This window comes from Phocicoccus schoeneichii (assembly GCF_014635565.1).
Taxonomy (GTDB): Bacteria; Bacillota; Bacilli; order Staphylococcales; family Salinicoccaceae; genus Phocicoccus; species Phocicoccus schoeneichii.
This window is the reverse complement of the sequence record NZ_BMDB01000001.1, coordinates 345,258-402,928: the sequence shown is the minus strand read 5'-3', so window position 1 is coordinate 402,928 and position 57,671 is coordinate 345,258. Positions and strand designations below refer to the sequence as shown.

The window sequence follows — 57,671 nt, the reverse complement described above, 5'->3', positions numbered from 1 at the left end:
AGACATCATGTTAACAAGACTCGATCTTAAAGATGTATATGTATCCGGTGGATCAGCATGTAACGCGGGCACTGTTCAACCGTCACACATGATTACAGAAATGTATGATGAAAAACGTGCAAACCAATCAATTAGAGTGAGCTTAAACTATATGACTACTGAAGATGAAATTAAAGGTGCAGCACAAGTATTCAGCGAAATATTTGAAAGTTTAAAATAAAGGATGAAAAATATGATAGATAACAGTAAGACGACTGTAGTTGTTGGTATGAGTGGAGGTGTAGACTCAAGCGTAACAGCTAAAGTTTTAAAAGACGAAGGGTACAACGTCATCGGTATTTTTATGAAAAACTGGGATGACACAGATGAGTTTGGTGTATGTACAGCAACTGAAGACTATGAAGACGTAAGGAAAGTTGCAGAACAAATTGGTATTCCATACTACGCTGTAAACTTTGAAAAAGAATATTATGACCGTGTGTTTAGATATTTCTTAGATGAATACAACAGAGGTCGTACACCGAACCCAGACGTGATGTGTAACAAAGAAATCAAGTTCAACGCATTTTTAGATTATGCGATGAAACTTGGTGCAGATTATGTAGCAACAGGACACTATGCTCGTGTCACACATGACGGTGAAGTACAAATGTTACGTGGAGTCGACAATAATAAAGACCAAACATACTTCTTAAATCAGTTAACTAAAGAACAGTTAGAAAAAACGTTATTCCCACTTGGACACTTAGAGAAGAGTGAAGTGAGAGAGCTCGCACATAAATATGATTTAGCTACAAAAGATAAAAAAGACTCAACAGGCATTTGTTTCATAGGGGAAAGAGATTTTAAAGAATTCTTATCAAACTATCTTCCAGCAAACCCTGGTAAAATGATTGAGTTTGAAACTGGTGAAGAAAAAGGTACACATGACGGTCTGATGTATTACACGATTGGACAACGCCAAGGGTTAGGTATCGGTGGATCAGGAGGTCCGTATTTTGTTGCGGGTAAAAACTTAGAAACGAATGAACTTTACGTTGTTTCTGGTTATGATAACGAATATCTGTATTCAACAAGTCTCATCGCTACAGAAGTGAATTTCATAAATGATGTACCAGATGAATTTACAGCAACTGCTAAATTTAGATATCGCCAAAAAGATACGAAAGTATCCGTTAAAAAAATTGGTGAAGATGCAATTGAAGTGACTTTCCTAGAACCAACACGTGCGATCACTCCAGGACAAGCAGTCGTATTATACGATGGAGACCGTGTGATTGGTGGAGCAACAATCGACGAAGTATTTAAAGAAGGTAAGAAATTGGAGTATCTCGCATGAGTTTAAATTACGAACACTTAATTGAATCTGGTGACTATGAAGCGGCTTTAAAAGAGATTTTTGAACAAATTGAGATCGAAAAAGACAATGAAGTCCACTATATTAATGGTGGACTTGTTTTATATAAACTAGAAAAACTAGATGAAGCAGTTGCGTTTTTAGAACGTGCGATTGAAGTTGCAGAAGACAGTACACTCGCGATTTATTCATTGGGTAATATCTATTATGAAGAAGGTAAATATAAAGATGCGAGGACTCTGTTTTTATCTATTTATGATAAAATGGCTGAAGACAACGATTTAAATTACATGATTGCGTTGTGTCATGTGAATTTAAACGAAGCACGAATGTCTATTCCGTTTTTTGAATCGGCAATCAAAGACAATGATGACACAGAAATTCTATTTCAATACGGCGTATTGCTGTGTCAGCTCGGACTTTTAGAACAAGGGGAAACACTATTAAATAGAATTGTGTCCCTAGAAGATCATGCGGATGCTGAGTATAACCTTGGACTCGTGAAATTGACGAAAGATAGTGACTTACTGCGAGCTAAAACGCATTTTGAACGTGCAATCATGATGCAAAATGATCACATACTCGCACATCACGCATTAAAAGAAGTCAATAAACAATTAGAAAACTAAGTGAGGAGAATAAATATGGCACAGATGACACTAGATGATGAACCATTTGTTGTTGGTGAAATTGATCGTGTAATTTTTCATAACAAAGACAATCACTTCTATGTGTGTGTCTTATTTATTCATGAAACAAATACGGAATTAAAAGATGAAACGATTGTGACAGGTAATTTCTATGACATCCATGAAGGTGAAACGTATCGTTTTTCTGGACGCGTAACAGAACATCAAAGATATGGTAAACAATTCCAAGCACGTGAATTTAAAAAAGATATTCCACGTTCTGAAGATGGACTCGTGGAATATTTATCTGGAGAAAAATTTGTTGGGGTTGGTCCAAAAACAGCTGAAGCAGTAGTCAATGCTTTAGGCATCAACGCGTTAAAAAAGATTGCAGAAGATTATACGGTCCTTCATGAAGTACCGGGCATTTCTGATTCTAGAAAACGTATGATTTATAGAACGATTAAGGAAAACTACGCCACTGAAGAAGCAGATCTAATCATGATTGAGTTAGGGATTGAACCCGTAAAGCGTGCAAAGATTTTTGATACATATCAAAGTGAGACGTTAAATGTGCTCACCAACACACCATACAAGCTTGTCGAGGATATCTTTGGTATTGGCTTCAAAAAGGCAGATTTGATCGCACAAAAAGCGGGCATTCAAAAGAATTCAAACGAGAGACTTTCAGCGGGTATTCACTATAGTTTAGAGCGTGCCTTAAATGAAGAAGGGCATACATATATAACGCTTGATAATTTAATCACGAATACTCTAACGCTTTTAAATGATGAGACGACTTACTTTGACTCGGAATCAGTGACGGAACAAGTCGATCTTTTAGCGACAGATAATAAACTCATCGTTCAAGATGATCGAGTCACAGATAAACTTTTCTATTACAGTGAGAGAAACTCAGCGAATAAACTATATGAACTGTCTCAAGTCGACATGGCAAAAACAAGCAAAAAAGAAATTGAGCGCATGATTGGACGTGTGGAAAAAGAGTTAGATATCACATATAACGAAGATCAGAAGATTGCAATTATCAATGCTATCGTTTCTCCACTTTCGATTATCACAGGTGGACCTGGTACAGGTAAAACAACGATTGTTAAAGGCATTATAGAAACGTTAAGAAAAATAAATGATATCAAACCATTTGTTGATTATGATGAGTCAGATGGACTGTATCCGATTCAACTTGCAGCACCTACAGGACGTGCAGCGAAACGCATGAAAGAGACGACAGGAATTGATGCATCTACGATTCATAGACTTATCGGTTGGGGTCGTGAAACTGAAGACACCGAAATCATTGATAACATTATCGATACAGAGTTTATTATCGTTGATGAGATGTCGATGGTGGACACTTGGCTCTTTTATCAATTTATTAAAAATGTCATGCCAGAAACACAAGTTGTTTTTGTAGGGGATGATGCACAGCTTCCATCCGTTGGACCAGGTACTGTATTTAAAGACTTGATTGAATCAGGGGTTATTCCAGTAACAAAACTAAAGACAATTTATAGACAAGCTGAAGGGTCTTCAATAGTGAAGCTCGCTTATGAAATCAATAACGGGCAACATGTAAATATTAAAGAACGCCATGACGACCGGTCGTTTATCGAAGCGCGTACGGACCAAATCGCAGATGTCGTCGATATCATCGTAAAAAAAGCTGTAGAACGTGGCTTCGATATGAGAGACGTTCAAGTATTAGCACCAATCTATCGTGGTCCTGCAGGTATCAACACATTAAATCAGGTGCTCCAAAAGGTCTTGAATCCAAGAACTGAAGACAAGAGTGAAATTGAGATTGGTGACAAGATTTTTAGAGAGAATGATAAGGTCATCCAACTCATCAACAGACGTGAAGACAATGTGTTCAACGGGGACGCTGGAGTTATTCATTCAATCGTAGACCAGCATGATGGTGGTAAGGAAAGCGTCACAGTCGATTTCGATGGCAATTTAATTACGTATGAACGTAAAGACTTATCAGAACTTGCTCATGCGTATTGTACGAGTATCCATAAGGCACAGGGTAGTGAATACCCAATCGTGATTATGCCAATCGTGTCTAGTTATTACCATATGCTCCAGAAGAATATAATCTATACAGGTGTAACAAGAGCAAAAGAAAGTTTGATTATATGTGGAGATGCGAATTCATTTTTAAATGGTATTAAGCGTGAAGGCATCAAGAGAAACACTATGCTACAAACTTATCTTCAAGATATATTTAACATGTTCGAAGCAGTTGAAACGACAAATCAAGAAGAAACTCGAGTAGAAGAGCTTGAAGAACCAAAGTCATTCATTTTGACAGAGGAAATTGTCAAAGCGAAAAAAATCGATCCGATGATTAACATGAAAGGTGTCACACCCTTTGATTTTAATTGACGATTGTCAGAAATTCTCATATAATTTAACTATTATAAAAAACACGAACAAATACTGAGTGAATCGTTTGGTCAAATAGAGATGTTGTGGTTGGTGAAAACAACACAAGAACGGTTTACGTGCTATATTTGTATGAAAAATAAATACAGCTAAAGTGATGATTTAATCATAATTTGGGTGGTACCGCGGATAGAATTCGTCCCTATTTAGGGAGAATTCTATTTTTTTATCTTAAAAATGGAGGAATTATAATGAAACAATTAACTACTAACGAATTACGTCGTCTGTTTTTACAGTTTTTCGAATCTAAAAATCACGATATTGAACCGAGTGCATCACTCATTCCAGTGAACGATGATTCATTACTATGGATCAACTCTGGTGTTGCGACATTAAAAAAATATTTTGATGGAACTGAAATTCCAAAGAATCCAAGAATTGTAAACTCACAAAAATCAATTCGTACGAATGATATCGAAAACGTTGGGTTTACAGCACGCCACCATACATTTTTTGAAATGTTAGGTAACTTCTCAATTGGTAATTATTTTAAAAAAGAAGCAATTCTATACGCTTGGGAGTTCTTAACTAGTGAAGAGTGGTTGAATTTTGACGAAGAGAAACTCTTTGTGACGATTCACCCTGAAGATGAGGAGTCATTCAAAATTTGGAATGAAGAAATTGGATTACATCCATCTAAAATCACTAGAATTGAAGGAAATTTCTGGGATATCGGTGAAGGTCCTTGTGGTCCAAACTCTGAGATTTTCTATGATCGTGGCGAATCTTATGATTTCGGTGAAGAGAGAAATGAGATGTATCCAGGTGGAGAAAACGAACGCTATCTTGAAATTTGGAACTTAGTATTCTCTGAGTTCAACCATAATAGTGATCACACATATACACCACTACCAAACAAAAACATTGATACTGGCATGGGGCTAGAGCGTCTTGCGAGTGTTATTCAAGATGTGCCAACGAACTTTGATACAGATGTGTTTATCCCTATCATTAATAAAACTGAAGAGTTAAGTGGCAGAAAATATGGTGAAAATGACATTGATGACGTTGCATTTAAAGTAATTAGTGACCATATTAGAACAGTTGCATTTGCGATTGGTGACGGAGCATTACCGTCAAACGAGGGCCGTGGGTATGTATTACGCCGCCTGATTCGTCGTGCGACACGCTTCGGTAAAGAACTCGGTATCAATAAAGCATTCCTTTCTGAAATCGTTCCTGTAGTTAAAGAAGTAATGAACGACTACTATCCAGAGATTCAAGCTTCAGAAGATTTCATTAAACAAGTGATTCATCAAGAGGAAGAGCGTTTCTTAACGACACTTGATGAAGGAATTAAGATTTATGAAGAGATGAGAGACAACGTAAAAGGCACAACAAAAACGCTAAGTGGAGAAGATGCGTTCAAACTGTACGATACGTTCGGTTTCCCAATTGAAATGACTGTAGAGTACGCAGCTGTTGACGGAATCACTGTAGATATCGACGGATTTAACGCTGAAATGGAAAAACAAAGAGAGCGTGCACGTTCATCTAGAAAAGATAATAACTCAATGAACGTTCAATCTGAAACATATACAAACATTAAAGATGAGAGTATATTTACTGGATATGAATCCGTCCAAAGTGAAGGAAAGCTTCTTTATATCATTAAGGATGATCAGTTAGTTGATACGTATGACGGAAACGAACCTGTTGAAGTTATTTTTGATCGTACACCATTCTATGCAATTTCTGGTGGACAAGTTGCAGATAAAGGGATTATAGAAAACGATCATGCTTTAATGGAAGTAGTAGCTGTTACTAAAGCACCTAACGGACAAAATATCCATACAGTGATTCTAAAAGAAGGTTCAATCAACGTTCATGACAACTATAGTCTAAAAGTAGATAAAGAGACGCGTAACTTTATCATCAAAAACCACACAGCGACACATTTACTTCACCAAGCACTTAAAGACGTAATTGGTACACATGCGAACCAAGCAGGTTCTTTAGTTGAAAAAGAAAGATTACGTTTCGACTTCACACATATTGAAGGCGTTAAAAAAGAAGAACTTAAAGAGATTGAAAGAATCGTTAACGAAAAGATTTACGAAAGCTTAAATGTAGATATCAGTGAAATGTCGATTGATGACGCGAAGAAAAAAGGCGCAATGGCTTTATTCGGAGAAAAATATGGTGAGACGGTTCGTGTTGTTGATATCGACGGATACTCAATCGAACTTTGTGGTGGTATCCATGTAGTTAACACGGGTCAAATTGGTACATTTAAAATTCTTTCAGAGTCAGGAATTGGTGCGGGTATAAGAAGAATTGAAGCTGTAACAAGCAAATACGCAGTAGAGCTCTTACAAAGAGAAGAACAAACGATTGAACGTATTGCAGAATCGCTAAAAGTTAAAAAGCAAAATGTTGAATCAAAAATTGCTGAACTTGAAGAGAGTGAAAAAGCATTACAAAAAGAACTGAAAGAGCTAAAAGCATCATTACAAAAAGATGCGTTAAGTGATTTAAGTCAAAATACGGTACAAATTGGTGACTACACGGTTATTAAAACAGAAATAACTGCAGGAAGTGTACCTGAACTTAGAGATACAATGGATATGATTAAATCAAGTCATCAAGAAGCAATTATTGCTCTTGCTACAGTTATTGATGACAAAGTGTCACTCATTGTCTCAGTACCAAAATCATTAACGAAAGAGATTAAAGCAGGCGATATCATGAAAGGTATGGCTGAGCGTGTTGATGGTAAAGGTGGCGGTCGTCCAGATCAAGCTCAAGGTGGCGGAACGAACGTAGACAATATTAACGATGCATTACAATTTGTTGACGAGTATATTAAAAATTTTGTATAAGCAATGATCTTTGGTATAATATTTATACAATTATGTAGTCAGGAGTGTTTTACATGGACGAATTCGATAAAACAATGAAGTTTAGTGTTGAGGATACTCACAATATGAACATAAAGAACGTACTAACAAATGTGTATAAAACACTTGAAGAGAGAGGCTACAACCCAGTAAACCAAATCGTTGGTTACTTACAGAGTGGAGATCCAGCATTCATTCCGAGACACAATGATGCTAGAAACCAAATCCGTCATATTGAACGCGATGAAATTATGGAAGTACTTGTGAAATACTATCTTGAGAGAGAAATTGATGGATAGAACACTTGGACTTGATTTAGGTACAAAAACGATTGGTGTTGCCGTGAGTGACCTCTTAGGTTGGACCGCTCAAGGAATTACAACATTAAAAATTGATACTTTAAATGATGACTATGGAATCGCTCAGATAGAAGCACTTATAAAAGAGTATCAGGTAAAGACCATTGTAGTAGGATTACCTAAAAATATGAATAATACCATAGGAGAGAGTGGAGAACGTACGCTCCACTTCTCTAAATTGCTTGAAAATAATTTTAGTGATGTTAAAATTGTGTTGTGGGACGAACGTCTCAGTACTGTTGCTGCAGAGCGTGCATTACTTGAAGCGGATGTTTCCAGAAAAAAAAGAAGCAAGGTCATTGATAAGATGGCAGCAGTATTTATACTTCAAGGCTACCTAGATAGCCATTAAGGAGATAGACATATGTCTGAAGAATTAAATTTAAACAATGAAGAAGAACTTCTAACTCTATACGATGAAGAAGGTAACGAAGTACTTTACAGAAAATTACTTGAATTTGAACATCCTGGTTTCAGCAAACACTATGTGATCTTAGCTGAAGAAGGAAACTTCAACGACGAAGACGACGAAACTGAAATCGAACTTATTCCAATGATTTTAGAGCCAGATGAAGATGGTGAAACAGGTCGTTTCTTACCAGTTGAAACAGACGAAGAGTGGGACATGATTGAAGAAATCGTAAACACAAACTTTGATGATGTAGAATAATTAAATAATTAATTTCGGTGCTTCCAGTGTGTTTAAATATTGGAAGCACTTTTTAAGATTAGAAATGGAGGATTTATGAGTAGAAATGATGATGTAAGATTCTCAAAAAATGTTTCTTCATATCTGTCACTTTTTATAGTGTCTATTCTCGCAATAGTTCTAATCGTTTTAGCAGTTTCTGGGTTTATCTATGTTAAATCAGGTTCTAAACCACTAGATCCAGAATCACAAGAAATCAAACAAATTGAAATTCCTGCGGGTGCAAGTTCAAGTGATATTAGTGAAACGCTTGAAGAGAATGGAATTATTAAAAATAGTTTTCTATTTCAAATGTATTTAAGGCTCAATAGTATTTCTAACTATCAAGCTGGACAATATAACCTATCACCTTCAATGGATTTTGAGACAATTTCTAAAACGTTAGAAACAGGTATCATCTATGAAGAAGTACTTTATAAGTTAACAATTCCAGAAGGATATACAATTGATGAGATTGGTGACACAATCGAAAATACACTTCCTGTTAAGAAGGATGTGTTTATCAATAAGATTCAAGATGAAGATTATATCAAACAGCTGATTGAAGATTATCCAGATATGTTAACAAATGAAATTTTAGAAAAAGATATTAAGTATGCACTGGAAGGTTACTTATTCCCAGCAACGTATGATATTACTGAAGAAGAGCCAAATATGGACAAGTTGATTAGACAGATGTTAGACGCAACGAAGAATAACTCATTCAGTCTATATAAATCTGTTGATGAATACAACATCAATATAGAAGGAAACAACGAAACGTTAACATTCCATCAATTCTTAACATTAGCATCACTTGTTGAAGAGGAAGCAACTTCACTCGCTGACCGTGCTAAAATCACAAGTGTATTCTTAAATAGACTCGCTTTAAATCCTTCAATGCCATTACAGACGGACCCTACAGTTCTATACGCACAAGGTAAGCATAAAGATGTGGTGCTTTATGAAGATTTAGAAGTAGACGATCCGTTTAACACATATAAGCATAAAGGATTAACACCTGGACCAATCGCAGGACCAGGAACAGACTCGATTCAAAGCATTTTAAACCCGTCTAACACAAACTACTATTACTTCTTGGCAGATAAAGATGGGGTGAACCATTTCTCTGAAACTTTAGATGAACATAATGAAAAGAGAGAGAAATACATTAATAATGCAGAGTAAAAATACGCATCTTTTGATGCGTGTTTTTTTAATGGAACTATGGGTAATAATCTAAAAGAAAACAGTTTCATTTTTATGCTGTATGTGGTATAGTACAAATTAATGATTATACAACTGACACGAGAAGTGTCGGTTGTATATTTTTTGTGGTGATGTAATGAATGAAAATCAGTATATAGAAAAGCTGAATATTAGAGACGAAATTTTCCCTGAACTCTATCAATATGCAAAAGAAAATAGAGTGCCTATTATTGATAGTGATGCACTAAACATCGTTAAAAATTTCATCAAGCTAAAGTCTGTAAAGTCGATTTTAGAAGTTGGAACGGCGATTGGTTATAGTGGCTTGCACATGTTGTCGGTCAGTGACGACATTCAACTAACAACAATTGAACTAAATGAAGCAAGCTATAAAATTGCAAATGAAAATTTTAATACCTATAAAGTGCAAGATCGAGTGACTCATATTCACGGAGATGCGAAAGAAGTAAGTGTCAATGGTAAATTTGATATGATCTTCATTGATGCATCTAAAGGCAATAATTTATTATTTTTAGAGAAATATAAACCACTATTAAATCCAGGTGGATTTATAATTGTGGATAATATTTTACTTAGAGGACTCATCGTTCAAGAAACGATTGATAATAAAAACAAAAGAAAACTGAAAGAAAAAGTAGACCGTTTTAATCATTATGTAAAAGAAAATTTCGACCACACTATGTATTTCAACGTTGGAGACGGACTACTAGTAATTACGGTTTAATTTAAAGGAGAAATTATAATGGAACAAAATGTAGGTTTAAATAAAGAATACCCAATGACACAAGAAGGTTTTGAGAAATTAGAGCAAGATCTCGAGCATCTTAAAACGGTAAAACGCCCGGAAGTAGTTGAAAAAATTAAAGTCGCGCGTAGCTTTGGTGACTTATCTGAGAACTCAGAGTATGATGCAGCGAAAGATGAACAAGGATTTGTAGAACAAGAAATCTCTAAAATTGAAGAGATGATTCGTTACGCTAAAATCATTGAAGATTCAAAAGATAACACGACTGTACAAATTGGTAAAACAGTTACTTTCGTAGAGCTACCAAAAGGTGACGAAGAAGTTTACAAAATCGTAGGTTCAGCAGAAGCAGATCCATTCGAAGGTAAAATTTCTAACGAATCACCAATTGCTCAAGCATTAATTGGTGCTAAGATTAAAGATGAAGTAAACGTACCACTACCAAACGGTAACGAAATGAAAGTGAAAATTACTAAAATTGACTAATCAAACTATAGGTATTATTGGTGCAATGCAACCAGAAATCGATATACTAAAAAAAGATATGTCGATAAAAGACACTACGAAGATTGCTGGGATTGAATATTATTCTGGTGAACTATATGGTAAAAATGTTGTTCTTGTAGAGAGTGGAATTGGTAAAGTAAACGCTTCTATCGTTACAACTTTACTTATTCAACAGTTTAATGCGACACTCGTTATCAACACTGGTGTAGCTGGTTCTTTATCTAATAAACTCGATATCACTGATATCGTAGTTGGTAATAGCATGGTCCATCATGATGTTGATGCAACGAATTTTGGTTATGACTATGGTCAAGTTCCTGGAATGCCTCTTCATTATGAAGCTGACAAAAATGCTGTATCTTTAGCAGTCAAAGCACTTGAAGAATATGGCGACGTGAACTTCCATAAAGGCTTAATTGTTAGTGGGGATAGCTTCATTGATGATGATAAACGTAAATCGTTTATTTTAAGTGAATTTAGTGATGCACTTGCGGTTGACATGGAGTCTGCTCCGATTGCGCAAGTGTGTCACCGTTTAGAAGTCCCATGTTTAATCATGAGATCTATGAGTGACAAAGCAGATAATAGTGCTGATATGAATTATGAAGAGTTTCTTTTAAAAGCTTGTATTCACTCATCTAACACGGTAAAATTAGTATTAAGGAAACTGTGATAACGGAGGGGTACAATGCTATTCTTAATGATTCTTGCAGTGGTTATTACAACAATCATTGGCTTTTTCGTATACAAGGATACTGAAGCGGAAAAATTAGAGATTGAAGAGTAATTTAATGGCGCCTATATATTAGGCGCTTTTTTGTATTAAATTTAAAACGAGGATACTAGTATGAAAAAATTAATTGAAAAGTACTTTTTACCAAGTGAATATGTAAATCGTTTTTCAGACATCACAGTAGAGATGTTAAAAAATAAAAACAAGAAAGCAGTCATGATTGATCTTGATAACACGATGGTTGCTTTCGATGACCCAAATGCAAACGATGAAGTGCTTGATTGGATTAAAAATTTAGAAGAAAATGGAATTGAAGTTCTAATTTTATCTAACGGAAATCGTAATCGCGTGGAAAAATTTGCAGTACCACATGATTTAAAGTTTATTCATAGTGCTAGAAAACCACTTATGAAGAACTTCCATTTAGGACTACGTATGTTGAATGTGACGAAAAAAGAAGTTGTTATGGTTGGAGATCAACTCATGACAGACGTATTAGGTGCGAACAGAGTACGCGTGGACTCTATACTTGTATTGCCTATTAAAGACAAAGATGGATACGCAACGTTCTTAAACAGACGCATGGAACGTATTGTAATGAAATGGATGGACAATAAAGATCTCATTAACTGGAGGGGAAATAGTGACAATGTATAAATGTATTGGTTGTGGCGCAACGCTTCAATCAGAAGACAAAACAGCGCCAGGGTTTGTACCAGCAAGCAGACTGACAGAAGAAGATGTAATTTGTCAAAGATGTTTCAGACTTAAAAATTATAATGAAACACCAGATGTCATGATGGAATCAGGAGAATTCATGGCAATGTTGAACTCAATTTATGAGAAAGAGGGTATTGTACTTAAAATCATAGATGTATTTGACTTTAAAGGCAGCTTAATACCATCATTCAACAGAATTGTAGGAAATAAGAGAGTAATTGCGGTTATTAACAAGATTGATTTGCTTCCGAAATCTACAAACATGAACCGTGTGATTTCTAGAGCGAAGAAGATGCTTGCCGATGAAGGCATTACAGCAAATGAAACGATTGCGATTTCAGCAATTAAGGGACACAATCTTGATCAATTACTTAATCTTGTTAGTAAGGAAGCAAAAGGACAAGACATCTATATTGTAGGTACGACGAACGTGGGTAAATCAACGTTAATCAATAAACTGATCGAAGATAGTACTGGAGAGAAAGATGTAATTACGACATCAAATATTCCAGGAACGACTTTAGGGTTAATTGATATACCTATTTCTGAAACACAAAGCTTTATTGATACACCAGGGGTTGTCGTCGATTCACAGATTGCGCACTTTATCTCACCTAAAGATTTAAAAGTGATCATGCCGAAAAAAGAAATTAAGCCGAAGACTTTTCAGCTGAATGAAGGTCAAACACTCTTTATTTCTGCACTTGCACGTGTTGATTTTGTTAAAGGTGAAAGAAGCAGCTTCACAGTCTATGCATCAGATAAAATTAAAATTCATAGAACAAAAACTGAAACTGCGACAGACTTTTATGGTAAACATTACAACACACTGCTCGCGCCGCCAGAAATCGAACATCCGGTATTAATTCTTGATGCTGAAACAGTATCATTTAGAACGACTGAGCGAAGTGATGTGTTAATTAGCGGCTTAACGTTTGTATCCGTCGATGAAGACGTTCAGATAGATGTAACAGTTCCTAAAGGAGTAGAAGTTTCACTGCGTCCGTCTGTATTTAAAGGAGTGTAATTATGAATTTTGCAGTAATTGGACATCCCATTGCACATTCATTTTCACCATTTTTACATCAGGTGAATTTTAAAGAAAATAATGATGATCACAGGTATACTTCTATTGACGTTAATCCAGATGATATAAAATATATTAGAGGCATTACTAAAATGCATGAGCTTTCTGGTTTTAATGTCACAGTGCCACATAAAGAAACAATCATGCCATATTTAGATGAAATCGATGAAAGTGCATTTACTATTGGAGCAGTAAATACTGTTAAAATTGTGGATGGAAAGTATATAGGGTATAACACTGACGTATCAGGGTATAGACAATCATACATTGATGCATTTTCAGATGATTTTAAGAGAGTACTTATATTAGGCGCAGGTGGTGCCTCTAAGGCTGTGTTAAATGCACATCTTTCACTTGGCCATGACGTGACAATTGTTGCGAGACGTAAAACAAGTTTTAATGATTTTAAAGACAAAAATTTTAAAACACATCTGCTAGGTGAAGCTTATGACAAGCCATTTGACGTCATTGTAAATGCGACTCCACTCGGATTACAAAAAGAAGATGCATTTAATGCATTCAATTTGGAACAAGTAGTTCATGATGATACGATTGGTATGGATTTGATTTATAATCCTGAAATTACTCCGTTCATGACACATTTTAATATATATAAAAATGGTCTGGATATGCTGATCGGTCAAGCGATGGATGCATATGAAATATGGACAGATAAAAAAGGAAACAGAGAAGCAGTTAAAACTGCTTTCATAGAAAGGGAAAATTTATGACATTAACAGGAAAACAACGCAGATATTTAAGAAGTCTCGCGCATAACTTAAAACCAGTATTTCAAATTGGTAAAGAGGGCGTGAATGATAATCTTATCGCTCAAATTAATGACTATTTAGAAATTCACGAACTTTTAAAGGTGTCGATTTTACAAAATAGTTCAGAAGATAAAAATGAAGCGGCTGAGAAGTTAGCTGAAGGTACAAATTCACACGTTGCACAAGTGATTGGTAAGACGATTGTTTTATATCGTGAATCTAAAGAAAACAAGGAAATCAAGTTACCATAATGAAAATTGGAATCTTCGGTGGAACTTTTAATCCGATCCATCTTGGTCACACAAATGCTATTGGCGAGGCAAAAAAACATTTTTGTCTGGATAAAGTAATTATAATCCCAGCAGCACAGTCACCACTTAAAACTGACAAACCAATGAAAGACTCAGACAGAGTTGAAATGATTAAACGTGCAACGAAGTATTTAGATTTTGTTGATATTGATCGACTTGAATTAGATAGAAGTGGTGTCAGCTTTACTTATGATACTATTGTTGAACTGAAAAATAAGTATCCTGATGATGAATTATTTTTTATCATGGGTGAAGATCAGTATGACTCATTTGATAGATGGTACAGATATGATGATTTATTAGACCTTATAACGTTTATTGTACTTAGAAGGAATGGAAGTACGAAACAAATAGAAGCACCATTTATTGCTAAAAACACGAGTATCTTTGAAGTAAGTTCAAGTGAGATTAGAAAAAGAATAAATCAAAACGAGCAATATTCACATTTAATAAACGACCACGTATACGCATATATTAAGGAGCATAATCTTTATGAAGAAAAGTGAAGCAATCAGTCTAGCAAAAGAGAAACTTCCTGACCGTAGATACCAGCACTCATGTAGAGTTGCAGATACTGCAGTTCAGATGGCAGAGATATTTGGGGCAAACGAGAAGAAATGTTTTTTGGCTGGAATGCTTCATGATTATGCTAAGTATGATGACTTAAAAGATATGCATAAGATTGTTAAGAAGTATCATATGGATCCTGAATATCTTCAGTACAAATCTGAAATTTTACATGGACCAATTGCAGCACATATTATGAAGACAGAATATGGTGTGACTGATGCAGATGTTTTATATGCCATGGAAAACCATACGTCAGGTAGAAGTAATATGACATTAGTTGAAAAGATTGTCTATGTTGCGGATTATATCGAACCTAAAAGAGAAATACCTGGGGTAAAAGGCATTAGAAAAGTAGTCTTTAGTGATAAGAATTTAGACAAGGCTGTTTTCTTAATCACGAAGGCAAACTTATTACACTTAATTTCAAAAGATCGTATGATTTTTAGTCGTACAATTGAATGTTATAACTACTACAATAGAGTAAAGGAATGATATCTTGGATTCAAAATTAGTTTTAGATAAATTAAAAAATGCTGTTGATGACAAACGTGCTTACGATATCCGTGTATTTGATGTGCAAGAGACAAGCTCAGTAAGTGATTACGTCATCATCTGTCACGGTACCTCAGACAGACAAGTTAAAGCAATTGCTGATGAAGTACAAGAAGTCGCAGAGGAACTAGAAATTGATACTCACATCGAAGGCTATAGAGAAGGCAAGTGGGTTTTAATCGACGTAGATGACGTGATTGTACACGTATTTATGAAGACAGAACGGGAATACTACAACCTAGAACGTCTCTTCTATGATGGAGAAGCCATTGAAGTCTAAATACGAGAAGTTTAGCCATGTATACAAGGTCATGAACTATGATTTCCCGTATAATCTATGGTTTGATATTGTCAGTCCATATAACAAAGAAACGTCTGTATTAGATATTGGCTGTGGTACTGGAGCGCTGCTCAATATGTTAAAAGCAAGTAGAGGAGTTGGTATCGATAACTCTGAAACGATGATTGAAATAGCTAAAGAAACTGCACCAAGCCGTGAGTTTCATGTCGCTGATATGAAAGACTTTGACCTCGAAGAAACATTTGATTTAATTACTGCAACAGCCGACGTATTGAACTATGTTTCTGATATCGAAGAGCTAAAGTCAGTTCTATTTAGCGTTAAGAAACACATGAATAAACACAGTGTGTTTATCTTTGATATGCATAGTGAGTTTAAGATCTTGAATGAATTCGACGGTGAAATCTACATGGATGAGACATCAGATATCACCTATATTTGGGAAGTGTCGAACGGTGAAGAAGCACTTTCGGTTATTCATGACATTACTTACTTTATAAAAGATCAAGACAATAAATATGATAAGTATAAAGAGACGCACTATCAGCAAGGATTCACTCATGATGAAACAATTGAGCTACTAGATAATCTAGGCTTTGAAATAATCTCGAGTTTTAGTGATTTTGATGCTGAAAATGAGATTTTAGAGATGTGTGAAAGAAACTTTTTCATAATAAAATTAAAATAAAAAAGATAATTCAGTAAAAACACCTATATGTATATAAGAGATACTTTTACGGAGGTGTAAACGATTACTGAATTATTTTTTAAATACAAAGAATGGCTTGGGGTTATAGTAGTTTTTGTTGCTCTCGGTACATCGTTATTCTTGTTCTTTAAGGATGACAGTCATCCAATTGAGGTGTTAGAACAAACTGATATAGAGAGTATCAGTGCAGCTGAACCAGAAAAAGAGCCACCACCAGAACCACTTGCCACTGTATTTGTAGAAATTAAAGGTGCAGTCTATAATCCAGGCGTTTACGAACTTCCAAAAGACGGTCGTGTGAAAAACGTGATTGAGCTTGCGAGAACGACGAGTGATGCAGACTTAACACTCATTAACCAAGCAGAGAAGCTAAAAGATGAAATGGTGATCTATGTTCCCGTTAAGGGTGAAACGATACCTGTAGCAGTGTCTTCAAGTGCTACGGATACACCTGATGAATCATTAGTTAACATCAATACGGCAAATGAAGCGGAACTCATGACTTTAAATGGTATTGGTGAGAAAAAAGCACAGACGATACTTACATATAGAGAAGAAAATGGACTATTTATGAAAGTGGAAGATTTGCTTAACATCCCTGGAATCGGCGAGAAGACTTTAGAAAATTTAAAACCTTATATAACAGTAGGAGATTAAATGATGAAGAGAATTAATTGGAACGAATACTTTATGGCGCAAGCGATGCTTTTATCATTAAGATCAACATGTTCAAGACTGTCAGTAGGTGCAACACTTGTTAAGGACAATCGTGTTATTGCGAGTGGGTATAACGGTGCAGTATCAGGAGAGCACCACTGTACAGATCATGGATGCTATATGGAAGATGGCCACTGTATACGTACGATTCACGCGGAAGTGAATGCGTTGCTACAATGTTCTAAAAACGGTGTATCAACAGAAGGTGCAAGTGTATATGTCACACACTTCCCATGCATTAACTGTACAAAAGCGCTATTACAAGCAGGTATTACAAATATCTATTACAGAGAAGACTATAGAAATCATCCATATGCGATTGAACTAATCGAAAAGACAGGTGCAACTGCTACTAAAGTAGATTTAGATGTAGATCGCTTAAAAGCATACTTAGACGAGTCAACGCTATGATTTTCTTTAACAGCGCTATGATTATTGTAATTAGCTGTTTAATCGTGAGTAACCCAATACTTGGGTTATTTTTTTTGTCTGTTTTTATCTTTATGCTGAATAGAAGAGGGTTTTCTAAGAAAGAGATTATTATTTACACGTTAGGACTCATCATCTTTGGGACAATATATTACAACTATGATTTTAAGAGTGTAGATTCAAAAATAGATAATTTTAAGGTGGTGGACTATGAATATTACGAAGACAGCGTTGGATATAAAATAGAGTCTAATAATAAAAGTTTTATTCTTTATGTAGAAGAAGGCAACAGAATACCGCTAGGAAGCTTCTGTAAAACAGTCATGCCAATAGATACAGTGACACCTGAAGTAGAGCGTAACTTCATAAAAAGAAACGACATCATGACGCAACTTACAAAGAATATAAGTGGAAAAGTCTACCTTGATAATCTCTCTCTTGTTAATTGTTTCAAAGAAAAGCACACAATAAGTACGAAAATAAATGAAATCAGATATCAGTACATAGAGAGAGTTAAAGCTAGTTCAGAGCATTCATATATTGGTGACATGCTCATGCTTTCAATTGGAAATAAAATGTATCTCACGAATGAATTCTTTCAAGGATTACAGAAACTTGGTATATACCACCTATATGTAATATCTGGAACACATGTCGCTTATCTGTCAGTGGTTATATTTGTGATACTAAAGCGTTTTAGAATACCAATAGAAATTATTAAAGTATTCACAATCATTGTTCTAATTCTATTCTTATTTATTAACGTCTTTAGCCCTAGTGTCTTCAGAGCGGTACTCATGGCAATACTCCTAATCATATCCTCATTCTTCAAAAAGAAACCATATGTTGCAGTAATCTCAATTTCTGCATTAGTACAACTTATATTAAATCCATTTATGATTTATAACGCAGGATTTATACTCTCATATCTCACAACATTTACAATTTTACTAAGTAGAAAAAGCTTCGCAAATATGCATACAATTCTACAACTCTTTTTTATAACACTTATAGCTGAGTTCTCAACGACACTTGTGATACTGTTATTCTTCAACGAACTCTCACTCAGTGGATTACTCATGAATCTCATATTCGATCCAATATTTACGATTGTAATCTTCCCAGCAACGTTGATATTCAATATCGCACTATTCACGTACTTTCCAGAGATTCTTGACTCTCTTTTAAACATAATCTTTTCTTACAACCATAAGCTTATACTTTATCTCAGCACAGTGATTGAACATAGAGTAATAATAAAAAATATAAATGCGTATCTTTCAAGTTTAGTAATTATGCTGACTTTTCTTATTGTGCAAACTACTGCTAAGAGAAACTACAGACTGTTACTGATTCATATATCTTTATTACTCACAATCATTTTTACATTTGCCAATTACAATAAAAACGATTTTAGAGTAACGATGATAGATGTTGGTCAAGGAGACTCTTTCTTAATTCAAGATTTAAAAAAGGATGTCACAATACTTATTGATACAGGCGGACGTCACTATAGAGAAACACCGAGAATCAGGCTATCAGATAAGACAGTTCTGCCTTACTTAAAAGAACAAGGGATTCGTAAGATTGACTTACTCGTACTGTCACATTTTGATAATGACCATATCGGAGAGTACAGTCACATTTACGAAAAAGTAAATGTAGAAAGGATCATGATCAATACTAATGATGAAAAACTAGAATCATTTTTAGAGTCATATACAGGAGAACCTTCAAAACTAATCGGCAGTAACTATCTATCAAACTTCAATCTAGGTAACATCAATATAAGAAATCTCACTGTAAAAGAACAAAACACAAAAGAATCCAATGCAAACTCAATTATTTTAGAGTTAACCCTTAATGATTACTCATTTCTATTCTTAGGAGATGCGCGTACTGAAGAAGAAAATAAAATTATAGAAAAACTCAGCAATATTGACGTAATAAAAATAGGACATCATGGCTCTGATACGAGTACAAGTGAAGAGTTAGCAGAACTTCCATTCAAATATGCATTAATTAGTGCAGGATTAAACAACAGGTATAAACATCCACATATTGAAGTAATAGAACGTCTAACCGCGAATGATAAAATAATATTAAATACAGCAAATGACGGAATGATTGAGATGGAGATAAAGAAGAATAGAATGTGTATAAAGTCAAAGCTATCAAAACAGAAGAATCATTGTGTAAACAAGACATAAAAAAACAAGCTACTATGTATGTAGCTTGTATTATCCAGCAACGATTCCAAATACTTGTGCAATTATATAAATTACAGTAAGTGATGCAAACCCAACTACGAATGCAAGACCTGAATCGATTACGTCGTTGTTTTTAGATTGTACATTTTTCTCAAACTTGTTCATGACATAACCCCCTTAATCGTTATCTCTAGTATAATGTAGTATGAGAAAAAAATCTATACTATAATAAGATAAGAGATGATATGGAGGATAATATGAAGTTAATTAATATTGTTTATGGAACAAATCGAGTCCGTATCGAAGAACAAGTGAATACTCTTGTCACAGATTATCTTGGTGAAGTAGATGATTTCAACAGAATTGTACTGGATTATAATGACACGACTGTTGAATCAATTATTGAAGAAGCACAAACACTTCCTTTTTTAAGTGAAAAAAAAGCAATTATTATTCAAAATGCCACTCTGTTTACAGCACTTCGTGCTAAAAATACAGTAGATCATAATATCGACTTGATGATTAAGTATCTAGAAAACAAAGAAGACGATACGTTACTCGTATTTTCTGTGCAGTCAGAGAATCTGGATAACCGTAAAAAGATTACTAAGATTGCGAAAGCAAATGGAGATATTTTTGAAGTAGGGGAAATGAATGAAGCGGAACTCCGCGACTATATACAAAGTGAAATACAGAATGAAAATGTCACATTCAACCCTCCAGTTATTAACATGATCATTGAAAGAACAGGTGTCCATTATGACACTGTGAAGCAGGAGCTAGAGAAATTGCTTCTGTATGTAGATGATGAGATTACTACAGAGCATGTAGAAGATGTAATTAGTAAAAGCTTAGATCAGAATGTATTTTTACTGACAGACTATCTTTTAAAAAATCAGAAGCAAGACGCTGTGATGTTGTTTAGAGATCTTATGCTACAAAAAGAAGAACCAATAAAACTACTTGGACTTGTAGCTGGACAATTTAGACTGTTCTATCAGACTAAAATTTTAAAACAAGAAGGATTAAACTCTGATGCGATTGCTAAGAGATTAAAGGTACATCCATATCGAGTAAAGCTTGCATATAGAACGGTTGATAGATATCCATTAAATTATTTATTAAATAAGATGATTCTATGCAGAGACATGGACTATCAATTTAAGTCGAGTTATTTAGAAAGAGAAGCATTATTTGAAGTGTTCTTGACTAAGATTTAAAGTGAAAACCAGTGATGTAGAATGATCTACATCGCTGGTTTTATGTTATCTGATATCTTTAAGTACTTTTCCTTCTTTTGCTACAACTAATATGTTGTCGTTATCTTTAAAGCTTCCAATCTCTACTATAAATTAGTGTTTCCATAGGGTTAAGAGCGAGAATGTTTGAAAAAATGCAAAAAAATAAACCTCTCTAGAAAGAGAAGTTTATTTTGAAAGTTGTGATTTCATACGACTTGCTTTATTTTTGTGAACTAAGTTTTTCTTAGCAGCTTTATCGATATGTTTGAAAGCAACGTTTACTAATTCTTCAGCGTTGTTTGCGCCTTCAGCTTTAGCAGCTTGTGCAGCTTTAACTGCTGTAAGCATTTGGTTTTTCTGTGCAATGTTCTTTTCGCCCGCAGCGTTTGACGTCTTAACGCGCTTAATTGCAGATTTAATATTTGCCATTTATGTTACACCTCCAGAGATAAAAAGTTGTACAACTTTGATTGCAACAAGAAATATTTTACCAAATTAACCTTAAAATTGCAATATTGAGATGAAAATGAATTGAGAAAAGTGGTGCAAAATGTTAAAATATTAGCATTGTAGAAAAGGGTGTTGGAAATTTTATGACTGATAAAGAACGTTTAGAAAGACAAAAACATATTAGAAACTTTTCAATCATCGCACATATCGACCATGGTAAATCTAGTCTTGCAGATCGCCTTTTAGAGCACACAGAATCTGTAGCAAAAAGAGATATGGAAGATCGTTTATTAGATGCGATGGATTTAGAGCGTGAACGTGGAATCACGATCAAGCTGAATGCAGTTCAATTAAAATATACTGCACGTGATGGTGAAGAGTATATCTTTCATTTGATTGATACACCAGGGCACGTAGACTTTACATACGAAGTGTCACGTTCTCTTGCAGCATGTGAAGGTGCAATTTTAGTTGTAGACGCAGCTCAAGGTATTGAAGCACAGACTTTAGCAAACGTATACCTTGCACTAGATAACGACCTTGAAATGGTGCCTGTAATCAATAAAATTGACTTACCTGCAGCTGATCCAGAACGTGTCGCTCAAGAAGTAGAAGACGTAATAGGAATTCCTGCAGAAGATGCAATCAAAGCTTCAGCTAAAGCAGATATTGGTATAGATGATATATTGGAAAAAATTGTTGAAGTAGTTCCTGCACCAAGCGGAGATCCATCAGCACCTCTTAAAGCACTCATTTTTGACTCATACTATGATCAGTATAGAGGGGCGATTTCATCTATCCGTGTGATGGAAGGTACGGTTAGAGTTGGAGACGAAATTAAAATGATGTCGACAGGTAAAGTGTTTGAAGTGACAGAAGTCGGTATCAACACACCCGCACCAATGCCTGTTAAAGAATTAACTGTGGGTGACGTAGGATATCTGGCGGCAGCAATCAAGTCTGTATCAGACGCACCAGTAGGTGACACAATTACATTAAAGAAGCACCCAGCAAAAGAAGCGTTACCAGGGTATAAGAGATTAAATCCAATGGTATATTGTGGTCTTTATCCTATCGATTCTGCAGATTACGTTGACTTAAGAGAAGCGTTAGAGCGACTTCAGTTGAATGACTCTGCGTTAGAATTCGAACCAGAATCATCACAAGCTTTAGGATTTGGTTACCGTACAGGATTCTTAGGTATGCTTCATATGGAAATTATCCAAGAGCGTATCGAAAGAGAGTTTGGTATTGATTTAATAGCAACAGCACCGTCAGTTATTTACAAAGTTAAATTAACGGATGGTAGCGAAGTGAATGTTGATAACCCGTCTCAGATGCCAGATCCACAAAAAATCGATTATATAGAAGAACCTTACGTTAAAGCTCAGATTATGGTACCAAACGATTATGTAGGGGCAGTGATGGAGTTATGTCAACGTAAACGTGGAAATTTTATTACTATGGACTATCTTGATGACATTCGCGTAAATATCATCTATGAAATCCCATTATCAGAAATTGTATTTGATTTCTTTGACCAATTAAAGTCACATACAAAAGGGTATGCATCACTTGATTATGAGATTATTGGTTACAGAGAATCTAGACTCGTTAAGATGGACATTCTCTTAAATGGTGAACAAGTCGACGCATTAAGTTTAATTGTTCATAGAGACTTTGCATATAGTAGAGGTAAAGCATTAGTAGATAAACTCAAGACCCTCATACCAAGACAACAATTCGAAGTACCTGTTCAAGCAGCGATTGGTAATAAAATCGTTTCAAGAACAAACATTAAATCAATGGGTAAAAACGTTCTTGCGAAATGTTATGGTGGGGATATCTCTCGTAAAAGAAAGTTATTAGAGAAGCAAAAAGAAGGTAAAAAGAAAATGAAAGCGGTAGGATCTGTAGAGATTCCTCAAGAAGCTTTCTTAGCAGTATTAAAAATGGACGAAGATTAAGTCACGAGGAGAAATCGAAAGGTTTCTCCTTTATATTTAGGAGTGATGATTTGAGAAGTTTATATGTTCACATTCCATTTTGTAATCGCATATGTACGTATTGTGATTTTAATAAAGTACTCATTAAAAACCAGCCCGTAGACGAATATCTAAATGCGTTAAAAAAAGAAATCGACTCTTTCCCTGAAACAAATTTACAGACAATTTATGTAGGTGGCGGCACTCCAACTGCATTATCTATGAAGCAACTTGAGTTTTTATTAGAGATTATAAATAACAAGTTTGGCACTGCTTCAGAATATACATTTGAAGCAAATCCAGATGAACTCACGACTGAAAAGATATCTTTATTAAAAGATTATGGTGTGAATCGTATTTCTTTAGGCGTTCAAACATTTAATAATAATCTATTAAAAGTACTCGGACGTACACATAATTTTGATGATATTTATCGTTCTATTGAACATATGGATAAAATTAATTTAGATAACTATTCAATTGACCTCATGTATAACTTGCCAGGTGAGACGAATCAAGATATTGAAGATAGCTTGAAAAATATCGAAATATTAAAACCAAAACACATCTCTTGGTATTCACTAATTATAGAACCACATACAGTATTCTATAACAAGATAAATCGAGGACAGATGTCGATTGGTTCTCCGATTAAAGAAGGAGAGATATACGACCGAGTGATCAATGGACTTGATAATCTTGGATATCCTCAATATGAAATATCAAACTTTAGTAAGGAAAAATATCAGTCTGAGCACAATAAGACGTACTGGTTAAATGAAAACTATTTAGCTGCAGGAGCAGGAAGTCACGGTTATATTGGTGACACACGTTATTACAATATTAAGCCTGTGACACATTATATCAATGCAATGAATGAAGAAAATAGTGTAGTTAAAGAAAGAATCATTTTAAATCAGAATGATATGATGGAAGAAGAAATATTTTTAAGACTTCGCTTAAATCAAGGTGTTTCAACTGAGCGATTTGAAGAGAAGTTTAATATACCAATATATGATGTATATGGAAATGCGATTAAAAAACATATCGATTTAGGTCATTTACAACAATATAACCAATATATTAGTCTCACAGATGAAGGCAGGATGATTGGAAATGACGTATTTGTAGACTTCCTGATTGGAGATTAAAGAGTTTTCAAAAAGAAAGCTCTTTTTTCATGCATATAATTAGCACTCTCGTGTAATTATTGCTAAAATAATATTTGACCTTAGTTGATTAAGTTTGTTCTGAAGGTCAACAAACCTATGTGTATCAATAGTTTAGAAGGATTCATGATTTCGAGTGATTAGTGTTGACATACTTTGACTAATACGTTATTATTAACTTAGCACTTGATTGAAGAGAGTGCTAATGAGGTGGATGTAGTGCTTACAGAAAGGCAGAAATCAATACTTTATTTTATAGTTGATGATTTTTTAGATGATGGTAATCCAGTTAGTTCACAGTACTTAATAGATAAGTACAAAATGAATATTTCTAGTGCGACGGTTCGTAATGAAATGGCAGTACTAGAAAGAGAAGGATTCATCACAAAAGCACATACCTCATCAGGAAGAATTCCATCAAGAAATGGACTTAAACATTATATAGAAGATATCTCAAGGAAATACGATTCTAAAAAGTCGAGTAAATTTGAGATTGATAAGTCCCTTTCAGATATTGAGATTATAGGCCAAACAATTGCCAATTCTTTTAGTGAAAAGACGCAGCATCTTGCTTATGTTACACTCACTGATGGAAAAGCAATTTTAAAAGGTGTTTATCTCACACCTTTATCAGACAACCTGATTCTAATCATTCTTGTAATGGATAGTGAATCAGTCAGAAAGTTCACAGTTGAAAAAGACGCACATATTTCCGAACAAGATATGGAAAAAGTAGGTAGAGAACTCAACAACCTTTTGCGTGAAAGACCGATTTACGATGCGTTTGAAATTCTAAAATATTATCATCAGTTAGATGATGATAGAATCAAACAATTTGTAGCTGAACTCGTTTCTAAAATAGAGAAGAACATCAGTGAAAATAACAAAATAGTCGCATATTCGGGATTACAGTTTCTATTAAAAGATTTCCAGAGCGAAATCGAAACTTTAGAAACACTTTACGAAGATATTGAGCATGCACGTTTACCTGTCATCAAAACAGATGACAATCCAATCAGTGTACTGTTCGGTGATGAACTTAGAGAAGACTATCAAACACTATCAATCATTACGACAAATATTAATCAGAATGGTTTTGATGGACAACTCATGATCATAGGACCAGAGATGATGAGGTACAAAAATGTAATTAAAGCAGTGAATGCATTTAGAAAATAAGGAGTGTGACTTTGTGAAAAAGGAAGATGTAAACGAAGAAATCACAAAGACTGGTAACGAAGAAGAAAACACGGAATCAGTTGGAGATGAAGAGACATCTTCTAATGAAGAAACTGTAGAAACTTCTACAGAGTCAGAAGTGACTGAAGAAAATTCAGAATTGAACACTTTAAAGTCTAAATTAGAAGAAGAAGAAAACAAATACTTGAAACTTTATGCTGAATTCGAGAACTACAAACGTAGAGCTAGAGAAGAAGCGGAAAGAAATAATAAATATAAAAACCAATCATTTGCTGAAGATTTGCTTTCAGTTATTGATAACTTAGAACGTGCATTACAAATTTCAGGAACTTCTGAAGAATTTGAATCTCTTCATAAAGGGGTAGAAATTGTATATAACGACTTTATTAATAAACTGAACGCAAATGGAATTACAGTAATTGAAGCACAAGATAAAGCATTTGACCCGAACTTCCACCAAGCAGTAATGACTGAAGCAGCGGAAGGCTTAGAAAGTGGAATTATTATTGAAGAATTCCAAAAGGGTTATATGTTAAAAGATAGAATACTAAGACCAGCAATGGTTAAAGTAAGCGAATAATAAATTGGAGGAATTTTTAATATGAGTAAAATTATTGGTATAGACTTAGGAACAACTAACTCAGTAGTAGCTGTATTAGAAGGTGGAGAAGCAAAAGTAATTGCTAACCGTGAAGGTAACAGAACAACTCCATCAGTAGTATCATTCAAAGACGGAGAACGCCAAGTAGGTGAAGTTGCTAAACGTCAAGCAATCACTAACCCAGATACAATCATGTCAGTTAAACGTCACATGGGTTCTGACTATAAAGTAGAAGCAGCAGGCAAAACATATTCACCAGAAGAAGTTTCAGCGATGATCTTACAAGACTTAAAAGAAACAGCTGAAAGCTATTTAGGTGAAAAAGTATCTAAAGCAGTTATCACTGTTCCAGCATACTTCAACGATTCACAACGTAAATCAACAAAAGACGCTGGTAAAATTGCAGGTCTTGAAGTTGAACGTATCATCAACGAACCAACTGCAGCAGCACTTGCTTACGGTTTAGATAAAGATGAAGTTGAAGAAAAAATCTTAGTATTCGACTTAGGTGGGGGTACATTTGACGTATCTATCCTAGAATTAGGAGATGGCGTATTCGACGTACTTGCTACAAGCGGTGATAACGAACTTGGTGGAGATGACTTCGACAACAAGATCATTGACTACCTAGTAGACCTATTCAAGAAAGACAACGGAATTGATTTATCACAAGATAAAATGGCAATGCAAAGACTTAAAGATGCAGCTGAAAAAGCGAAAAAAGACTTATCAGGTGTTACTTCAGCACAAGTTTCATTACCATTCATTTCAGCAGGATCTGCTGGTCCATTACACTTAGAAACAACACTTACACGTGCTAAATTTGATGAGTTAACTCATGATTTAGTTGAAAGAACAATGGTTCCAGTTAGAAATGCAATCAAAGATGCTGGCTTAAACTTCAGCGACCTTGATGAAGTAATCTTAGTTGGTGGTTCTACAAGAATTCCAGCTGTACAAGAAGCAATCAAAAAAGAAACAGGTAAAGAAGTTAACCGTTCAGTTAACCCTGACGAAGTAGTTGCGATGGGCGCAGCAATCCAAGGTGGAGTATTAGCAGGAGACGTTCAAGACGTAGTATTACTTGACGTAACACCACTATCACTTGGTATCGAAACTATGGGTGGAGTTAACACTGTGTTGATCGAAAGAAACACAACAATTCCAACAAGTAAATCACAAGTATTCTCAACTGCATCAGACAACCAACCAGCAGTAGACATTCATGTTCTACAAGGTGAACGTGAAATGGCAGCGGACAACAAAACACTTGGCCGTTTCCAATTAACAGATATTCCAGCAGCACCACGAGGAGTACCACAAATCGAAGTTACTTTCGATATTGACAAAAACGGTATTGTAAACGTGTCTGCTAAAGACCTAGGTACTGGTAAAGAACAAAGAATTACAATCGAGTCATCATCTAACCTTTCTGATGAAGACATCGAAAGAATGGTTAAAGAAGCAGAAGAAAACGCAGAGTCAGACAAAAAACGTCGTGAAGAAGTAGATCTTCGAAACGAAGCTGACCAACTTGTATTCTCTTCAACTAAAACAATTGAAGACTTCGGTGAAAAGGTTTCAGATGATGAAAAATCACAAATCGAAGATGCAAAATCTAAATTAGAAGAAGCATTAAAAGGTGACGACACAGAAGATATCAAAGCTAAGAAAGAAGCTCTAGAGCAAGCACTTCAAGGCATATCAATGAGAATCTACCAAGAAATGCAACAAGAACAAGGTCAGGCTGGTGCTGAAGAAGCAACTACAGAGTCAGCAGATGACGATGTAATCGATGCTGACTTTAAAGAAGTTAAAGATGACGATAATAAGTAATGTCTAGTAATAAAAGTCAAAGCCAAATGGATTGGCTTTGACTTTTTTAAATGATAATATTGGAATGTTGGAGGCGAGAATTTGGCTAAAAAAGATTATTATGACGTCCTAGGCGTCGATAAGAATGCAACAAAAGACGATATTAAGCGTGCGTATCGTAAATTATCAAAAAAATATCACCCGGATATTAACAAAGATGATGGCGCAGATGAAAAATTTAAAGAAGTAACAGAAGCATATGATGTACTTTATGATGATGAAAAACGTGCACAATATGACCGTTTCGGTCACAGCGCATTTAGTGGAGGTGCTGGAGGCGGAGGCGGCTTCAGTGGATTCGGTGGTGATGGTGGCTTCGGCGGATTCGAGGATATTTTCAGCTCTTTTTTCGGTGGCTCAAGAAGAATGGATCCAAACGCGCCAAGACGCGGAGATGATTTACAATACACTATGACAGTTGATTTTGAAGAAGCAGCATTTGGTACTACTAAAACTGTTTCAATAAAAAAAGAAGTGCTTTGTGACGTCTGTCACGGTGAAGGGGCTAAACCAGGTACATCTAAAAAGACATGTCACACATGTTCAGGTACTGGTCAAGTCACTGTTGAACAAAACACTCCATTCGGAAAAATTCATACTCAACGTACATGTCCTACATGTGGCGGTACTGGTGAAGAAATTGAACACCCATGTGATAAATGTCATGGTGCAGGTACAATCACTAAAAATGTTGAAATTGAAGTGACTGTTCCTGAAGGTATCGATAACGGGCAGCAAATTAGACTACAAGGTCAAGGTGAACCTGGAATCAATGGTGGACCTGCAGGAGACTTATATATTGTATTTAGAGTAAAACCAGATAGTAGGTTTGAACGTGATGGAGATGATGTACATTACGAACTTCCAATTACATTCTCTCAGGCAGCACTTGGTGATGAGATAGAAATTCCAACTCTACAAGGTAAAGTCTCATTAACAGTTCCTGGCGGAACACAATCTGGACGTAAGTTTAGACTGAGAGAAAAAGGTATTAAGAATGTCAATGGATTTGGATACGGTGACCAGATTGTAACAGTTAAAGTTCAAACGCCTACAAGACTATCTGAAGAAGAAAGAGACCTATTTAGAAAACTCTCACAATTAAATGGACAAACAATCAAAGAATCTAATGAAAGCTTTACTGAAAAGGCTAAAAGATTCTTTAAAGGAGAATAAAATATGAACTGGCACAAAATTTCAATTCATACAAGTGTGGATAATGAAGAAGTATTTACTGAATTCTTAACAGAAATATCTAATGGTATATCTGTCGACTATTCTATGGATATTATGAAATCTGGTGTTGAAGATTTTGACAATAAATTTAGACTGAATCCAGACGACTATCCAGATTCGGATATCAGATTAACCGTTTACTATGATGAAAGTGTGTCAGTTGATGAAAAAATATCTCAAATAGAGTCGTTTGTTAGAGAAACTACAAATTTAAGTGATAAAGAAGATGTTAAAATCACTCAAACAGTCGTACAAGAGACGGATTGGGAAAATGAGTGGAAGAAGTATTTCCATAGTTTTAGAGTCTCTGATACGTTTGTTATTGTTCCTTCTTGGGAACTTGATGATCACGAAATTAAACTAGATGATCGATTAATCAAATTGGATCCAGGAATGGCTTTTGGCACAGGAGATCATCCAACTACTTCAATGTGTTTAAAGTACATTGAAAAAATTGTTAAGCCGGAACATAAAATCATTGATGTAGGAACAGGCTCTGGAATTCTTACGATTGGTGCTCATTTGATGGGTGCTCGAGATTTAACTGCGACCGATATCGATGAGTTATCATTAAAAGTTGCAAAAGAGAATCTAGAATTAAATGACATTGATGGTGTAGATGTGCATAGTGCTGACTTACTGAAGAATGAAACAAGTAAATATGACATCGTCATCGCAAATATTCTCGCTCATGTTATTGAGATGATGATTACTGATGCATATGATTGTATAAATACTGGCGGTTACTTTATCTCTAGTGGTATTATCGTGGAGAAGAGAGACGATATACTCGCTCAATTAAAAGAAACAGGATTTACTGTACTAGAAATATTAGAAGATAATGGTTGGGTAAGTATACTCGCTAAGAAAGAGGCGTAATCATGCAACAATATTTTTCTTTCGAAGCTTTAAATCTAAATGAATATTACACTGATTTAGAAAAAGACGCGCATCACATGTTAAATGTGATGCGTATGTCTTTAGGTGATACATTCCGTGTTGTAGATAAAAACAAAAATGTCTTTAAAGCAGAACTCACAAATATTTCACCACTTACATACAAGACATTTGAAAAAGTTGAAGTCATCGATAATCAGCTACATAAGACAGTAATTTGTCCACTCTTAAAAGGTGAGAAATTCGACTTTATGATTCAAAAAGCAACTGAACTCGGTGCAGATGCATTTTTAATTTATGAAGCGGAGCATGCCGTTGTAAAATTGGATGATAAGAAAAGAAAAAATCGATTAACTCGTTTTGAAAAGATTATTCAAGGTGCCAGTGAACAGTCTAAGCGTTTATCGGTACCCACAATTGAATTTGTAGGTAAATTAAACACCATTGACTTAACGAGATTTGATGTAAATCTATTTGCATATGAAGACTTAAGCTTTAAAAAATCAGAGTCACTTATCGAAACGCTTAACAAAAATAAGAAAATTGATGCTGTATCTATCATTTTCGGACCTGAAGGCGGATTTTCAGAAAAAGAAACCAAACTTGATGAATTATCTTTTGTGAAACTGGGTGAAAGAATTCTTCGAGCAGAGACTGCACCACTCTATATGCTGTCAGTTATAGATGCTTTGTGGACTAAACGTACATTGTAAGTATAGTGGTTTTATGCTAGAATGAGTCTAAATTTAAGTAGGAAAGATTTGATTTCATGAATGAAAAAACAATTGCATTTCATACGCTCGGTTGTAAGGTGAACCACTATGAAACTGAAGCAATGTGGCAAATATTTAAAGAAGACGGATATGAGCGTGTCGATTTCGATACAAATGCAGACGTTTTCGTTATCAATACATGTACAGTAACGAATACTGGTGACAAAAAAAGTCGTCAGGTGATTCGTCGTGCAATCCGTAAAAATCCAGAAGCTGTGATTGCAGTAACAGGATGTTATGCACAAACTGCACCTAAAGAAATTATGGCAATCCCTGGTGTTGATATTATTATCGGTACGGAGGATCGTGATAAGTTACTTGGTTATGTTGAACAATATCATAGAGAACGTGAACCAATCAATGGTGTAAAAAACATCATGAAAAAACGTACGTATGAAGAAATGGATGTACCATACTTCACAGACAGAACACGTGCGACACTTAAAATTCAAGAAGGATGTAATAACTTCTGTACATTCTGTATCATTCCTTGGGCACGTGGACTTATGCGTTCAAGAGATCCAGAAAAAGTAATCGAACAAGCAACGAAACTCGTGGACGAAGGGTACAAAGAAATCGTGCTTACAGGTATTCACACTGGTGGATATGGTGAAGATTTAAAAGATTATAACTTAGCACAACTTTTACGGGATCTTGAAGAAGTAGAAGGTCTAAACCGTCTACGTATCTCAAGTATCGAAGCGAGCCAATTAACAGATGAAGTTATCGACGTAATCGATAAGTCGAATAAAATTGTAAGACACTTACACATTCCAATTCAATCAGGAAGTAATTCAGTTTTAAAACGCATGAGAAGAAAGTATACGATGGAGTTCTTTGAGTCTCGCATTGAAAAGCTTAAAAGCATCATGCCAGGTGTTGCAATTACTTCTGACGTAATCGTAGGATTCCCGGGTGAAACTGAAGAAGAGTTCATGGAGACGTATGACTTTATCGAGAAACACCATTTTTCAGAACTACATGTGTTCCCTTATTCAATTCGTACAGGTACACCAGCTGCACGTATGACAGATCAAGTTGATGAGACAATTAAGCATGAGCGTGTATCTAGACTTATTGACTTATCAGACAGACTTGCAACAAGTTATGCTGAAGGGTTTAGAGATGACGTGTTAGAGATTATTCCTGAAACTTCAAAAGATGGTAAGTTAATTGGACACTCTGATAACTACCTGAAAGTGGAGATTGATGGAGACGAGTCATTAACAGGTGAACTTGTTAAAGTTAAGATTACAGAGCCTGGATACCCAGTGTCTAAAGGTGAAGTAGTTAGAGTGTTAGAAAAACCAATGGTTAAAGAATATGCCTATCTTGACCGTAAATTAATCAATAAAATTGAGATTTAATCGGAGGATACAGTCGTGAAATTAGCAAGCTATATAGACCATACTTTATTAAAACCAGAAACAACACAAGATGATATTTTTAAACTATGCGAAGAAGCAAAAGAACATGAGTTTTTCAGTGTTTGTGTAAATCCAACATGGGTAAGTACATGTGCAGATGTACTTAAAGACTCTAGTACAAAAGTTTGTACGGTAATTGGTTTCCCACTCGGAGCAAACACAAGCGAAACTAAAGCTTTTGAAACTGTAAATGCCATAGATAATGGTGCAGATGAAATTGATATGGTTATCAATATCGGAGCATTAAAGTCTGGCAACTACGATCTCGTATACAACGATATTAAAGCTGTGTGTGACGCTGCAGAAAGTGACGCATTAGTAAAAGTAATTATTGAATCATCAATGCTTGATTCAGATGAAATCATCAAAGCATGTGAACTTTCAAAAGAAGCTGGAGCAGATTACGTTAAGACATCAACCGGATTTAATGGTGGCGGTGCAACAGTGGAAGCTATCGCACTCATGAGAATGACAGTTGGAGAAGACTTAGGTGTGAAAGCAAGTGGTGGTATTCGCAGCTATGAAGATGCAATCTCAATGATTGAAAAAGGTGCGACTCGCCTCGGAGCATCAAGTGGTGTAAAAATCGTTAATCACGAGGTTAGTGACTCTAATTATTAAATAAAGAGTTGACCATTATTGTTAATATATAATATAATACTTCTATGGTACTCTTGTACCTTTATTAATGTTCTATGTGTTATTTCGGAGGGAGGGACACACTTATGAGTAAGACAGTAGTCAGAAAAAACGAATCAATCGAAGATGCACTTCGTCGTTTCAAGCGTACAGTTTCTAAAAACGGTACAATTGCAGAGGCTCGTAAAAGAGAATTTTACGAAAAACCTTCTGTAAAACGTAAGAAGAAGTCAGAAGCAGCACGTAAACGTAAATTTAGATAATAAATTTATTTATATAGTATAGTGTAAGCTCCCTCGAGTAACATGACTATATATCATGAGACGATAATTTTATCGTCTCTTTTTTTATATATCATTGTTTAATTGAAGTTGATTCATGTATACTGAAAAGGAGGCTAGCAACATGGAATCTTTAGTATCATTTATTACATATCCTGTGACTTCTGGTATATTACTGTTGATATTCTTTTCGAGTATCGTCTACCAAGTATTTTCTGAACGAATCAATGTTTCTACACTATTGGCAATCATCTCAATTAGTGTCTATTACATTGGGCACTTCTTTAATGGTGGGTTTACTTTTATGTCATTGGCATTACTATTTTTTGGTGTCATACTACTCACATTAGAGTTTTTTGTTATTGGGTTAATTCTTGGTGCAATTGGGTTAGCGATGATCATATTCAGCATGATAATGGTCACAACTGATCCTACAGTATACGGAATTGTACTTCTGATAGTCCTTGTCATCACGGTAATTGAAGTAGGTGTATTTATTAAAATGAAGAAAAAACGAGTTCCACTCTGGAAACGCTTAATTTTGACGGATGCTACAGACACTGAAAGTGGCTATACGTCGTTTGACGATAGAGGATACCTCGTCGGTGAAGTGGGAGTTACAGTGACTCCTTTAAGACCATCTGGAACAGTCTTAATTGATGATAAAAGAATAGACGCAGTTGCAGATGGTACATTCATCAATGCCAACGTGGATGTCAAAGTAGTATATGTGGAAGGAACTAGGATCGTTGTTAGGCCTGTAAACTAATTAGGAGTGATTTATATGACAGTTGGATTTCTTTCTGGAGGAGCAATCGCATTAGTCTTCTTTCTTATTATTGGACTAATTATTTTATCGATTATTCTTTCATTTGTACCAATCGGTTTATGGATTTCTGCACTCGCTGCAGGAGTTCGAGTAGGTATCTTCTCACTCATTGGGATGAGATTAAGACGTGTTAGACCAAAACGAGTTATTGAGCCATTAATTAAAGCGAGAAAAGCAGGGATTCAAGTAACAACGAACCAACTTGAGTCACACTACCTTGCTGGTGGTAACGTTGACCGCGTTGTTGACGCATTAATTGCAGCACAACGTGCAGATATCAGTCTTACATTTGAAAGATGTGCGGCGATCGACTTAGCTGGACGTGACGTACTAGAAGCTGTACAAATGTCTGTTAACCCTAAAGTAATTGAAACACCATTTATTGCAGGTGTAGCAATGAACGGTATCGAAGTTAAAGCAAAAGCAAGAATCACAGTTCGAGCAAACATCGAACGACTTGTCGGTGGTGCGGGTGAAGAAACAATCGTTGCACGTGTTGGTGAAGGTATCGTATCTACAATCGGTTCATCACAACACCACACATCAGTTTTAGAAAATCCAGACAGAATCTCTAGAACGGTTTTAGACAAAGGTCTGGATTCAGGAACTGCATTTGAAATTCTTTCAATCGATATTGCAGACGTTGACGTTGGTAAAAACATCGGTGCGGATCTTCAAACTGAACAAGCGGTTGCAGATAAAAACATTGCTCAAGCGAAAGCAGAAGAACGTCGTGCAATGGCAGTAGCACAAGAGCAAGAAATGAAAGCACGTGTACAAGAAATGAGAGCGAAAGTGGTAGAAGCAGAATCTAAAGTACCACTTGCATTCGCGAAAGCATTAGAAGAAGGTCATATTACAGTATCAGAATACTACGACCTTAAAAATATTGAAGCAGATACAAACATGAGAGACTCAATTAACAAGTTGACGAACCCAACTCAATATAACGATAAAGAGTAGGATGTGATCACATGGAATTTTTAGTTCCACTACTCATTTTTGGTATAGGTATTGCCTTTTCAGCAGTACAATCTGCTCAAGAATCTAAAAAGAAACAAAAAAGAAATATTGATTTAGATAAGCTGGAAAGACCAAAACCTAAGAATACACCATTACCAAAACAAAAGCCTATGAATAACGAGAATCAAGCAGAAAATGGTAAAAGTATTTGGCAAACCCTTGTTGATGACTTTAAAGAAGAGTATCAAAAGCTGGAACAAGAGGAACAACGAAAAGAGCAGCCAAGACAAACTACTGAGAGACAACCATATTCTCCTAAACAACAGTCTAAGAGATTAGAACAAGACATGAAAAACGCACTGGAGCGTTCTAAGACAGCTGCAAGACAGACAGCTAGACGTACAGAAGAAAGAACACGTAAACGTCCCGAAGTCGCTAAGCCAGAAGTTCATGTTGCAGAAGTAGCTGAATCAAATGTCAAAGTTGATAAACCTGTAGTAGGTGTTACAAAAAACTCTAAAAAACCAAACGTACACCCTACATTTGATGTCGGCAATATCTCTTTTGATGAAAAGGCGTTTGTTAATGGTGTAATCATGAATGAAATACTAGGACCACCTAAATCAAGACAGAAACGAAGATAATTTCTTCGTTTCTTTTTAATTCACAAATATGTGAAAAATTGGCCATGATTTATGTGTTTATCTCGCTATAATTATAGGTGAGAGGTGTCTATCATGAAGTTTAAAAAGCAAAACCAACATGGTGCATGGGCAATGGTGTTTATGCCACCAATCATTGGTATACTCGCAAATGGTTTTAATATATCACAGGTTCTTTTTATAATCGGATGGTTACTCATATTTTTTTCAGCAGATCAAGTCCTGTTCTTCATAAAAACATTAAGAAGAAAACAGTATGGATATATAAAATCAGCGATTCTATTCGCTAGCATTGCTGCAATTCTATTTATTTACCCTTTAATTGTGGATTACAGAATCATCTATTTCTTTTTACTTATGATTCCGTTTGGTTTCATTAATGCATATTTTTCTAAGAAGAAAGATGAAAGAAATATACTTAACGATGTTTCAGCGATCATAATCTTCTCAATGGCTGGAGCTACTGTATCATTTTTAAATGCACATGAAATAAACTTTGGTGTATTATTTGCATTTGTTGTATCGTTTTTATACTTTATGGGAGTCACATTCGTAGTTAAGACAGTTATTCGCGAGAAGAATAACCCAGTGTATAAGAATTTAAGTTTTGGATATAACACACTCGTATTTGTTGGTATGTTATTTATGCACTGGTTACTTGGAGTCGCCTTCATCTTCGGAATGATCCGCGCAATCTATGTATATGGAAGAGGATGGACACCAAAGAAATTAGGTATTATGGAGATATTTCATGCCATCTGGGTAACCGTATGGTGTGGAATTTATTTGATCATTTAATAGCAAGTAAAATATAAAAGAAATTAAAAACACTTGACTCCTAGGGGAGAAGCATTTGCATAAGACTACAGTCTTTTGCAGACGCCCCAAAAAAGCAAGTGTGTTTTTAATTTTCTAGTCATTTGGTTTTACGTTTTTAAAGAAGTCTATTGTCAATTCTTTTACTTTTGGTGCGAGTAATACTACTGCGATAATGTTTGGTATGAGTACAAAGGCGAGTGTTAAGTCGAGTAGACTCCATACTGTATTTCCTAGACTCAGTGCTCCGAGTACTATCGCTATTACATATACAAATTTCATCACTTTACCTGCCCAGAGACCAAAGAGATATTCTGCCATTCTTGAACCGTAGAAAATGATGACTATAATTGTTGATATAACAAAGAATGTGAGTGATATAGATACTAATATACTCCCCCATGATCCAAATGCATCTCCGAATGCGCGTGCTGTGAGTGCGCCTGGATTCACTTGTGCTTCTTCTGTATCGTAAAGTCCTGACAGTAACACAACGAATGCTGTTGTTGAACAGATAATCACTGTATCTACGATGATTTCAGCAACGCCCCAGAATCCTTGTCGAACGGGATGATCGGTTTTAGCTGCGGCATGCGCGATAGGAGACGTCCCCATACCTGCTTCGTTTGAGTAGATGCCTCGAGCAAATCCCCAACGTATTGTTGTAGCAAGTGCAGCTCCGACTCCACCTCCGACAGCAGCATCTGGTTTAAATGCTTTTTCAATCACGAGCATTACAATTTCAGGTATAGCTGTAATATTCATAATGATAATAATAAATCCAAATAAAAGATAAAAGAAAACCATAAACGGTACGATAATTTCTGTCACACTAGCAATGCGTTTTACACCACCAAAAACAACAAGAGCAGCGACGATAGCGACAACCACACCAGTAATCCACGGTGCAATATTAAATGTATCTTCAATCGTAGATGCAACTGAGTTTCCTTGAACCATCGCACTTGGAATAATCTCTATGACGATAGCGATTGCAAAAAATGATGCTAAAAATGTACCAAGTTTCTTATTCTTTATTCCTTTTTTCATGTAGTATGTCGGTCCACCAACAAATTCACCAACAGCATTCTTCTCACGATAAAATACACCGAGAACAACTTCACTATACTTTAATGCCATACCAAAGAATGCAATAAAAATCATCCAGAAAACAGCACCAGGACCACCGAGTGCAATAGCAACTGGTACCCCAATGATATTAGCAGCACCTACAGTGGACGATAGGGCAGACGTGAGTGCTTGTCTTGGTGTAATCGTTCCTTCGCCTTTAACAGGTTTATTTATGCTGAAAAACGTTTGCTTAATAATATAGAAGAAATGCCTAAATTGAATTCCTTTTAAATAGAAACTAAGAAAAATACTTGCAGCGAATAACAGGATAACAATAGGGTATCCCCACAACCAATCTGTAAACTTAACAACTGTCTCCATATTACACCTCATCTTTTTAGTATTTTAATACATAATAAATCATAAAAAAACATATAGCTAGAATATTTCAAAAACTGTAGTAATAAATTTTAAACACGTGTAATCTAAAATTATAGAAATAATTTTGAGGTGACACTAATGGGACTTTGGCAAACGAGTAAAGATAGAGAAAAATTACTCAAACAATTTGTTTTGCACCACTCAGTAACACATTCGGACGGTGAGAAGACTTTTGTTAATCTTGTACAAAAGACTCTAGAACAATTACCCTATTTCAAAGAAAGTAAACGTATTCATTTTGCACATACTGATGATAACCGCCGCGCATTAATCGCTCATTATGAGGGTGTTAAAAATAAAGATACGATTGTGTTAATCAATCACTTTGATACCGTTGGTGTTGATGATTATGCAGAGTACAAGAATCTCGCATTTGATGCCGATAAAATCACGGAGCGGTTTAAGAAAAATAACGCATACTTAGATCCTGATGCTATAGAAGATTTAAATTCATCTGAATATCTCTTTGGTAGAGGTGTAATGGATATGAAAGCGGGTCTCATGTTACATATCTCTTTAATTGAAAAAGCGATTATAGAAGAGTGGGATATTAACTTAATCCTCGTCACCGTGCCAGACGAAGAAGTTGGATCTAAAGGAATGTTAGCAGCAATTGAAGTATTAAAAACACTAAAAGAAGAGAAAGACTTGAATATACGCTTGCATCTAAATAGTGAACCTACTTTCCAACAAGAGGGCAGTGATACGAACCATTATGTGTACTCAGGAACAATTGGAAAAATAATGCCTGCAGTGTTTGTTCATGGTCTAGAAACACATGTCGGTAATGCTCTAAATGGGATAAGTTCGAACTATATTATGAGTTACATCAACCAAAAATTAGAATATAACACTGAATTTATTGAAACGTACAAAGATGAAACCACGCCACCTTTAGTCTCGTTATATATGAGAGATATAAAAGATCATTATGATGTTCAAACACCGTTTAAATCAGTGAGTCTATATAATGCATTCATCTTTAACAGAAATGCAAAAGAGGTATTTGAAACGTTTAATCATATTGTAAAAGAAGCTGTGGATGATTGCACAAAGGTATTAAATAAACAGTTTGATACAGGCTTCTATTCAAATGAACTTTCTATTCCAGTCATGACATATGGTGAATTATACAAAAAAGCTGTGCATGAGATTGGTAAAGAAAAAGTAGATACGATTATTACTAGAGCAGAAGAAAAAGTGACAGAATCACATATGAAGAGTGTTCAAATCGTTGATGACTTGATGGCAACTATGAGAAGTATGGGACCCGCAGTGATTAGTTTTTACACACCACCATATTATCCTGCAGCAAATAGTTCCGACGATTTAGAAGTACGACTTGCAGTCGCAGAAGTTATTAGATCTGCTTCGGAAATAGGTCGAATCTCTGAAGAAGTTAGATATTTCAACGGAATTTGTGATTTGAGTTATGTTAAATATACAACGAACAATTTAAGTGATGCGATGTATGAAGAAAATACACCTTCATTCGGACGTTCGTATGCTATTCCATTTGAAAGTATCAGGGAAATTTCTGCTCCTATAATCAATATTGGTCCAATTGGTAAAGATGCACATAAAGTCAGTGAACGTCTTCTTAAGGAGAGTGCATTTTACGAACTCCCTCATATCCTAGAATCCGTGATTAAAAATTGTTATATGAAAAACACGGTAGAATAGCCTTTAATCTTAGCTAGACAATAGGATTTATGGTAAATTTAAATCAGTAGAATATAAAGGAGTCAGTGCATGACTAATGTAATACATTTAAATAATTTAGACGAGGCACAAGAATTAATTGGAGCAAATGATGCTCATTTAAAAGCCCTCGAATCAGAATTTGAAGTCACAATTCATACCCTCGGAAATGAAATTCGCGTGAAAGGTGATAACAGTGAAGACGTTTCTAAAGTGGAGACGATCTTAGAAAATTTACTTAAAATTATGCATCAAGGAAATACAATAGGATTACGTGACGTTGAAGCGGCGATTCAAATGTCACGTAAAGACACGTTAGAGTACCTTGAAGACTTATATAAAGAAACAATTGCTAAAGATTTTAAAGGTAAGCCAATCAGACCAAAGACAAGTGGTCAAAGAGAGTATATTGAAATGATTGAGCGGTACGATTTAACATTTGGAGTAGGTCCAGCTGGAACAGGTAAAACTTTCTTAGCTGTTGTCCTTGCTTGTCAAATGCTTAAAGACAATAAAATTAAGCGTATTGTGTTAACAAGACCAGCTGTAGAAGCAGGAGAAAATCTCGGTTTCTTACCTGGGGACTTAAAAGAAAAAGTAGATCCGTATTTAAGACCTCTATATGACGGTCTTCACACTGTACTAGGAGTGGAAACGACAGATCGATTGGTCGAACGTGGCATCATCGAAGTTGCACCACTCGCATACATGAGAGGACGTACGTTGAATGATGCGTTTGTTATCTTAGATGAGGCACAGAACACTACAAGCATGCAAATGAAAATGTTCTTAACAAGACTTGGATTTGGTTCAAAAATGGTAGTTACTGGTGATGAGACTCAAATTGACTTACCGAAGAACACTCCAAGTGGCCTGATTGAGAGTGTCCGTATGTTAGAGGGTATTAAAGGTATTGGGGTTAATCATTTCAAAGCTGAAGACGTAGTGAGACACCCGCTTGTTACAAAAATAATTCGAGCATATGAGGGGTAAAAATATGATAACAATCGATTTTACAGACAGAGATAATTACATTACAGAAGTAGAAGAAGAACAAATCAATGAACTACTGAACTTTGCATATTCACATCTTGAATTAAAAGACGAAGCGGAAGTATCTGTATCGTTTGTTTCTGACTCTGAGATTAAAGAAATTAATCGCGATTATCGTGAAAAAGATGAAGTGACAGATGTGATCTCGTTCGCTTTTTTAGATGATGAAGATGAACCGGTGATTGAAGGTATGCCATCAGTACTCGGTGATATTATCATCAATACGAATCGTGCTAGAGAACAATCAGCAGAGTATGGACATTCTTATGAGAGAGAAATTCTGTTTTTATCTTTACACGGATTTTTACACTTACTCGGATTTGACCATATGAATGAAGAAGAAGAAAAAGAGATGTTTGGTATTCAAAAAGAAATCTTAGATGATTTTGGTATTCCTAGAGGATAGGACAATGAAGAGGTTTAAATACCCGTTTGAAGGTCTCTATTATATTACTTCAAAGGATTATCATTTCATCGCACATCTCTTAACGAGTGTTGCTGTTATCATTTTTGGATTCATTTTTAAAATAGATGCTGTAGAGTGGTTGTTTATTGTGTCAGCCATATTTGCTGTACTTATTTTAGAAACTTTAAATACCGCTTTAGAAGAAACAGTAGATCTCGTGACAAATGAATATCACCCACTTGCTAAACATGCAAAGGATATTGCAGCACTTGCAGTTCTTTTAGCATGTATTTATGCAGGTGTTGTGGGCATGATTGTTTTCATCCCAAAAATCTTATCACTATTTAATTAAAAAGGAGTATTAATATGAAAGATGGTATTTTTAAAGAAGAATGGTTAGAAGAAGTTAAAGAAGCACAAAAGCGCGCATATACACCGTATTCAGAGTTTAATGTAGGTGCATTATTAATTACTGAAGATGATGAATATATCTATGGAGCGAACATTGAGAACGCATCTTATCCAGCTACAATTTGTGCGGAAAGAACTGCGCTTGTTTCAGCTTATGCGAATGGAATAACTAAATTTAAAGCAATCGTAGTGATTACTGACGCGGAAGACCCAGCAAGTCCATGTGGTGTGTGCCGACAAGTACTAAAAGAATTAACACACGATGATATGCCTGTATATATGACTTCTAAAGACGGTCGTGTTATTAAGCGTACCGTTGATGAGTTATTACCACTAGGCTTCTCTGGAAAGGATATGGATTAATGTTTGATGGATTTAAATCAGGTTTTATTACAATCATAGGTCGTCCGAATGTCGGTAAATCGACATTCATGAACCGCGTACTCGGCCAAAAAATCGCAATTATGAGTGATAAACCACAAACAACAAGAAATAAGATTCAAGGTGTTTATACGACTGATCATGCACAGATGATTTTTATCGACACACCAGGGATTCATAAACCGAAACACCAACTTGGTGAGCACATGATGAAAGTAGCGAGAAATACACTTCGTGAGAGTGAAGTGATTCTCTTCATCGTTAATGCTACTGAGAAAAAAGGCCCTGGAGATAAATACATCATAGATATGCTAAAAAATAACTCTACCCCGATCGTTTTAGTAATTAATAAAATTGATTTAATTCATCCTGATGAAATAATCGAAATTATTGAAAGCTATAAAGATGAGTTAGAGTTTAGCGATATTGTACCGATTAGTGCGCTTCAAGGAAACAATGTAGATTCACTATTAAAAGTGATTGAATCACACTTACCTGAAGGGCCGATGTATTATCCTAAAGATAGAGTCACTGACCATCCAGAACACTTTGTTGTTTCTGAGTTAATCAGAGAAAAAGCACTTCATTTAACAGAACAAGAAATCCCACATTCAATTGGGGTTGAAGTGACGAAGATGAAGGCTGAAAACGAAGGAGAGAAAGTGCACGTTCAAGCGACGATTTATGTAGAACGTGATTCTCAAAAAGGGATGGTTATAGGTAAAGGCGGTAAGATGCTTAAACGTATTGGTACATTAGCACGTAAAGATATTGAAAACTTGCTTGGCAGTAAAGTGTACTTAGAGCTTTGGGTAAAAGTTCAAAAAGACTGGAGAAATAAGACACAGTTTATTCGTAGCCTTGGCTATAAAGATGAAGAATATTAGGGTGAGTCAATGATTTACCAAGATAAAGCGATAATGATTCGGCAGACGAACTATAGTGAGTCTAGCCGAATTATTACTATATTGACTGAAAATGGGGCAAGTGTCCCACTTATGGCTAGAGGGTTTAACAAACCCAATAGTCCATTTGCAAGTTTGAGACAAGGATTTCAAAATAGTCTTTTCACATATTCAAGACATCGTGGTATGGGGACATTGACTGAGGTTGATGTAATTCATCCATATAGACATATGAATACTGACTTTGATTTATACACTGGTGCAAGTTATGTGTTAGAAGCAATTAGTCGGGTTGTAGAAGAGGAGTTTCCTGATAAAACCCTCTATGACTTATGTAAAGTTGCATTTGACCGTCTAGAAGATGGTAGTGAGATGTATGCAGTATTATCATTCGTTCTCATTAAACTATTTCCTAAATATGGTGCAGCACTAAATTTTGATAGATGCATTCAATGTGGAACCTATGATTTTCAAAAATTAAATCGATATAGTTTTAAGTTTCATGGACTTCTTTGTACGGATTGCCAAACAGAAGACAATATAAATCGTTCAGTTTTGATTGAAAATCGTATTGTTTATTTAATAGCATTTTTAAAGCATGTGAGAATAAATGATCTAAACTCAATTGATATCAATACAGAGACTGCTAAAAAGATGTTTAAAGTTGTTGAAATGTTGTTTCAAGAATATACAGGTGAATATTTTAAAGCACGAAAAATGCTTGATATATAAAAATGCACATAAACCCAAAAAGGATTTATGTGCATTTTTTTGACTAATATTTAAATTTGTCTTCTAAATATTCGTTAAGGTCTTTGATGTCAATTCTTTCTTGTTCCATTGTATCTCTGTCACGTACTGTAACTTTGTTGTCTTCTAATGAATCGAAGTCAAATGTGATACAGAATGGCGTACCGATTTCATCTTGACGACGGTAGCGTTTACCGATAGATTGACTCTCGTCAAATTCTACGTTGAATTCACCAGCAAGTTGCTCGTATACTTTCATTGCATCTTGAGATAATTTTTTAGATAAAGGAAGAACTGCCGCTTTAAATGGTGCGAGCTTGTGATGAAGTTGTAGCACAGTTCTAGACTGTCCATCTTCTAATTCTTCTACTTTGTATGCATCAGCTAAGAACGCTAAAGTCATTCTGTCTAAACCGAGTGAAGGTTCGATAACGAATGGTACATATTTCTCGTTAGTTTCTGGGTCATGATATTTGAAATCTTCTCCAGAGTGTTCCATGTGTCGGGATAAGTCAAAGTCTGTACGACTTGCGATACCCCATAGTTCACCCCAACCAAATGGGAAGTTGTATTCAAAGTCAGTTGTAGCGTTAGAGTAGTGTGAGAGTTCATCTTCATCGTGGTCACGCATACGAATGTTTTCCATGTCCATGTCAAGATCTCTTAACCACTGATCTGCATAGTCTCTCCAGTAATTAAACCATTCCATTTCAGTTCCTGGTTTACAGAAGAACTGAAGTTCCATTTGGTCGAATTCACGTGTTCTGAAAGTAAAGTTACCTGGTGTAATCTCGTTACGGAATGATTTACCTACTTGCCCAATACCGAATGGTAATTTCTTTCTCATTGATCTTTGAACGTTTTTAAAGTTAACAAAGATACCTTGAGCTGTTTCAGGACGTAGATAAATATCAGTAGTAGAACCTTCAGTTACTCCTTGGCTCGTTTTGAACATTAAGTTGAACTGACGAATATCTGTCCATTCGTGCTTACCACAAACAGGGCAGTTAATATTTCTTTCTTCAATAATTTCTTTCATAGCATCGAATGAAAGACCGTCCGCCACGAAAGTATCGTCTTCTTTGTGCATAACGTCTTCAATCAGTTTATCTGCACGAAGTCTTGATTTACAAGAACGACAGTCAATCATAGGGTCATTGAAGTTCTCTAAGTGACCAGATGCTTGCCAAACTTTTGGGTTCATAAGAATCGAGGCATCGATACCTACGTTGTAGGGTGATTCTTGAATGAATTTTTTCCACCATGCTTGTTTTACATTATTTTTTAATTCAATTCCAAGTGGACCGTAGTCCCAAGTGTTTGCAAGGCCACCATAAATTTCAGATCCAGAAAAAACAAATCCACGTGTTTTTGCGAAGTTTACAAGTTCATCCATTGTGTACATGTGTTCTTTTGCCATAATAATCTTCTCCTTTTCCATAAAAAAACCTGGATAACAAAATATGTTATCCAGGGACGAGCATCTAGCCCGCGGTTCCACCCATTTTAGTATATAAACTTACGTTATACTCAACTTTTAGATATAAAATTTTAAGCCAGTTTTTGTGCGCTAAGCTTTCACCATCCTTAGCTCGCTTTCAAAGTAATTATAATTAAAGAATAATAATATTGCAAGGAAACTAGTAAATAAGAATGATACCATTATGAGAGAAAATATAATATAATATTTAATCAAAGAAATTTTTTCGAGGGAATGATTTTTTGGCTTCTTTTAAAATAGTCATCGTTTCAGACTCAATTGGAGAGACTGGAGAGTTCGTTGCAAGAGCTGGTCTTTCACAATTCAATTTTGAAATTGATGAAAAAGTACTCACACGCTACCCGCATATCAAAGACAAAGAGGATTTTGATTTTGTCATTCGTCAGCATAAAGACGAAGACATTATTATTGTATACACGATCATCCACCCTGAATTAAGAGACTACGTGCAAAAAACCTTAAACGAAAAAAATATCACGCATGTCGATGTTATGGGACCAATCATGTCAGCGATTGAATCTAAAACAGAACTCACACCGTTTTACGAACCAGGACGCGTTCATATCTTGGATGAAGACTATTTCAAAAAAATTGATGCTATAGAATTTGCCGTTAAATATGATGATGGCAAGGATTCAAGTGGTCTTTTAAAGGCAGATATTGTCCTTCTTGGTGTTTCCAGAACATCTAAAACACCATTATCGCAATATTTTGCTCATAAAGGGTATAGGGTGGTAAACGTACCATTAGTCCCTGAGGTTGCTGTACCAAAAGAGTTGTTTAATATAGATCCAAGTAAGATTATCGGTCTAAAAATAGACAGTGAACCGCTCTTTAGAATCAGAAAAGAAAGACTATCACAACTGGGACTATTAGACGGAGCTAATTATGGTAAAAGCGAACGAATTTCTGAAGAACTTGAATATTTTGATCAGATTGTTAAGAAGCTTGGATGTCAGACAATCAATGTTTCAAATAAAGCGATTGAAGAATCAGCGAATGAGATAATGAAAATATTAGGTATATAGAAAGTATGAAAAAATATGGCGATTAGTAAACAAACAATTGAAGAAATTCGTGAAAAGACAGATATCGTCAGTGTCATATCTGAATACATTGATTTAGAGAAAAAAGGGAATAACTATTTAGGACTATGTCCATTCCATAATGAAAAAACACCGTCCTTTAACGTTAACCCTGAAAAAGACTTTTATCATTGCTTTGGATGTAAAGCGCATGGTTCATCGATTGATTTTGTAATGGAAATGGACCATCTTGATTTCCAGCAAGCAGTTCAAAAACTTGGACAAAAAGTGGGCGTAGATGTAGAAATTTCTAAGTCTGAGATGAACTCGAAGGATATGCAGCTCATTGCTATGCATAACATCATGATAGAGCTATACCACCATATCTTGGTGCAGACGACCGAAGGCGAAGCGGCCTTACAATACATGCTTGACAGAGGTTTCACATTAGAAGATATTAAAAAAGAAAAAATTGGTCTTTCACCTAATATGAATGACTTTGCAATCAAAGCATTAAGTGAAAAAGGATACTCAAACGAAGCTATGTTTCAGGCGGGTATTTTATCTAGAAACGAAGAAACATTTTCGTATTTCGACAGATTTAGAAATCGAATTATGATTCCGATAAAAAACCATAAAGGAAACTTTGTGGGGTTTACGTCTCGGAGTTTAGATGGATCAACACCTAAATATTTAAACACACCAGAAACTGATCTTTTCCAAAAAAGAAGACTGTTTTATAACTTATTTGATGCATTTAAAATGATTCGTAGTAAAAACGAAGTTTTCTTGATGGAAGGACACATGGACGTCCTAAAAGTAAAAACGACGAAAGTAAAGAATATCGTTGGATTGATGGGGACGAGCCTTTCAAATGAACATGTTGAAATATTAAAACGTTCATGTGATAACGTAACATTGATGTTCGACGGTGACACTGCGGGTCAAACAGCGACAAAGTCAATCGGAGAGAATTTAATTAAATCAGGACTGAACGTGTATGTCATACCACTCAGTGAAGGACAAGATCCTGATGAGTTAATTGTTGAGAAAGGTGTAGAAGCCTTTGAAAAGTATGTGTATGAAAATAAAATATCATTCGTTCTTTATCTTGCAGAGAAATCTATTAAAGAAGCAAAAGGCAATGATTTACTATTTACAGAACGTTTAACAGAACTCATTGACCTATTAAAATATATTAATGACGATATAGAACAGAGTAGACTGGTTAAGGAAATCGCAGAAATGTTCGAAGTGGATCGTGAAGTTATCTTTAAACGATTACCGAATAGACGAAATACGATTCGACAAGTAAATCCTTCCTTAACGAGAAATATTACAACTACTTCACCTAGAGATTTTAAAGAAAAGATGCTTCTTAAAACTTTTATCAACGAAAAAGAATATTTAGACAGATTTATTCAAGGATATGAGGTAGAAATTTTCAATTCAATTGGGAATTATGGTATATTTAATAAGTTAGTCGAATACTATAGTGCCGAAGAAATCTTTGATATTTCTCACTTTTATTCATACTTAGATGAAGACCAAATGACAATAATAAATGACTTGATGAATATTAATCTACCTATAATTGATAGTATTAGTCAATTAGATGATTACATCAACGACTTAAGTGGTATTAAGAACAGTATGAAGGATAGAGAGAAATTACAAGAAGAAATTGAAGAAGCAGAACTTTTAGGTGACATGAATCGTCAGCTAGAACTTCTACAGCAACTTATAGAACTCGATCAAGCGCACAAATTGTAGACTATTATTTTAGGGGGATAACAATGGCTAATAAAAAAGCTTTAGTTACTGACGAGGCAGAACTCGATCTTACATCACTTGAACAAGTGAAACATTTTCTAGTAGAAAAGGGTAAGGCTGAGGGTCAATTATCTCATGAAGAAATTGCAGATAAATTACAAAATTTTGATTTAGACTCAGATGCTATGGATGATTTTTTTGAAGAGTTAAATCAACAAGAAATTCAATTAATAAATGAAAAAGATGCATCAGACACTGATGAGAAGCTAGACTTAAAAGATATGAGTGCACCTGCAGGCATTAAAATTAATGACCCTGTACGCATGTACTTAAAAGAGATTGGTCGAGTAGATTTACTTACAGCACAAGAAGAGGTAGAACTTGCTAAGCGTATTGAAGCGGGAGATTTAGAAGCAAAAAACAAACTTGCTGAAGCAAACTTACGACTTGTTGTAAGTATCGCAAAAAGATACGTTGGACGCGGTATGTTATTCCTAGATTTAATTCAAGAAGGTAACATGGGTCTCATTAAAGCAGTTGAGAAATTCGACTTCACTAAAGGTTTCAAATTCTCAACATACGCGACTTGGTGGATTCGTCAAGCAATCACTCGTGCGATTGCAGACCAAGCACGTACAATTCGTATTCCAGTACACATGGTTGAGACAATCAACAAGTTGATTCGTATCCAAAGACAATTACTACAAGACTTGGGTCGTGAACCCCTTCCTGAAGAAATTGGGGAAGAAATGGATATTCCAGCAGAACGTGTAAGGGAAATTTTAAAAATTGCTCAAGAACCAGTTTCACTAGAAACTCCAATCGGAGAAGAAGACGATAGTCACTTAGGAGATTTCATTGAAGACCAAGAAGCTCAAAGTCCTTCAGAACATGCGGCATATGAAATGCTTAAAGATCAATTAGAAGATGTACTAGATACATTAACTGATCGTGAAGAGAATGTACTTCGATTAAGATTTGGTCTTGATGATGGAAGAACTCGCACATTAGAAGAAGTTGGAAAAGTATTTGGTGTAACAAGAGAACGTATTCGTCAAATTGAGGCAAAAGCACTCAGAAAACTTAGACATCCGTCAAGAAGTAAAAAATTAAAAGACTTCATGGACTAAAAATGTGAACAAATTGTGAGTTTTACTGAAATTCTCATTGGAATTTTCGTAAAAGTACTATACAATTAAATATGAATATTTGAAACAATTAGGGAGGGCAAGTGAATGAATAGAAATCCAATCATTCCATTTTTACTTATTATTTTCCTTGGTGTTGGTTTAGTATTCTTACTATCTTCATATGGCGCTAACAAGTCAGAAGAAGGCGGAGAAGACGTTGCAACTCAACAACAAGAAGGCGGAGAAGACGCAGCTTCAAGCGGTGACTTTGATGCTGAAGGTTACGCTAAACAAAACTGTGCTTCATGTCACGGTCAAGACTACTCAGGTGCTATGGGGCCTGCATTACAGGGTACTGGCTTATCTGAAGACGAGTTCCATGATATTGTAAGAAACGGTAAAAACGCTATGCCGGCACACTCAGAAGATCAAATTTCAGATGATGATATGAAAGTTTTATATCAGTATTTCACTGAATAATAACGTATAATAAAACTCCCACGAGTCTGTTGGGAGTTTTATTTTTTTATACTTAAAAATGATGAGGTATGATTATGATAGATAATCGATTATTAAAAGTAAGTGAATACATCAATGGAGACACTCTACTTGATGTTGGATCTGACCATGCATATTTAGCGATTTATGCTGTACAAAATGATTTAGTCAAAAATGCAATATGTGGTGAAGTGGTAAATGGTCCTTACGAGAACTCTCTAAAAAATGTCAGATTGAATATGTTAGATGACAAGATAGATGTAAGACTTGGCTCTGGTCTTCTTGTACTAGATAATGAAAAAATAGACACTATCACTATTTGCGGGATGGGTGGTCCACTTATTGCTGACATTATTGAAGAAGGCTTCGTTAAATTAATTAACAAGCCACGATTCATTTTATCGGCAAATACATTTGCAGAACCGATTAGACGTGTACTCGTAAACCGAGGTTATCACGTAGTAGATGAGACAATCGTGAAAGACGAAAAGAAAGAGTTGTACTACGAAACGATTGTGATGGATTATGGTAAAGAAGAGTATTCTGAAGAAGAGTTTTACTTTGGACCAATCAATTTAGAAAAACGTAGTGAAATGTTCTTAGAAAGACTGAATGGTGAAGCAGAACATTTAAATACTGTCATTGAAACAATAAATAATAAGAGTAAAAATAAGTCAGGTCTGGATGTTCTAGAAAGTAGATATAAACGTATAAAGGCGGTTTTAGATAATGAAAATAAATGATTTATTTAAAGTCTTAAACAAGATTGCACCATTTAAAGATAGTGAATCATGGGATAATACGGGTTTATTGATAGGAGAGAGAACTGACACTGTTACTGGGATTATGACGACGCTCGACGTAACAGATGAAGTTGTAGACGAAGCAATCTCTAAAAAAATTAACACGATTGTTGCGCATCATCCACTCATTTTTTCTAAAATAAAAACAATCACAGACAATGCTGAAAGCAGGCTTCTAAAAAAGATTATTAAGAATGATATTAATATATTTGCACTACACACAAATCTAGATTTTCAGTCAGACGGTGTAAGTGCGATGATTGCTGAATCTATCGGACTAATGAATCATCAAATTTTGATTCCAGAAATAGAAAACTCAATGAAACTGAGAGTTAATGTGCCAGAACAAGACCTTGAATCATTTAAAGAGGAACTCATAAAAATTGGATTTGGAAAACAAGGTAACTATGAAGCGTGTTTTTATCAGTATCCGGTAAAAGGACAGTTCAAACCATTAGATTCTGCAGACCCATATATCGGTGAGAGAGGTAATATAGAATATGTGGATGAATATGTCTTAGAGGCAATTTTTGATGGAAATATGGATATGGTGCGTCAAATGGAAACAGCACATCCGTATGAAGAAGTAGCATACGATCTGATTGAAATTAAGAAACCTGTAGAAAAAGGATTAGGGGTGTATGCAAACTTCAATGGTTCGATGGAAGACCTCGTTACAAATATCGAGAAGGTGCTTGGGAGAAAAGTACACTCGGTAGTTAAAGGAAACGATGAGCCAGTTAAGACAGTATCAATAATTGGTGGAAGCGGCGCGAGCTATATAGGTCAAGCGATGAAAAAATCAGACTGCTTAATCACAGGAGATATTAAATATCACGAAGCATTAGATGCAAAGAGAGACGGTTATAATATTATAGACGCAGGTCACCATTTAGAATATCTGATGATCAAAGGATTAAAAGAATTACTAGAAAAAGAAGTAGATGTTGAAGTCGTAGAAACTACTGTAGTGACAGATCCGTTTGAGAGATAAAAAAATCACCCCTCAAGTTGAGATTCCAACTTTAAGGGGTGATTTTTTATTCCATAATTTTAACTGGTTCTGGATTTTTGATCTTTGGTAAGATTTTTTGGCTCGGTACAGTTGATTCTGGTAGTGTATTGTCTGTTCCATCGTATTTAGATAGGAATGTAATGACTTCTTTTACGATTTGTGTTGGAGTTGATGCTCCTGCTGTTACTGCAACTGTCTCAATACCTTCTAACCATTCGAGTTTAAGTTCTGATAGTGATGAAATTCTGTATGCGTTTGTGTGCGCAATTTCTTTTGAAACTTGTGCAAGTCTATTTGAGTTATTACTCTTAGGGTCACCCACAACAATCAGAAGCTCAGCATCTTTCGCTTGTTCTGCTACTGCTTCTTGACGCACTTGCGTTGCTAAACAGATTTCTCTATGAACTTCGATATCTGGATAGACTCTCTCTAATTCTTCCATTAGATGTTTAACGTCCCACTGACTCATCGTCGTTTGGTTCGTCACAATCAGCTTAGAGTCTTTCAAACGCTCTGGAAGTTCTTTAATATCGTCAAGGTCTTCTACTAAGAACACATTGTCTGGTGCAACTCCAACCGCACCTTCTGGTTCTGGGTGACCTTTCTTACCGATATAAATAACGTCGAATCCTTCTTTAGTTTTATTTCTGATAAGTTCATGTGTGAACTCAACGTCAGGACACGTTGCGTCAATACACGTAAGTCCCTTCGCTTTAGCACGTTCTTTAACTGCTGGTGATACCCCGTGTGCTGTAAAGATAACCGTACCTTCTTCAATTTGTTCTAAAATCTCTAAACGGTTTGGACCATCTAAAGTGATGATGCCTTCTTCTTCAAATGCATCTGTCACATGTTTATTGTGGACGATCATACCGAGAATATATATTGGACGAGGTAAGTTTTTATCTAGAGATGCGTTTCTAGCAATTACCATAGCGTCTACGACTCCATAACAATACCCACGTGGAGAAATTTTAATTATATTCATTTAGAAGCCTCCTCCTTAATGATTATAGCTGATATTCTATGAATTTCAAATCAAACGAAATACTGAATAATTAATAGGAATCGGGCTATTTATCATGTATAATGGTTAACGAGTTTAAAATAGAAATAGGTGAAAACATGAATGCTTTTAAAAGATTTAATTTTGATGACACGTTATTAAAAGCAATTGATGATATCCACTTCACGCATCCGACGATGGTGCAGGAAAGAGTTATTCCTAGAGTGATATCAGGTAAAAATGTAATCGCACAGTCAGCGACAGGTAGTGGTAAGAGCCATGCATTTTTATTACCGATTATTAGTAAAATTGTTCAAGATGATAAATCAACACAAGCGATAATTCTCGCACCAACAAGAGAGTTAGCGAGACAAATTAACCAAATGACAAAAGACCTACTTGTTTCATTCCCTGAAATCGAAGCAAAAGTATTTGTAGGTGGAACTGAATTAGAAAGAGATTTAAGACGAGCTGATAGCCAACCTCACATTGTGATTGGTACACCAACGCGCGTGAAGAATTTAATCGATAACTCGGTATTAAAAGTTAGTGACACGACAATGATTGTTATTGACGAAGCGGACTTAATGATTGACCTTGGATTTTTAGAACAGATCGACCAAGTGTCTAACGCAATTAATTCAGATGCCCAGTTCTTAATCTTCTCAGCAACAATTCCAGAACAGCTTCAAACGTTTTTAAAGAAATATGTAGGAAATACAGAAGTTATTGTGATTGACACGCCTAAGAATAAAACGTCTATTCACTACAGCTTGATTCCAGTTAAAGGACAAGATAAGAAAGATAAAATTCTTAAAATCACAAAATCAGTGACACCATACATTGGTATCATCTTCGCAAATAGTAGAGAACGTGCGGATGAACTGTTCGAATATCTATTAGAAAACGGAATTAACGTAGGGTTATTCCATGGTGGATTAAAACCAAGAGAACGTCAAAAAGAAATTAAGAAAATTGAAAATTTAGAATATCACTGGGTGATTGCAAGTGACCTTGCTTCACGTGGACTTGATTTTGATGGTGCCTCACACGTCATCAACTATGATATTCCAAAAGAAATTGAATTCTTTACACACCGCGTGGGTCGTGTAGGTCGTGGTCAATATAGTGGGGTCGCAATCACGCTTTATACACCAGACGAACAACACTTAGTGGACATCTTAGAACAAAAAGGATATAAATTTGTTCACGAAGATCTCATTCATGGTGAGTTAAAAGAAATTAAAGACAGAAAAAAACGTACGAACAGAAGTAAACAACAAGCGTCACTTGATCAGGATTTATCTTATAAAGTAAGAAAGCCTAAAAAGGTAAAACCAGGGTACAAGAAAAAAATGCAAGCGAAGTTACAAAAGCTTGAACGTGAAGAACGTAAAAAACATGCTGTACGTACAAAAAGACAGAATAGAAAACAGAGATAGGAGCATTTAAATGTTAATTGGATCACATGTACCGATGAACGGTAAGAAAATGTTAGAGGCATCAGCAGAAACAGCAGCTTCTTACGGTGAAAACACGTTTATGATTTACACAGGTGCACCACAGAACACAAGAAGAAAACCTATTGAAGATTTAAATATCGAACGTGGTCAAGAGATCATGAAAGAGAATGGGATTTCAAATATTGTTGTCCATGCACCGTATATCATCAACATTGCGAACACAACACGTGAAGGTGTATTTGACCACGGTGTTGAATTCCTAATTGAAGAAATTAAGCGTACGGAAGCGCTTGGATCTAAACAAATTGTACTTCACCCAGGTGCTCACGTAGGTGCGGGAGCAGATGCCGGAATTGAGTCTATCGTAAAAGGACTTAACATTGTACTACAAGAAAACCATGATGTCCAAATTGCATTAGAAACAATGGCAGGTAAGGGGAGTGAAATCGGAAGAAACTTTGACGAAATCGCTCAAATTATTGACGGTGTTACTAATAACGAAAGACTTTCAGTAACGTTTGACACATGCCACGTTCACGATGCAGGATATGATATCAAGAATGACCTAGATGGTGTCTTAACAGAGTTCGACAAAATTGTAGGTTTAGACCGTATTAAAGTTGTACACGTTAACGACTCTAAAAACGAAACAGGTGCTAAAAAAGATAGACACGAAAACTTTGGTTTTGGACATATCGGTTTCGATGCACTAATGAATGTCCTACATCATGAAGTATTTGACGGTCTTCCTAAAATATTAGAAACACCGTTCGTTGGTCCAGATAAGAACGATAAACAACCACCATACAAGTATGAAATTGAAATGATTAGATCTGGCCACTTTGATCCAGATTTACTTCAAAAAATTAATCCGAATATGATTTAATATTAAGAACGCATATTGCGTTCTTTTTTAATGTTTTTACATTTACAAACCGTAATGGTTACGTTATAATTTTATAGATTAAGGAGTGAAGTAATGACTGAAGCGGTATTTGAAATTAATAACGTGAGTTATGAATATAGAGATCGGTTAGAACATACAACAGCATTAAAAGATATTAACTTAACAATTCATAAAGGCGATTTCGTCGCAATTGTGGGGCCAAATGGTTCTGGTAAATCCACGCTACTAAAACTGATCCTCGGTATTAAAAAACTACAAACAGGTGAAATTTTAATCGACGGTAAGAAACCTAAAGAATCTACATTTAGTGAAAAAATTGGATACGTGTCGCAAAAAGCGGCATCATTTGCTAAAGGATTTCCAGCAACAGTAGAAGAGGTTGTACTTGCTGGTTTAACTAAAAAGCGTGGATTATTCTCTAGATATAAAAAAGAAGATTACGCTCGACTTGATGATGTGTTAAAACTCTTAGATATAGATGACTTAAGAGATAAAAACATTTCATTACTTTCAGGTGGACAGACGCAACGTGTGTTTATCGCACGAGCATTAATTAATAATCCAGAAATTTTAGTACTTGATGAGCCAACAGAAGGTATTGATGCTAAAAATATCCACAGTTTCTATGAAGTGCTTACAAAGCTAAAAGAAGCCGGGACAACGATTTTACTTGTTACCCATGATATTGGGGTAGTCATCGATCAAGCTGACGAAGTAGCATGCTTAAATGAGCACTTACACTTTCATGGAACCAATAATGAGTTCAGAAACTTGAATGAAGCAGATCTTTCTAAAGTTTACGGATTCCCGCTTCAACTCGTCAGCCATGATCATGACCGTCAATGTTGCGAGGTGGCACACAATGATTGAGGCACTATTTACGTTTGATTTTATAAGATATTCATTTATTAGTGGACTGATTGTTGGTCTGATTGCACCGTTATTAGGTGCATTTATTGTGGTGAGGCGTCTAAGCTTAATAGCTGATGCGTTATCTCATATCTCATTAGGTGGGATTACATTTGGACTTTATATTACAAGTCTCACAGGATTAGTGATTAATCCGTTAATTTCAGGAGTTGTGTTCTCTGTACTCGGAGCGCTGGGAATAGAAAAGATGCGTACAGCATATAAAAACTTCTCAGAAATTTCGATTCCGATTATCATGAGTCTCGGTATCGCATTATCCGTAATTTTCTTAAGTCTCTCAAATGGATTTAACCAAGATTTATTTGGATATTTATTCGGTAGCATTAGTGCAGTGACTAAGGGAGATTTAATTTTAATTTCCATTATTGGCGTAGTAGTGGTTACATTCATTATTCTTTTATATAAAGAGATGTTTTTACTATCGTTTGATGAAGAATACAGTGAAGTAATGAAGATTAATCGTTTTATTCATATTATTTTTATTGTATTAGTTGCTTTAGTCATCAGTGCGTCAATGAGAATTGTAGGTATTCTTTTGGTAAGTGCGATGATGACATTACCAGTAGCAGCAGCGATTCGTATTACATCAAGCTTTAAGCAATTAATTTTTGTGAGTATCCTGTTTGGAGAACTCTCTGTAATCAGTGGATTATTCCTCGGATTCCATCTGGATATTTCACCAGGAGGAACAATCGTACTTGTTGCGTTAGTCATATTAGCACTTACATTTTTAGTTAAGAAAGTAGGGGTGGGTCAAAGTGACAGAGCACGTGAATTATAAAGAAGTATTAAGAAGTCATAATTTAAAAGTTACAGAAAAAAGATTGAGTATCATTGAATATTTTAATGATCATAATAGATATATTAGTCCAAAAGAAGTGTATGAATATATGAATGCACTCTATCCAGGTATCAGTTATGACACGATTTATCGTAATCTATATACAATGTATGAAGTGAATATATTAGAACAATCCACATTTGAAGGTGAATTACATTACACAATTTCTTGTAGTGACCATCATCACCATCACTTTATCTGTGAAAAATGTGGACTCATAAAAGTAGTCCATTACTGTCCAGTAGATACTTGGCAGAATGAATTAGAAGGCGTTAAAATTAATAGTCATAAAATAGAACTTTACGGACTATGTACGAAGTGTCAGAAAAAGATAGCGTAGAAAAAAAGCAGTGTAACCTAAATTAATGGTTAGACTGCTTTTTTAATTTCTCTTCTCAACTCTTCTGGGAATGATTGTCACAATAGCCCCAATAACTAGAATATTCAACACCATAGGAAGCATTGAAACACTTTCATTGTTTAGGAAATATATGCTAAACAGAACCCACGAAACGATTAGAGCAATGTAATAATAAGGATTAGGTTTCATCTGAACATCTCCCACATAAAGGTAATGTTGTAATCCCCTTTATTATAAACTATAGTAATTGTAAACGCTATCTTAAAATTTTAAAAAATCACCCCGTAATCAGATTTCCTCTGAAATAGGGGTGATTCGTTTT

At 35.4% G+C, this 57,671-nt stretch carries 63 protein-coding genes (2 of these 63 cut by a window edge); 57 read left to right on the top strand and 6 right to left on the bottom strand.

What is annotated here, in order from left to right; all coding sequences use genetic code 11:
• The 23 genes from IEU51_RS02205 to IEU51_RS02095 form a co-directional block, all read left to right on the top strand.
• Window positions 1–220: the 3' portion of a cysteine desulfurase family protein gene (locus tag IEU51_RS02205; protein WP_188349263.1), read on the top strand. 905 nt of this gene lie to the left of the window's left edge; 220 of the gene's 1,125 nt are visible here — the last part of the coding sequence; the start codon falls outside the window, past its left edge; the stop codon is at window positions 218–220.
• Between the two features lie 12 nt (window positions 221–232).
• Window positions 233–1,339, top strand: coding sequence for a tRNA 2-thiouridine(34) synthase MnmA (gene mnmA, locus IEU51_RS02200; protein ID WP_229713800.1), 1,107 nt, complete (start codon window positions 233–235; stop codon window positions 1,337–1,339).
• Window positions 1,336–1,986, top strand: coding sequence for a tetratricopeptide repeat protein (locus IEU51_RS02195; RefSeq protein ID WP_186087453.1), 651 nt, complete (start codon window positions 1,336–1,338; stop codon window positions 1,984–1,986). The genes mnmA and IEU51_RS02195 overlap by 4 nt, the downstream gene beginning before the upstream one ends.
• A gap of 15 nt (window positions 1,987–2,001) precedes the next feature.
• Window positions 2,002–4,395 (top strand): SF1B family DNA helicase RecD2, encoded by a 2,394-nt coding sequence (gene recD2 / locus IEU51_RS02190; protein ID WP_186087456.1) that lies wholly within the window; start codon window positions 2,002–2,004, stop codon window positions 4,393–4,395.
• Window positions 4,396–4,646: 251 nt separating this feature from the next.
• Window positions 4,647–7,277 (top strand): alanine--tRNA ligase, encoded by a 2,631-nt coding sequence (gene alaS / locus IEU51_RS02185; protein ID WP_186087459.1) that lies wholly within the window; start codon window positions 4,647–4,649, stop codon window positions 7,275–7,277.
• A gap of 53 nt (window positions 7,278–7,330) precedes the next feature.
• The gene (locus tag IEU51_RS02180; protein WP_186087461.1) at window positions 7,331–7,594 is read left to right on the top strand and encodes an IreB family regulatory phosphoprotein; all 264 of its coding nucleotides are present in this window, start codon (window positions 7,331–7,333) and stop codon (window positions 7,592–7,594) included.
• The gene (gene ruvX, locus IEU51_RS02175) at window positions 7,587–8,006 is read left to right on the top strand and encodes a Holliday junction resolvase RuvX (protein ID WP_186087464.1); all 420 of its coding nucleotides are present in this window, start codon (window positions 7,587–7,589) and stop codon (window positions 8,004–8,006) included. Before IEU51_RS02180 ends, ruvX begins: the two co-directional genes overlap by 8 nt.
• Window positions 8,007–8,018: 12 nt before the next feature.
• Window positions 8,019–8,324: a DUF1292 domain-containing protein gene (locus IEU51_RS02170; RefSeq protein WP_186087467.1), complete on the top strand. Its 306-nt coding sequence runs from the start codon at window positions 8,019–8,021 to the stop codon at window positions 8,322–8,324.
• A gap of 75 nt (window positions 8,325–8,399) precedes the next feature.
• On the top strand, window positions 8,400–9,530 hold the full coding sequence (gene mltG / locus IEU51_RS02165) for an endolytic transglycosylase MltG (protein WP_186087470.1): 1,131 nt from the start codon (window positions 8,400–8,402) through the stop codon (window positions 9,528–9,530).
• A gap of 157 nt (window positions 9,531–9,687) precedes the next feature.
• Entirely contained in the window at window positions 9,688–10,296 is a 609-nt protein-coding gene (locus IEU51_RS02160; protein WP_186087473.1) for an O-methyltransferase, read from the top strand.
• A gap of 18 nt (window positions 10,297–10,314) precedes the next feature.
• Window positions 10,315–10,803, top strand: a complete 489-nt coding sequence (greA, locus tag IEU51_RS02155) for a transcription elongation factor GreA (protein WP_186087476.1) — start codon at window positions 10,315–10,317, stop codon at window positions 10,801–10,803.
• On the top strand, window positions 10,796–11,497 hold the full coding sequence (locus IEU51_RS02150; protein ID WP_229713798.1) for a 5'-methylthioadenosine/adenosylhomocysteine nucleosidase: 702 nt from the start codon (window positions 10,796–10,798) through the stop codon (window positions 11,495–11,497). Before greA ends, IEU51_RS02150 begins: the two co-directional genes overlap by 8 nt.
• Before the next feature lie 174 nt (window positions 11,498–11,671).
• On the top strand, window positions 11,672–12,214 hold the full coding sequence (locus IEU51_RS02145; protein WP_186087479.1) for a YqeG family HAD IIIA-type phosphatase: 543 nt from the start codon (window positions 11,672–11,674) through the stop codon (window positions 12,212–12,214).
• A complete protein-coding gene (gene yqeH / locus IEU51_RS02140; protein ID WP_408634874.1) occupies window positions 12,198–13,304 on the top strand; it encodes a ribosome biogenesis GTPase YqeH in 1,107 nt (368 codons plus the stop codon). The genes IEU51_RS02145 and yqeH overlap by 17 nt, the downstream gene beginning before the upstream one ends.
• Before the next feature lie 2 nt (window positions 13,305–13,306).
• Window positions 13,307–14,095 carry a shikimate dehydrogenase gene (gene aroE, locus IEU51_RS02135; protein WP_229713797.1) on the top strand — a complete coding sequence of 263 codons (789 nt, stop codon included), beginning with the start codon at window positions 13,307–13,309 and terminating at the stop codon, window positions 14,093–14,095.
• A complete protein-coding gene (gene yhbY, locus IEU51_RS02130) occupies window positions 14,092–14,385 on the top strand; it encodes a ribosome assembly RNA-binding protein YhbY (protein ID WP_186087482.1) in 294 nt (97 codons plus the stop codon). The genes aroE and yhbY overlap by 4 nt, the downstream gene beginning before the upstream one ends.
• Complete coding sequence (gene nadD / locus IEU51_RS02125; protein WP_186087485.1) at window positions 14,385–14,951, top strand: nicotinate-nucleotide adenylyltransferase; 567 nt, start codon at window positions 14,385–14,387, stop codon at window positions 14,949–14,951. Before yhbY ends, nadD begins: the two co-directional genes overlap by 1 nt.
• Entirely contained in the window at window positions 14,938–15,507 is a 570-nt protein-coding gene (yqeK, locus tag IEU51_RS02120) for a bis(5'-nucleosyl)-tetraphosphatase (symmetrical) YqeK (protein ID WP_186087488.1), read from the top strand. The genes nadD and yqeK overlap by 14 nt, the downstream gene beginning before the upstream one ends.
• A 4-nt stretch (window positions 15,508–15,511) precedes the next feature.
• A complete protein-coding gene (rsfS, locus tag IEU51_RS02115) occupies window positions 15,512–15,847 on the top strand; it encodes a ribosome silencing factor (RefSeq protein WP_186087503.1) in 336 nt (111 codons plus the stop codon).
• Window positions 15,837–16,556, top strand: a complete 720-nt coding sequence (locus IEU51_RS02110) for a class I SAM-dependent DNA methyltransferase (protein ID WP_186087506.1) — start codon at window positions 15,837–15,839, stop codon at window positions 16,554–16,556. The genes rsfS and IEU51_RS02110 overlap by 11 nt, the downstream gene beginning before the upstream one ends.
• Window positions 16,557–16,730: 174 nt before the next feature.
• A complete protein-coding gene (locus IEU51_RS02105; RefSeq protein WP_188349262.1) occupies window positions 16,731–17,234 on the top strand; it encodes a helix-hairpin-helix domain-containing protein in 504 nt (167 codons plus the stop codon).
• Between the two features lie 3 nt (window positions 17,235–17,237).
• Window positions 17,238–17,705 (top strand): ComE operon protein 2, encoded by a 468-nt coding sequence (locus IEU51_RS02100; protein WP_186087512.1) that lies wholly within the window; start codon window positions 17,238–17,240, stop codon window positions 17,703–17,705.
• A gap of 17 nt (window positions 17,706–17,722) precedes the next feature.
• Window positions 17,723–19,933 carry a DNA internalization-related competence protein ComEC/Rec2 gene (locus IEU51_RS02095; RefSeq protein WP_188349261.1) on the top strand — a complete coding sequence of 737 codons (2,211 nt, stop codon included), beginning with the start codon at window positions 17,723–17,725 and terminating at the stop codon, window positions 19,931–19,933.
• A gap of 30 nt (window positions 19,934–19,963) precedes the next feature.
• On the opposite strand, the gene IEU51_RS02090 is transcribed toward IEU51_RS02095, so the two are convergent.
• On the bottom strand, window positions 19,964–20,098 hold the full coding sequence (locus IEU51_RS02090; RefSeq protein WP_186087517.1) for a YqzM family protein: 135 nt from the start codon (window positions 20,096–20,098) through the stop codon (window positions 19,964–19,966).
• A gap of 92 nt (window positions 20,099–20,190) precedes the next feature.
• On the opposite strand from IEU51_RS02090, the gene holA reads away from it, so the two are divergent.
• Window positions 20,191–21,153 carry a DNA polymerase III subunit delta gene (gene holA / locus IEU51_RS02085; RefSeq protein WP_186087520.1) on the top strand — a complete coding sequence of 321 codons (963 nt, stop codon included), beginning with the start codon at window positions 20,191–20,193 and terminating at the stop codon, window positions 21,151–21,153.
• A gap of 207 nt (window positions 21,154–21,360) precedes the next feature.
• On the opposite strand, the gene rpsT is transcribed toward holA, so the two are convergent.
• Window positions 21,361–21,603: a 30S ribosomal protein S20 gene (rpsT, locus tag IEU51_RS02080; RefSeq protein WP_186087523.1), complete on the bottom strand. Its 243-nt coding sequence runs from the start codon at window positions 21,601–21,603 to the stop codon at window positions 21,361–21,363.
• 164 nt (window positions 21,604–21,767) lie between these two features.
• Here rpsT and lepA point away from each other — a divergent pair, with 164 nt between their 5' ends.
• From lepA to IEU51_RS02005, 15 genes are all read left to right on the top strand, one after another.
• On the top strand, window positions 21,768–23,591 hold the full coding sequence (gene lepA, locus IEU51_RS02075) for a translation elongation factor 4 (protein WP_186087526.1): 1,824 nt from the start codon (window positions 21,768–21,770) through the stop codon (window positions 23,589–23,591).
• 50 nt (window positions 23,592–23,641) lie between these two features.
• The gene (gene hemW, locus IEU51_RS02070; RefSeq protein ID WP_186087529.1) at window positions 23,642–24,760 is read left to right on the top strand and encodes a radical SAM family heme chaperone HemW; all 1,119 of its coding nucleotides are present in this window, start codon (window positions 23,642–23,644) and stop codon (window positions 24,758–24,760) included.
• A gap of 228 nt (window positions 24,761–24,988) precedes the next feature.
• Window positions 24,989–25,957, top strand: a complete 969-nt coding sequence (hrcA, locus tag IEU51_RS02065) for a heat-inducible transcriptional repressor HrcA (protein ID WP_186087532.1) — start codon at window positions 24,989–24,991, stop codon at window positions 25,955–25,957.
• Between the two features lie 13 nt (window positions 25,958–25,970).
• Window positions 25,971–26,558 (top strand): nucleotide exchange factor GrpE, encoded by a 588-nt coding sequence (gene grpE, locus IEU51_RS02060; RefSeq protein ID WP_229713796.1) that lies wholly within the window; start codon window positions 25,971–25,973, stop codon window positions 26,556–26,558.
• Window positions 26,559–26,579: 21 nt separating this feature from the next.
• Complete coding sequence (gene dnaK / locus IEU51_RS02055; protein WP_186087551.1) at window positions 26,580–28,415, top strand: molecular chaperone DnaK; 1,836 nt, start codon at window positions 26,580–26,582, stop codon at window positions 28,413–28,415.
• A gap of 81 nt (window positions 28,416–28,496) precedes the next feature.
• On the top strand, window positions 28,497–29,630 hold the full coding sequence (gene dnaJ, locus IEU51_RS02050; protein ID WP_186087554.1) for a molecular chaperone DnaJ: 1,134 nt from the start codon (window positions 28,497–28,499) through the stop codon (window positions 29,628–29,630).
• A 3-nt stretch (window positions 29,631–29,633) separates the two neighbouring features.
• Window positions 29,634–30,569, top strand: a complete 936-nt coding sequence (gene prmA, locus IEU51_RS02045; RefSeq protein WP_186087556.1) for a 50S ribosomal protein L11 methyltransferase — start codon at window positions 29,634–29,636, stop codon at window positions 30,567–30,569.
• 2 nt (window positions 30,570–30,571) lie between these two features.
• Window positions 30,572–31,300, top strand: coding sequence for an RsmE family RNA methyltransferase (locus tag IEU51_RS02040; RefSeq protein WP_186087559.1), 729 nt, complete (start codon window positions 30,572–30,574; stop codon window positions 31,298–31,300).
• A gap of 56 nt (window positions 31,301–31,356) precedes the next feature.
• Window positions 31,357–32,727 carry a tRNA (N(6)-L-threonylcarbamoyladenosine(37)-C(2))-methylthiotransferase MtaB gene (gene mtaB / locus IEU51_RS02035; protein ID WP_186087562.1) on the top strand — a complete coding sequence of 457 codons (1,371 nt, stop codon included), beginning with the start codon at window positions 31,357–31,359 and terminating at the stop codon, window positions 32,725–32,727.
• Between the two features lie 15 nt (window positions 32,728–32,742).
• Window positions 32,743–33,408 carry a deoxyribose-phosphate aldolase gene (gene deoC / locus IEU51_RS02030; protein WP_186087565.1) on the top strand — a complete coding sequence of 222 codons (666 nt, stop codon included), beginning with the start codon at window positions 32,743–32,745 and terminating at the stop codon, window positions 33,406–33,408.
• Between the two features lie 104 nt (window positions 33,409–33,512).
• Complete coding sequence (gene rpsU, locus IEU51_RS02025; protein WP_186087568.1) at window positions 33,513–33,689, top strand: 30S ribosomal protein S21; 177 nt, start codon at window positions 33,513–33,515, stop codon at window positions 33,687–33,689.
• A gap of 142 nt (window positions 33,690–33,831) precedes the next feature.
• Window positions 33,832–34,476: an NfeD family protein gene (locus tag IEU51_RS02020; RefSeq protein WP_186087571.1), complete on the top strand. Its 645-nt coding sequence runs from the start codon at window positions 33,832–33,834 to the stop codon at window positions 34,474–34,476.
• Between the two features lie 15 nt (window positions 34,477–34,491).
• Window positions 34,492–35,499, top strand: coding sequence for a flotillin-like protein FloA (gene floA / locus IEU51_RS02015; RefSeq protein ID WP_186087574.1), 1,008 nt, complete (start codon window positions 34,492–34,494; stop codon window positions 35,497–35,499).
• Window positions 35,500–35,510: 11 nt separating this feature from the next.
• Complete coding sequence (locus IEU51_RS02010; RefSeq protein WP_186087577.1) at window positions 35,511–36,143, top strand: hypothetical protein; 633 nt, start codon at window positions 35,511–35,513, stop codon at window positions 36,141–36,143.
• Between the two features lie 93 nt (window positions 36,144–36,236).
• Window positions 36,237–36,959, top strand: a complete 723-nt coding sequence (locus tag IEU51_RS02005; RefSeq protein WP_186087580.1) for a YwiC-like family protein — start codon at window positions 36,237–36,239, stop codon at window positions 36,957–36,959.
• A gap of 114 nt (window positions 36,960–37,073) precedes the next feature.
• On the opposite strand, the gene IEU51_RS02000 is transcribed toward IEU51_RS02005, so the two are convergent.
• Window positions 37,074–38,429 (bottom strand): alanine/glycine:cation symporter family protein, encoded by a 1,356-nt coding sequence (locus IEU51_RS02000; RefSeq protein ID WP_186087583.1) that lies wholly within the window; start codon window positions 38,427–38,429, stop codon window positions 37,074–37,076.
• A gap of 138 nt (window positions 38,430–38,567) precedes the next feature.
• Between IEU51_RS02000 and IEU51_RS01995 the strand changes: the two genes are divergently transcribed.
• From IEU51_RS01995 to recO, 7 genes are all read left to right on the top strand, one after another.
• Window positions 38,568–40,172 (top strand): M20/M25/M40 family metallo-hydrolase, encoded by a 1,605-nt coding sequence (locus IEU51_RS01995; protein ID WP_186087586.1) that lies wholly within the window; start codon window positions 38,568–38,570, stop codon window positions 40,170–40,172.
• Window positions 40,173–40,241: 69 nt separating this feature from the next.
• Window positions 40,242–41,183 (top strand): PhoH family protein, encoded by a 942-nt coding sequence (locus IEU51_RS01990; protein ID WP_186087588.1) that lies wholly within the window; start codon window positions 40,242–40,244, stop codon window positions 41,181–41,183.
• Between the two features lie 4 nt (window positions 41,184–41,187).
• Complete coding sequence (gene ybeY, locus IEU51_RS01985; protein ID WP_186087591.1) at window positions 41,188–41,649, top strand: rRNA maturation RNase YbeY; 462 nt, start codon at window positions 41,188–41,190, stop codon at window positions 41,647–41,649.
• Window positions 41,650–41,653: 4 nt separating this feature from the next.
• Window positions 41,654–42,001: a diacylglycerol kinase family protein gene (locus tag IEU51_RS01980; RefSeq protein WP_186087594.1), complete on the top strand. Its 348-nt coding sequence runs from the start codon at window positions 41,654–41,656 to the stop codon at window positions 41,999–42,001.
• Window positions 42,002–42,015: 14 nt separating this feature from the next.
• The gene (gene cdd, locus IEU51_RS01975) at window positions 42,016–42,423 is read left to right on the top strand and encodes a cytidine deaminase (RefSeq protein WP_186087597.1); all 408 of its coding nucleotides are present in this window, start codon (window positions 42,016–42,018) and stop codon (window positions 42,421–42,423) included.
• Window positions 42,423–43,328, top strand: a complete 906-nt coding sequence (gene era, locus IEU51_RS01970; RefSeq protein ID WP_186087600.1) for a GTPase Era — start codon at window positions 42,423–42,425, stop codon at window positions 43,326–43,328. The genes cdd and era overlap by 1 nt, the downstream gene beginning before the upstream one ends.
• 9 nt (window positions 43,329–43,337) lie before the next feature.
• The gene (recO, locus tag IEU51_RS01965) at window positions 43,338–44,078 is read left to right on the top strand and encodes a DNA repair protein RecO (protein ID WP_186087603.1); all 741 of its coding nucleotides are present in this window, start codon (window positions 43,338–43,340) and stop codon (window positions 44,076–44,078) included.
• A 43-nt stretch (window positions 44,079–44,121) separates the two neighbouring features.
• On the opposite strand, the gene IEU51_RS01960 is transcribed toward recO, so the two are convergent.
• On the bottom strand, window positions 44,122–45,516 hold the full coding sequence (locus tag IEU51_RS01960) for a glycine--tRNA ligase (RefSeq protein WP_186087606.1): 1,395 nt from the start codon (window positions 45,514–45,516) through the stop codon (window positions 44,122–44,124).
• A 302-nt stretch (window positions 45,517–45,818) separates the two neighbouring features.
• Here IEU51_RS01960 and IEU51_RS01955 point away from each other — a divergent pair, with 302 nt between their 5' ends.
• From IEU51_RS01955 to IEU51_RS01930, 6 genes are all read left to right on the top strand, one after another.
• On the top strand, window positions 45,819–46,625 hold the full coding sequence (locus tag IEU51_RS01955; RefSeq protein ID WP_186087609.1) for a pyruvate, water dikinase regulatory protein: 807 nt from the start codon (window positions 45,819–45,821) through the stop codon (window positions 46,623–46,625).
• Between the two features lie 15 nt (window positions 46,626–46,640).
• On the top strand, window positions 46,641–48,395 hold the full coding sequence (gene dnaG / locus IEU51_RS01950; RefSeq protein WP_186087612.1) for a DNA primase: 1,755 nt from the start codon (window positions 46,641–46,643) through the stop codon (window positions 48,393–48,395).
• A 23-nt stretch (window positions 48,396–48,418) separates the two neighbouring features.
• Window positions 48,419–49,525, top strand: a complete 1,107-nt coding sequence (rpoD, locus tag IEU51_RS01945) for an RNA polymerase sigma factor RpoD (protein WP_186087615.1) — start codon at window positions 48,419–48,421, stop codon at window positions 49,523–49,525.
• Window positions 49,526–49,630: 105 nt separating this feature from the next.
• Window positions 49,631–50,005, top strand: a complete 375-nt coding sequence (locus IEU51_RS01940) for a c-type cytochrome (protein ID WP_186087618.1) — start codon at window positions 49,631–49,633, stop codon at window positions 50,003–50,005.
• 74 nt (window positions 50,006–50,079) lie between these two features.
• On the top strand, window positions 50,080–50,766 hold the full coding sequence (locus IEU51_RS01935; protein ID WP_186087622.1) for a tRNA (adenine(22)-N(1))-methyltransferase: 687 nt from the start codon (window positions 50,080–50,082) through the stop codon (window positions 50,764–50,766).
• Entirely contained in the window at window positions 50,753–51,820 is a 1,068-nt protein-coding gene (locus IEU51_RS01930) for a Nif3-like dinuclear metal center hexameric protein (RefSeq protein ID WP_186087639.1), read from the top strand. Before IEU51_RS01935 ends, IEU51_RS01930 begins: the two co-directional genes overlap by 14 nt.
• A gap of 46 nt (window positions 51,821–51,866) precedes the next feature.
• On the opposite strand, the gene IEU51_RS01925 is transcribed toward IEU51_RS01930, so the two are convergent.
• Window positions 51,867–52,829 carry a 4-hydroxy-3-methylbut-2-enyl diphosphate reductase gene (locus tag IEU51_RS01925; protein ID WP_186087642.1) on the bottom strand — a complete coding sequence of 321 codons (963 nt, stop codon included), beginning with the start codon at window positions 52,827–52,829 and terminating at the stop codon, window positions 51,867–51,869.
• 137 nt (window positions 52,830–52,966) lie between these two features.
• On the opposite strand from IEU51_RS01925, the gene IEU51_RS01920 reads away from it, so the two are divergent.
• The 5 genes from IEU51_RS01920 to IEU51_RS01900 all read left to right on the top strand — a co-directional run bounded on the left by IEU51_RS01920 (window position 52,967) and on the right by IEU51_RS01900 (window position 57,328).
• On the top strand, window positions 52,967–54,289 hold the full coding sequence (locus IEU51_RS01920; RefSeq protein ID WP_186087656.1) for a DEAD/DEAH box helicase: 1,323 nt from the start codon (window positions 52,967–52,969) through the stop codon (window positions 54,287–54,289).
• Window positions 54,290–54,299: 10 nt separating this feature from the next.
• Window positions 54,300–55,196 (top strand): deoxyribonuclease IV, encoded by an 897-nt coding sequence (locus tag IEU51_RS01915; protein ID WP_186087659.1) that lies wholly within the window; start codon window positions 54,300–54,302, stop codon window positions 55,194–55,196.
• A gap of 93 nt (window positions 55,197–55,289) precedes the next feature.
• Window positions 55,290–56,087 carry a metal ABC transporter ATP-binding protein gene (locus tag IEU51_RS01910; RefSeq protein WP_186087662.1) on the top strand — a complete coding sequence of 266 codons (798 nt, stop codon included), beginning with the start codon at window positions 55,290–55,292 and terminating at the stop codon, window positions 56,085–56,087.
• A complete protein-coding gene (locus IEU51_RS01905) occupies window positions 56,080–56,928 on the top strand; it encodes a metal ABC transporter permease (RefSeq protein WP_186087665.1) in 849 nt (282 codons plus the stop codon). The genes IEU51_RS01910 and IEU51_RS01905 overlap by 8 nt, the downstream gene beginning before the upstream one ends.
• Window positions 56,906–57,328: a Fur family transcriptional regulator gene (locus tag IEU51_RS01900; protein WP_186087668.1), complete on the top strand. Its 423-nt coding sequence runs from the start codon at window positions 56,906–56,908 to the stop codon at window positions 57,326–57,328. The genes IEU51_RS01905 and IEU51_RS01900 overlap by 23 nt, the downstream gene beginning before the upstream one ends.
• Window positions 57,329–57,669: 341 nt before the next feature.
• On the opposite strand, the gene ispG is transcribed toward IEU51_RS01900, so the two are convergent.
• Window positions 57,670–57,671, bottom strand: partial view of a flavodoxin-dependent (E)-4-hydroxy-3-methylbut-2-enyl-diphosphate synthase gene (ispG, locus tag IEU51_RS01895; RefSeq protein ID WP_186087671.1) — a 2-nt sliver only. Its footprint extends 1,120 nt past the window's final position; just 2 of its 1,122 coding nucleotides fall inside the window; its start codon lies off the right edge, out of view; the stop codon is cut by the window's right edge — 2 of its three bases fall inside, at window positions 57,670–57,671.

Excerpts from the sequence above, each read along its gene's own strand:
- mnmA (WP_229713800.1), top strand. The coding sequence starts at position 233 with ATGATAGATAACAGTAAGACGACTGTAGTTGTTGGTATGAGTGGAGGT.
- IEU51_RS02195 (WP_186087453.1), top strand. The coding sequence starts at position 1,336 with ATGAGTTTAAATTACGAACACTTAATTGAATCTGGTGACTATGAAGCG.
- recD2 (WP_186087456.1), top strand. The coding sequence starts at position 2,002 with ATGGCACAGATGACACTAGATGATGAACCATTTGTTGTTGGTGAAATT.
- alaS (WP_186087459.1), top strand. The coding sequence starts at position 4,647 with ATGAAACAATTAACTACTAACGAATTACGTCGTCTGTTTTTACAGTTT.
- IEU51_RS02180 (WP_186087461.1), top strand. The coding sequence starts at position 7,331 with ATGGACGAATTCGATAAAACAATGAAGTTTAGTGTTGAGGATACTCAC.
- ruvX (WP_186087464.1), top strand. The coding sequence starts at position 7,587 with ATGGATAGAACACTTGGACTTGATTTAGGTACAAAAACGATTGGTGTT.
- IEU51_RS02170 (WP_186087467.1), top strand. The coding sequence starts at position 8,019 with ATGTCTGAAGAATTAAATTTAAACAATGAAGAAGAACTTCTAACTCTA.
- mltG (WP_186087470.1), top strand. The coding sequence starts at position 8,400 with ATGAGTAGAAATGATGATGTAAGATTCTCAAAAAATGTTTCTTCATAT.
- IEU51_RS02160 (WP_186087473.1), top strand. The coding sequence starts at position 9,688 with ATGAATGAAAATCAGTATATAGAAAAGCTGAATATTAGAGACGAAATT.
- greA (WP_186087476.1), top strand. The coding sequence starts at position 10,315 with ATGGAACAAAATGTAGGTTTAAATAAAGAATACCCAATGACACAAGAA.
- IEU51_RS02145 (WP_186087479.1), top strand. The coding sequence starts at position 11,672 with ATGAAAAAATTAATTGAAAAGTACTTTTTACCAAGTGAATATGTAAAT.
- aroE (WP_229713797.1), top strand. The coding sequence starts at position 13,307 with ATGAATTTTGCAGTAATTGGACATCCCATTGCACATTCATTTTCACCA.
- yhbY (WP_186087482.1), top strand. The coding sequence starts at position 14,092 with ATGACATTAACAGGAAAACAACGCAGATATTTAAGAAGTCTCGCGCAT.
- nadD (WP_186087485.1), top strand. The coding sequence starts at position 14,385 with ATGAAAATTGGAATCTTCGGTGGAACTTTTAATCCGATCCATCTTGGT.
- yqeK (WP_186087488.1), top strand. The coding sequence starts at position 14,938 with ATGAAGAAAAGTGAAGCAATCAGTCTAGCAAAAGAGAAACTTCCTGAC.
- IEU51_RS02100 (WP_186087512.1), top strand. The coding sequence starts at position 17,238 with ATGAAGAGAATTAATTGGAACGAATACTTTATGGCGCAAGCGATGCTT.
- IEU51_RS02095 (WP_188349261.1), top strand. The coding sequence starts at position 17,723 with ATGATTATTGTAATTAGCTGTTTAATCGTGAGTAACCCAATACTTGGG.
- IEU51_RS02090 (WP_186087517.1), bottom strand. The coding sequence starts at position 20,098 with ATGAACAAGTTTGAGAAAAATGTACAATCTAAAAACAACGACGTAATC.
- holA (WP_186087520.1), top strand. The coding sequence starts at position 20,191 with ATGAAGTTAATTAATATTGTTTATGGAACAAATCGAGTCCGTATCGAA.
- rpsT (WP_186087523.1), bottom strand. The coding sequence starts at position 21,603 with ATGGCAAATATTAAATCTGCAATTAAGCGCGTTAAGACGTCAAACGCT.
- lepA (WP_186087526.1), top strand. The coding sequence starts at position 21,768 with ATGACTGATAAAGAACGTTTAGAAAGACAAAAACATATTAGAAACTTT.
- dnaK (WP_186087551.1), top strand. The coding sequence starts at position 26,580 with ATGAGTAAAATTATTGGTATAGACTTAGGAACAACTAACTCAGTAGTA.
- prmA (WP_186087556.1), top strand. The coding sequence starts at position 29,634 with ATGAACTGGCACAAAATTTCAATTCATACAAGTGTGGATAATGAAGAA.
- IEU51_RS02040 (WP_186087559.1), top strand. The coding sequence starts at position 30,572 with ATGCAACAATATTTTTCTTTCGAAGCTTTAAATCTAAATGAATATTAC.
- mtaB (WP_186087562.1), top strand. The coding sequence starts at position 31,357 with ATGAATGAAAAAACAATTGCATTTCATACGCTCGGTTGTAAGGTGAAC.
- rpsU (WP_186087568.1), top strand. The coding sequence starts at position 33,513 with ATGAGTAAGACAGTAGTCAGAAAAAACGAATCAATCGAAGATGCACTT.
- IEU51_RS02020 (WP_186087571.1), top strand. The coding sequence starts at position 33,832 with ATGGAATCTTTAGTATCATTTATTACATATCCTGTGACTTCTGGTATA.
- floA (WP_186087574.1), top strand. The coding sequence starts at position 34,492 with ATGACAGTTGGATTTCTTTCTGGAGGAGCAATCGCATTAGTCTTCTTT.
- IEU51_RS02010 (WP_186087577.1), top strand. The coding sequence starts at position 35,511 with ATGGAATTTTTAGTTCCACTACTCATTTTTGGTATAGGTATTGCCTTT.
- IEU51_RS02005 (WP_186087580.1), top strand. The coding sequence starts at position 36,237 with ATGAAGTTTAAAAAGCAAAACCAACATGGTGCATGGGCAATGGTGTTT.
- IEU51_RS02000 (WP_186087583.1), bottom strand. The coding sequence starts at position 38,429 with ATGGAGACAGTTGTTAAGTTTACAGATTGGTTGTGGGGATACCCTATT.
- IEU51_RS01995 (WP_186087586.1), top strand. The coding sequence starts at position 38,568 with ATGGGACTTTGGCAAACGAGTAAAGATAGAGAAAAATTACTCAAACAA.
- IEU51_RS01990 (WP_186087588.1), top strand. The coding sequence starts at position 40,242 with ATGACTAATGTAATACATTTAAATAATTTAGACGAGGCACAAGAATTA.
- ybeY (WP_186087591.1), top strand. The coding sequence starts at position 41,188 with ATGATAACAATCGATTTTACAGACAGAGATAATTACATTACAGAAGTA.
- IEU51_RS01980 (WP_186087594.1), top strand. The coding sequence starts at position 41,654 with ATGAAGAGGTTTAAATACCCGTTTGAAGGTCTCTATTATATTACTTCA.
- cdd (WP_186087597.1), top strand. The coding sequence starts at position 42,016 with ATGAAAGATGGTATTTTTAAAGAAGAATGGTTAGAAGAAGTTAAAGAA.
- era (WP_186087600.1), top strand. The coding sequence starts at position 42,423 with ATGTTTGATGGATTTAAATCAGGTTTTATTACAATCATAGGTCGTCCG.
- recO (WP_186087603.1), top strand. The coding sequence starts at position 43,338 with ATGATTTACCAAGATAAAGCGATAATGATTCGGCAGACGAACTATAGT.
- IEU51_RS01960 (WP_186087606.1), bottom strand. The coding sequence starts at position 45,516 with ATGGCAAAAGAACACATGTACACAATGGATGAACTTGTAAACTTCGCA.
- dnaG (WP_186087612.1), top strand. The coding sequence starts at position 46,641 with ATGGCGATTAGTAAACAAACAATTGAAGAAATTCGTGAAAAGACAGAT.
- rpoD (WP_186087615.1), top strand. The coding sequence starts at position 48,419 with ATGGCTAATAAAAAAGCTTTAGTTACTGACGAGGCAGAACTCGATCTT.
- IEU51_RS01940 (WP_186087618.1), top strand. The coding sequence starts at position 49,631 with ATGAATAGAAATCCAATCATTCCATTTTTACTTATTATTTTCCTTGGT.
- IEU51_RS01935 (WP_186087622.1), top strand. The coding sequence starts at position 50,080 with ATGATAGATAATCGATTATTAAAAGTAAGTGAATACATCAATGGAGAC.
- IEU51_RS01930 (WP_186087639.1), top strand. The coding sequence starts at position 50,753 with ATGAAAATAAATGATTTATTTAAAGTCTTAAACAAGATTGCACCATTT.
- IEU51_RS01925 (WP_186087642.1), bottom strand. The coding sequence starts at position 52,829 with ATGAATATAATTAAAATTTCTCCACGTGGGTATTGTTATGGAGTCGTA.
- IEU51_RS01920 (WP_186087656.1), top strand. The coding sequence starts at position 52,967 with ATGAATGCTTTTAAAAGATTTAATTTTGATGACACGTTATTAAAAGCA.
- IEU51_RS01915 (WP_186087659.1), top strand. The coding sequence starts at position 54,300 with ATGTTAATTGGATCACATGTACCGATGAACGGTAAGAAAATGTTAGAG.
- IEU51_RS01910 (WP_186087662.1), top strand. The coding sequence starts at position 55,290 with ATGACTGAAGCGGTATTTGAAATTAATAACGTGAGTTATGAATATAGA.
- IEU51_RS01905 (WP_186087665.1), top strand. The coding sequence starts at position 56,080 with ATGATTGAGGCACTATTTACGTTTGATTTTATAAGATATTCATTTATT.